The following is a 57,671-nucleotide window of genomic DNA, read 5'->3' as shown; positions in this document are numbered from 1 at the left end:
CAAATTTTCTAGTACGGTTTGGATGGTGGCCTCTTCAGTTAGCCATCGGTCGAAGATTTCGTGCCTAAGCCTTATCCCGAAAGTGTTTACACCCAAAAACTTATGGTTATGCTTATCATAGATAAAATGCATGGCTACATTTTCAGAATTGTGTTGCCAGTAAAATTCAGCTTCATTATCGCGCAGTTGGTTCCAAACTCTACCGTAAGTCTGATATTCTATATCAAAAAACTTGGCTGAATTAAACCAATGACCAGGTAGGTATTCTGTTTTAGTTCCAGTAATGGTTTTGGCTACTGTTTCTCCCATCATTCTTCCTGTATACCAAACTTGCTCCACAGGCGCCCTGCCTGGTACTGGGGTTCTACGTTCGGCACAATCGCCAATGGCGTAAATATCAGGTATGGAGGTTTCCATAAACTCGTTCACTAAAACTCCACGATTACACTCTATACCAGATGCTTTGGCTAGATTGATATTAGGATGTACACCAGCCGTAAGTCCAACAAATTGACATGGTATTTCTTTACCATCACCTGTAATAACTGATTTCACTCGACCATTCTCGTCTGGAATAATTTCCTTTAGCTCAGTTTGCAACCGCAGATCAATATGGTGTTCGCGAATATGATTGCTTATCAATGTCGCTTCCTGTTTCGGCAGTACATTGTCCCAAAACTGCTCTTCACGAACCAAAAACGACACTTTAATATCTCTTGAATGAAGCATTTCTGCCAATTCCACACCTATTAACCCGCCACCTACAATCACACCTCTATCAATACCCTGTGTATATTTTTCAATATATTCAAGGTCTTGCTGACTCACCATTCCACTAACACCTTCTAAATCTTGGCCTGGCCAACCAAATTTATTGGGTTGTGCTCCTGTGGCTAAAATCAATACATCATAATTTATAGAACCGCCAGAAGAATAGGTCAATGTCTTATTTACGTGATCAATCGCCTGAACATATTCTTTAACTAGATTGATTTTATTCTTCTCCCAAAACCAGTTTTCATAAGGCTGAGTATGCTTCAACTGCATATGCCCCATATATATGTACATAAGGGCAGTGCGAGACCAGAAGTATTCAGATTCAGCGGATATGACGGTTATTTCATAGTCACTTTGTTTTCTGATGTGCCTTGCGGCAGTAATACCGGCAATGCCATTGCCTATGATTACGACATGTTTCATATGCTAAGTTTTATGAGCATGGTTGTGTAGTACGCTTAATGCTTAGTTTGGTTAAGCAAATAAGACTTCATTGTCCTTTACTTGACAATCTCATTCATAAGATAGCAATTAATAGTCATGTCGCTGACAGCTTTGGCCGGGAATTTGAATGAAATCTCTAAATGTCCGATGACAGACAAACATCTTGGCGGACATTGGCGTAAATGCCACCACCAAATAATTAGAACTATGAAAAAGTTATCATTTTTATCTTTAGTGCTTTTGATGTCCATAACATCTTATGGTGCAGGCTTGCCAACATTCTACACAGAATCGAATGCATTTTTTAATAAATATGTGCATAATGGCTTGGTAGCCTATAAATCAGTTAAATCAAATTTTTCGGAGATTCAGAGTTTATATAATGAGATTGGTGCAATGGATCTTGCCAATGCTTCTGATAAAGAAAAGCAGGCATTTTACATTAATGCCTATAATTTGATTGTCATCTATCAGGTAGCGAAGTACTATCCACTTAAATCGCCATTAGACCAGAGTGGTTTTTTTGATAAAGTAAAGCATAATGTAGCAGGGGAGTCTATTACACTCAATTTTCTTGAGATTAAGAAACTCTTATTAACCTACAAAGACCCCAGATTTCATTTCGTATTAGCATGTGCGGCAAAGAGTTGTCCACCGCTGGCAAGCTTTGCGTTTACACCGGATAACCTAGATTCCAAATTAACAGAGAGAACAAAAAAAGCCATTAACGATAAAAATTGGTTAAAAGTAGATGCTTCCAACAAGAAGGTAGCTATTTCCAAAATCTTTGAATGGTATCAGAAAGATTTTACCATGAACGGAGCTAATTCAGTAGTAGATTTCATTAACAAGTACCGAGCTACTCCCATTCCATCAAGCTATTCGGTTTCTCATTATGAGTACAACTGGAGCTTAAATGAAGAAAGTTAACCCGGCTTGTTTGGGTCAACTGATAATTTTTATCAGGTTCTCAAGGGTGTTCACTATGTGTTCACCCTTGTTTTTTACATGCCAGCGAAGTTCAACATCTTCTTTTATTTCGATTTGAATTTCAGCTTTTTCAACCACATCGTACCCGTGTCTTTCAAGCGCATTTTTTGTCCATAAATAAGTATGACCTTCACCTGCTAGTTGTACTTTGCCAGTACCGAGATTTTTTTCTAGCCTTCCGGTTTTTAGGTCGAAACCTTTTAATTCAAAAACACTATCTATTTTACCGTTCAAAACTAAGTCTTCAGGGAATCCGTCAATAATTGGAGTGTTTGCACCAGCCAGCCAAATACGATCTGCCGATTGTAAAGCCAAATCCAATTCATGGGTAGCCATGAGTATTGCCTTGTTCGTTGACTTTGCCAAATCACTTAGCATATTAATTACTTCCACACGATTATTGAGGTCCAAATGTGCAGTTGGTTCATCCAAAATCATGATAGGAGTATCCTGACAAACTGCTCTCGCAATCATCACTTTTTGCAACTGACCATCACTCAATTCATATAACTTTTTGCTTACTAAAGATTCGATCTTCGTTAATTCAATGGCCCTGTCTATTTGTTCAACATCTTTCGAAGAAAATTTAATATTCCAGCCAACATAAGGGTAACGGCCCAGGCTAACGAGATCCTTAACGCTCATGTTACCACTACTTACTTTGTCAGTGAGAACTACGCTAATTGTTTGGGCCAAGTCGTTTGCTGTAAGATTGTTTAGATTTTCAGAGTCAATAATTACTGATCCGCTAAGAGCTTTTTGTGCACCACAGATGGTTCTTATTAAGGTAGATTTTCCAACTCCGTTTGGTCCCATAAAGCAAACCAACTCACCTTGATGCAGCTGAAGGTTAATATTAGATAAGATTGAAAGTTCTTTTTTATTAACCTTATAGCCAACCTCCAGATTTTCGAGTGATAATATGGTTTTATTCGCTATCAATTGGCAAAAGAATTACGCATTGAGCCTCTTCGTAAAATAATCCATATTACCACAGGTGCACCTAACAATGAGGTAATTGCATTGATTGGTAAAATCATGTCACTGCCCGGAACCTGGCTCACCATGTCGCAGATGAGCATGATTATGGCACCTGTCATTGCTACTGCGGGTAATAATATTTTATGATCTGCAGTACTGAATAATAGTCTGGTAAGGTGAGGCACTGCAAGCCCAATAAACGCGATGGGTCCACAAAAGGCGGTGATGCTGCCGGCCAGTAAACTCGTTCCTAAAATAATTAGGATTCGCGCTTTTTTAACATTTAGTCCCATGCTTTTGGCATAATTTTCACTAAGAAGCAAGGCATTTAAAGGCTTTACCAGAAGTATTGATATGATGATGCCAATTGCTACGATCACAGAGAGTATGCTCACCTCACTCCAGCTCAATCCGCCCAGGCTGCCAAACGTCCAAAACAAATACACCTGCACTTCTTCACCCGTTGAGAAGTACTGAAGAATACTCACCACAGCACCTGTGAGACTGCCAAACATGAGCCCGATGATTAATAATGTCATACTATCTCTAACTCTGAGCGAGACTGCCATCACTAATAGTAGTACCAGGCCAGAGCCTAAACTTGCTGCTATAACAACCACCCAACCGGTTAAATCAAACAACCCTAAGGTACTCACGCTCACTCCGGTAAGTAGTAGCAAGGCAACACCTAAACTGGCGCCTGAGCTTAAACCAAGTACAAATGGACCCGCTAGAGGGTTTCTAAATAAAGTCTGCATTTGCAGTCCTGAAACAGAAAGCCCGATACCTACAATAATGGCGGCAAGTGCCTTTGGCAAGCGAAAATTGAATAGAATATTTGACCAGCTTTCTTTGGTGGATTCCCCTCCTGTTAGCAAAGAGATAATATCAGAGAAAGGAATGGAAATACTACCTAAGGATATGTTGATTAATAGCAATACAAGAATTGTAGCGGGTAGCCAAACGATTAATTTGTATGTATAATTTTGCTTCATCTATAGTTTTAACCACAGAGCAAACAGAGTTACACAGAGAAAATCCTCTACGGTTCTCTACGTTCTCTGTGGTTATTAAAAATCACTCCAACCTTTTATGAAAATACAATTCATGCTCAGGTAATACTTCCGGGTGAAAAATCTTTATCAAATCTGCCAGAATCAAATCAGGTCTTAAATAACCCAATTCCAAAAACTCACTACCACCTTTAGCACCTTTGCGCCAATTGTTTGTATAAACTTCTCCAGTTTTAAAAGCTGAAAAATTAGCGTAACGAACATCGGCTTTTTTAATTGACTCAAGTGTTTCAAAACTTGCAACGCCAATCCAAAAGGTGGCTTCATTCGCCTTTTCGTAAACGGATTCAAAACTTAACTCTAAAAATCCTCTGGTAGAATCGGAAGACCACAGATAATCACCACCTGCATCTTCAATTAATTTAGCAGCATAATTATCACCTCCGGGTAAATACCATGTGTCGCCATACACTATTCCTGATAATACGGTGGGCCTTTGGTTTTGCCGAGCAACTATCTTTTGATAATTACGATAATTTTCTTCTATAACCTTGAAAACGGAGTCGGCCCTATCCTCTTTGTTGTAAAAAGCAGCTACAAACTTTATCCATTCAGATCTTCCTAAAGGATGTTCTTCAAGGTACTCGGCATTCATTACTGTAGAGATTCCTAGTTGACTTATCTTGTCAAATTGACCTAAATCACCATTGATCGAATAGCCCATTACCATATCGGGATTGAGTTCTACCAAACGTTCAATATTCATTTCTTTATCAACCCCCAATTCTGTTACTTGACCATTTTCAATTCTTTCACGCATTTTCTCTGAGCTGATGTAATCGGTAGTAGGAAAACCCACTAATGAATTTGTTTCACCCAGGTAATCTAAAAAAGGAATGTGGGTGGTGGAGGTACAAACAATGGATTGGATTGGTGTTTTGATAATTTTAAGTGATTGCAATTCTTGCGGAAGCGATTCAGGATCATCAGATAAAATATACTCTAGTCCGTTATCGGCATTCATAAAAGGTTTTTGAACAATCACTTTTTTATATCCTTCGTAGTATTCTACATCAAATCCTGTTGCATAGCTAAGTTCCAGGCTTTTAGAAGCATAAATCTCTTTTGTCTCCTTTTTTTGCTCTGTTTGTGAGCAGGAAGCTGTTAGAATTAATAGTATTAATAAAACTAATTTGTTCATGTGTAATTGTTCAAAAACGAATAAACAATATTAAACAAATTGGAAGGAGCTTATAAAATCTTTTCTACCTTTGTGTTGATTATTGGTTGCTGATGGGCTTTACAACCTATCAGGATTAAAAGGGAATCCGGTGTCCTCCTTCATTAAAACTTTGGAGGACTTGAGTCCGGAGCTGTCCCCGCAACTGTAAACTCTTTTCAGAGCTTGCTGACAATCAAAAACCACTGTTCTTGCCGTAAACGTGAGGATGGGAAGGTACAGCAAGTAGAGTAAGCCAGGAGACCTGCCATAGTCATTTTTTTATCAGAGCTTTCGGGAGAAAAGTGATGAGTAAAATGTGTTTGCCTGGCAATCCATATTATTCAATTTCTTTACCAAAAAGCTCATAGTTAAACTAAATAAAGCTATGAGAAAACTACTATTTATTGTGCTGGCCGCAGCTCCAGCTTATCTTTTTGCACAGGAGATAAAACAAGATACTGTGCTCAATGAGGTCATTATTTCAGGAAACAGAATGGCCAAAGAAGTATTTACTACAAGCAGAAGTGCCAGAGTTATTACCAGTTCAGAAATTGAGAAAAGTGCTTATAATACGGTAGGCGAACTACTTTCAAATGAAACCTCAATTTATGTGGTTGGTTCTGGTCAAAATCCTGGTAGCAACCAGTCTTTATTTATGCGCGGTAGCAACAGCAACCATGTAAACGTATTAATTGACGGTGTTAAGATTACAGACCCATCATCACCCAATGGAGCAATTGATTTTTCAGAAATTTCTGTAGCCAATATAGAACGAATTGAGATCATAAAGGGGTCTCACGGGGCATTATACGGCACAGGAGGCATTGGTGGGGTTATCAATATCATTACAAAAAAGGCGCAAGAAGGATTGGCCGGCAATGCGTCACTACAAGTGGGATCGCTTGGTGGAGGAGGAGTAGCAACAAATCAAAACCTCTATGTGAATTACGGCAAAAAGGGTTTTTATGTGAATGGATCTGTATTTAATTCAAACATAAATGGGATCAATGCTGCTCAGGATACTTCAACTGCTGATACTTTTAAAAAGCCGGATGAAGATGACTTTAGAAAGACAGATTACTCTATAAAAGCAGGCTATAAAAATAATGTAGTTGATATATCCATTGGCTACAAAAAAGCAGATCAGAGAGCTGATATTGATGATGGAGCGTTTGCCGATGATGATAATTATAAATTGGACTTTGATCGGGATTTATATCAATACGGTATCAATTATCAATTGAATGAGAAATTAAGTGCATCCTTCAACGGTGGGTACAGCGAATCAACACGTTTATCACTAGATGATTCTTCATTGGTGGCACCCAATGTTTACGACCAAACTTTTGTAAGCAGCGAAACGGATGGACTCCTAAACACTAATGAAGTTCAGCTAACATATCAGGGTATTGGATCATTTTCAGCAATTCTTGGCGCTGGGATGTACAAGGAAGAAATGGATTTACTAACCTATTTTTATAGTAATGGGCCATTTGGTGTTTTTGAGCAAACTACGGATTACGATTCGGTAGACATGTCATTAGAATCTAAATACGCCTTTGCCAGCATCAATTATCATATTGGCGAGTCAGTTGAATTTTTGAATAACCTATATATTACCTCAAGCGTGAGGTACACAGATTTATCAAATGGTTCTGATAACTGGAGTTTTGATTTTAGCCCTTCTTATCAACTGAATAATTCTTTGATTTATCTATCCTATTCACAAGGCTTCAATCAACCATCGCTAACTCAGCTTTATTCTCCAAACGGGGTATTTAATTTTACAACCAGAGGCAATGAAAATCTAAATCCTGAAACTTCCAGAACGTATGAAGTAGGAGTAAAACATAAATTGACAACGAAAGGGTTTCTTACTGCTTCGGCATTTAGAACCACGGTAAAAAATGCGATTGAATATGTTTACCTATGGAATGCTAACACACCAATCTCTAATTTATCGTTTGGAGATTATTTAGGAGATACGTATATCAATATTGCTGAGCAGAACATTTTAGGATTGGAGTTGGAGGCCGAGTACAATATAGCTAATACCCTAAAATTACGAGCGGGCGGTACGTGGTTGGAAACAGAAATGGTGAGTAGCGATGAAGATTTGGATGTAGGTTATACCGGTAATAATCATGTTCAACTATATTCAAACGGTGTTTTTTTATCTTCAGAAGACCAAGACTCGGAATTAGTAAGAAGGCCTACCAGACAAATTTTTGGAGCAGTTGAATACAATCCAAAAAACAAATTCTCCACGCAATTAACAGCAAATTTCATAAACAGTAGGCCAGATGTAGTTTACGATCCATCATTAGGGCCATTTGGTGCTTTGGGCACCTCGGAGGTGGATGATTATCTGTTGTTTGATCTATCTGGCACTTACCAATTAAAAGAAAACATGACTCTTACAGGGCGTATCGAAAATTTGTTGGATGAAGATTATTTTGAGATTAATGGTTTTAATTCTCGTGGTAGAAGCTTTTATATTAAATTGAGCTATAATTTTTAGTTTCAATGGATATTGAAGAAAGAATAGAAAAATCCAAGACCTCTGTATTCAAAGCGGTTTTCCCCAATACTACGAATCATTACGATACCTTATTCGGAGGAACTGCTTTGCAATTGATGGATGAGGTTGCTTTTATTACTGCCACTCGCTTTACAAGAAAGCGGGTGGTTACGGTATCATCTGATAAAGTAGACTTTGCGCATCCAATACCTGCAGGTACATTGGTAGAGCTTATGGGCGCTGTCATACATGTGGGCAATACCAGTTTAAAAGTGCAGGTTGATATCTTTATTGAGCAGATGTATACTGATGAAAGAAAGAGAGCTATACAAGGAGAATTTACTTTTGTTGCCATAGATGAAAACAAAAAGCCAGTTTCTGTCTTATAGTAAAGTGAGTAAGAAAAAGAAGCCTACAGGAAAGCCATTGTATTATATTGAAAATGGCTTATATGTTTTTACAGAGGAGTATCATTTGCAAAGAGGGTATTGCTGTAAAAGCGGATGCAGGCATTGCCCTTATGGCTACAAAAAGTAGCTACAATTCATATTTAATTATCTACACTTCATTTCAAAAAACCATCAGTTGATTGAAATCAGCTTATTTCATTCTGTTTTATGACGTTCCTTTGATTACACTTTAAACCCGCATGTCATGAAAAAATTATTCACTCTAGTTTTAATAAGCGCAGCTTTCGCTGTAAGTGCACAAAATTATGAAGCTCCTAAAGAGGGAGTTAACCTTGTAGTTGATAATCCACAAGTAGTACTTGAGAAAGGATCATCTTATGATTTTGAAATTTTAATGGTAAGATCGGTAAGAGCCAAGCGTGCTAAGTTCGAAGCTCCAAGAGTTGTAGGGCCTAAAGCAATTGAATTCAGTGTTGAACAATCAGCAGAGAATTCCGATCTTTATACAGTAAGTGTGAATACAGCCAATGTGGAAGCTGGTAAATACTATTACTTAGTAGCTGCAAAGGGCAAAGGAATTCACAAAGCCAAAGGTTTGAGCATGAGCTTTGAAGTAACCGATGGCAATTCGGTAGCATCAACCAACTAAAATATGCCCAAATACCTCTTCAGGTTCTTAACAGCTGTTTTCGTATTCTTTTTCTTTAAGCTTACGAAAGCAGCTAATTTAGAAGAGGCATTACACTGGCATCAGGCTTCAACCAATTATATGATTTATACCGTAGCAGTAGTAATGCTGTTATGGGAAATATTGGATTACGCAGTAAACCATTTCTATAAGCGCGTAAATACCAAGCAACTTGAATTCAGGCCTTCGGTTATCTTTTTTAAAAGCGCAATGGTGTGTATTCCTTGCGTTTTTCTTTTTTCATACATCTTCAATTTTCATGTCATTTATTGGATCCCCGATGAATGCTGTACTGAAAACCCGCATTTTTTAAGTGACGCAGCAACTGGCTATGTCATGGGCCTTTTGATTATCTACTACCAACTTACCAAGCTTACTACTAAAGAAACTGTTAAAAACGCTCGTGAAAAAGAGGTGATTCAAAAAGAGCTATTGGCGGCAAAGTACGAAGGCCTTAAGAATCAGGTAAATCCGCATTTCTTGTTCAATAGCTTTAGCACATTGGCTTCATTGGTGGAGACTCATCCTAAATTAGCAGTAGAGTTTATCGATAAGCTTTCTGATTTATATCGCTATGTGTTGGAGCATGATACTGACAACCTAGTATCGCTACAAAAAGAGCTCGATTTTTTAAATGATTATATCTTCCTATTAAAAATTAGGCACCAGGATGGCATCAGAATTATTAATAATATGACGCTGCCGCTTGATAGGGTGAAAATTCCTTCTTTGTCACTTCAAACCCTGGTTGAAAATGCAGTGAAACACAATGCTTTTTCTGCTGATGAACCATTGGATATTGAAATCAGCAATGAAGATGACAGCTACATCACGATTAAGAACCCCCGAAAGCCCAAATCCAACCCTTTGGCAACCACAAAAATTGGACTGAAAAATCTCTCTAACCGTATTCAACTCACACTAAAAAAAGAGCTCGAAATTCGCGAAGATGATGGTAACTTTGTTGTGAAACTACCTATCAATTTGACTTGAATAAAACAGCTGTAATAGTAGAAGATGAAAAACACACCGCTGAGCGTTTAAGCGGCCTTATTTCTGATCTCACTTCAATAAATGTTGTTGCACATATTTCATCCGTAAAGGCTGCCATGCAATGGTTTGGGCAGAATGAACTGCCCGATGTTATATTTCTTGATATTCATTTAGGTGATGGAACCGGTTTCGATGTACTTGAATTTGTGGAAGGCTATCCTTACATCATTTTCACTACTGCCTATGATCAATATACCTTAGATGCCTTTCAATATAACAGTGTGGATTATCTATTAAAGCCCATAAAACCTAAGGAGCTGGCCAAGGCCATTCTAAAAATTGATAAAATACAACCACAGTCTTACGGCATGGCTGTTGATAAAGCCAGAAATCAGTTAGAGAAGAAATACAAAGGCCGATTTTTGTTTAAAGTAGGCTCTAAATACCAGCAGGTGCTGGCAAAGGATATTGCCTATTTCTATAGTAATGATGGGCTTAATTATGCCCGAAAAACTACAGGTGAAAATTTTGTTACAGATTGTACCATGGATGAACTGGAACAGGTGCTAGATCCTACTGACTTTTTCAGATGCAATAGAGGAATGATTATAAGAGCTGATAATATCAAAGAAATCCATACCTATTTTAATGGTCGGTTGCTGTTGGACTGCCAGCCGAAATTTGAATATGATGAGGTGCTGGTGAGTAGAGAAAAGGTGAAGGACTTTAAGAATTGGTTGGATGGGTAAGAAGCCCAAAATCCATATCAGCTGGTCAGGAGGGAAGGATTCTGCTCTGGCGCTTCATAAAATCCAACAATCTGATAAATATGAGATCGTTGGGTTGCATACAGTCATTGAAGAAGACTCAGGACGTGTGGGTATTCACAATATCAAAGAAGAATTCATAGCTGCTCAGGCTGAAGAGTTAGGTCTACCTCTCACCAAACTTTATTTAAAAAAGAAACCCATGGCTTATGATAAGTTGATGGTGGAGTATTACCAAAGCTTAAAAGCTGAGGGCATTGATTACGTCATGTTTGGAGATATTTTCCTAGAGGATCTCAAAGATTTTCGCGAATCATTAATGCGGAAAAGTGGAATGAGGGGTCTATATCCTCTTTGGAAAAAAGATTCAGAAAAGCTCATTTATGAATTCCTAAGTGAGGGTTTTAAAACAAAACTCTGTGCGGTAGATGCCAAATTTATTGATGCCCAATGGGTAGGTAAAGCACTAGATTCGGCCTTCATAATGGAACATTCGAATATTGATCCTTGTGGTGAAAATGGTGAATATCACAGTTTTGTGGTAGATGGACCCATATTTAAAAATCAGATACCATTAAAAGTAACTGATAAATATGAGCACGATTTCACTTTTAAGGTGAAAAATAAAAAAGGAGAAGAAGAGGTGATTAATGATAAATTCTACTTTGCTGAATTCGAGTTATCTTGAAGTAACTTTCTGGCAGCAGATTGGGGTGTAATCTTACCATCAGCCACTTTTTGCTTCAATAATTCCAGCTGATCTACAACCTTGGGACTATTATAGAAATTAATCAGGAGCCCTTGTCTAATGGCTTCGTTCATCCAATCTACATTCTGAACTTTTCGCTGTTGATCGAAATAGCCATTGGTTTTTAATTTGGCCTTATATTCTTCAATCATTTCCCAAATCGAATCAAGGCCCATTTTATCTACAGCCGAGCAGATGAGTACTTTAGGATACCAACCCGATTCTGAAGGAGGGAATAGATGCAGAGCATTCTGATACTCGTTTTTGGCTTGCTTACTTTGCTTTACATTTTCACCATCAGCTTTGGTAATGGCAATACCATCCGCCATTTCCATAATACCTTTTTTAATGCCCTGAAGTTCATCTCCGGCACCTGCGAGCATCAGTAGTAAAAAGAAATCTACCATACCTTTTACGGCTGTTTCAGATTGCCCAACGCCTACAGTTTCAATCAAAATCACATCAAAACCTGCAGCTTCACACAGCAACATGGTCTCTCTGGTTTTATTGGCAACGCCACCCAAAGAGGTGCCAGTGGGCGAAGGACGTATAAAGGCATTTGGATGATGCGCTAGTTTCTCCATACGTGTTTTATCACCTAAAATGCTGCCACTTGTTTTTTGGCTACTAGGGTCAATGGCTAAAACAGCCACTTTATGGCCCTGCTCGCATAAATAAGAACCAAATGACTCAATAAAAGTACTTTTTCCAACACCCGGTACACCGGTAATACCAATTCGAATAGATTTACCCGTTTTTGGCAGTATTGCATTCAAGACTTCCTCACTCAATTCACGATCAGAAAGTAAAGCACTTTCAATAAGCGTAATAGCACGACTTAGTGTTATGGTATCTCCACCTAAAACACCATTAATAAGTTCCTCTTTTGATAGACGCTTACGCATTTTAGCCATGCTCGAAAATAAAACAACTAACACAATTAAGTCAGCTATTCGTAATTTTTTATAATAATCACTATCTTGAACGCTGCATTTAATTAAGGCATTATGGCGAAGCAAAAAATCAAAGGAAGTATTTGGGTAGACAGTCTCTTTGCAACGGTATTTATTTACCTGTTTATGTATGTCATTTCGAACATTTCTGCATTTAAAATATTTGATGCCTTTGATTCCATCGGTCAGGCTTTGGAAGATATGGAGATGACGGATATCGCCTTCTCCCAGTTGAGAGAACCACTGCCTCCTGATACTTCAATTGTATTGGTAAATTTTGGCCCGTTAGACCGCCAGGGAATTGCCGATCAGCTCAAAATTATTGATAAGTACAAGCCCAAAGTAATAGGCATAGATAGTTTTTTTAAAGGCTATGGTTATGGCGGTACGGCTGAAGACACGTTAAAAACTTTATATCTCACTGAGGTACTTAACAATATTCAAGCGGAATTGGTGATGGTAGCGAAGGTGGAACAAACAGATTCATTGGCAGAAAAGTATGCTGGTGAGGAAATGTATGACTATTTATATTTATCTGACTCCATGTTCATTAAAAATGCGCATGCGGCAATTGCCAATCTGGATACGGATGCTGAGTTTCAAGATGATATTAAGATTTGCAGGAAGTTTCCACCTAAAAGAGAGGTGTTAGGAACAGGTGAAGAGTACCTTGCATTCGCAGCAAAAATGGCTGAATTATATGACCCATCAAGTACAAAACCTTTGTTAGAAAGAGATAAAGATTTTGAAATTATCAACTACCGGGGCGATTTCGTTAACTTCTTTGACCAAAGCCGTTTTTCAACTCGCTTCTATGCGCTGGATTGGTATCAGGTGTTGCAAGAAGATTTTGTGCCTGAAATAATTGAAGGAAAAATCGTTCTGTTTGGATACTTAGGTGAAGAATTTGGAGCAGCACAATGGGAGGATAAGTTTTTCACTCCTCTAAATACTAAAATAGCCGGTCGAGCCAATCCCGATATGTTTGGTCCTGTGATTCACGCCAATATCACGTCCATGATTTTAAATAGAGATTATGTAGATTCCTTAACTGAAACTCAGGAGATCGTGCTAGGGGTAATTTTGTGTTACCTGAACGTACTACTTTTCTCATTCATCTACAGAAATATGGGAGTGTGGTATGATGGTGCCACCAAACTAATTCAGGTGATAGAAGTAATGCTCATTCTATTTATTATTATTCAACTTTTTGCTACGGTAAGTTTTAAACTTGAAATATCGATAGGGTTATTCGCAGTAGCGTTGGCAGGTGATTTGCTAGAGGTGTATTACGGTGTTGTAAGAAACGCTGTGATGAAGCTAATGGATAGGGTATCTAAAAGAAAAAGAAAGGCGCCTGTAGTGAGTGAATAGCGAAAGATTTTATTTTACCTAGATTTAAAGTAATTTTAACCTTCAGTAAGATGTGCATGTAAGTTTTTTCAATAATTTTAACAAAAATTTATCAACCCCGCTTACCATTAACTTTTCTGCGGTATACATGTATAAGTTGATTAAAAAATATTATTGATTATTAAAAAAGTTAAATAATTAAGTTATGAAAAGGATTTTAGCAGTTGTATTGGCTCTTTTTGTTGCAGGAACTGTAGCATCGGCACAGAGCTATACGTTTAAAGTGTTGGCTAACAAAGGAAATAACAAAGTGAAGTCGGGTGCTGATTGGGAGTCGTTAAAAACGGGTGCTTCTTTAAATTCTACCGATGAATTGGAAGTATCTAGCGATGCTTATTTAGGATTGGTACACTCAAGCGGAAAAACATTAGAGCTAAAAGAGGCTGGCGTACACAAGGTTTCTGATTTGGCTTCAAGAATAAATACTGGTGGATCAAGCGTTGCCAGTAAATATGCTGATTTCGTTCTTTCAAAAATGTCTGCTGAAGGCAAGAAGAACAGATTAAGTGCTACAGGAGCTGTTCACAGAGGTAGCAATGATGCAATTAAAGTATTTATGCCTAGCTCGGTAGGTGTTTTCAACGATAAAGCCATTGTAAGATGGGATTCTCTTGAGAATGCAAGCACTTATATGGTAACTCTGAAAAATATGTTTGATGATGTATTACTATCAATAGAAACAAATGATCCTAACGTTGAAATAGATCTGACTAATGATAAAATTGCGAAAGAGAATGTAATTCTTCTTTCTGTGGCTAACAAAGCTGATGAGTCTGTTAAGTCTGGAACTTATGCAATGAAGAAATTGCCTTCTGCTGATGCGGAGAAAGTAAAAGCTTCTCTTAACTCATTAATGAGTGATGTTAATCAGGAGTCTGCGTTGAACAAGTACATTTTAGCAGGCTTTTATGAAGAAAATAATCTTCTGGTAGATGCTATGACGAGCTACGAAGAAGCTATGAAACTAGCGCCTGAAGTAAATAGTTACAGAGAAGCTTACATTGACTTCCTATTGAGAAATAGATTAGGAGGAGAGTAAGAGCTAAAATCAATAATATGAAATAAAAAAGGCTGCATTTGCAGCCTTTTTTATTTAGTCAATTTTAATGGTTTTTTTCTCCAGTTTCTTCTCATTTATAGGAAGTTCTACTTTAAGAATACCATTTAAATAGGCAGCCTTAATTTTTTCTTTATCTATGCTGTCACCAATTTTGAATGATCTTTTGAACTTGCCAAAGTTGGATTCTACTCTTGTGTAATTCGTACTTTCGTTGCGTTTACGCTCTCCTGAGATTGTTAAAGTGTCTTCATTCATGTTAATCTCAAAATCTGATTTCTCCAGACCTGGTGCCGCAACATGTAGTTCAAAGCTTTTGTCATTCTTAACAAAGTCTACAGCTGGCTCGAAATAATTTTCATTCCCGTTGTTAATGGCATTTTCCAATATGCTTCCAAATGTTGATGGAATGAAGTCGTTCAGTGGGTTGTATTTTACAATTTTCATAGTCTTATCGTTTTTGATAATCAATTAGTAAAAATTATACCATCAGTAAACGGAACTGTATAAAACTAAAAAATAATGACAAAATGACTTATTTAGAGTTAAATTGTTAAAATAATAAGACAAAATGACATATTTTAATTATTAATTGAGTAAATGTATATTCGTCAGATTATTGAAATCGCTTTATGACAGAATCAGTTAAAAACTTATTAAAGACATTAGGGCCGGGGATTGTATTTGCTGGAATGTGTATTGGAGTTTCTCATTTAGTTCAATCAACCCGGGCAGGAGCAGATTATGGGTTTGTTTTATTACCTGCAGTTCTTGCGGCCGTTATCTTTAAGTACCCATTTTTCGAGTTTTCTTCAAGATACACTAGTGCAACGGGTAAGAGTATTTTATATGGTTATGATAATTTGGGTAGATGGATATTGTGGTTATATGGAATAGTGAATGTTCTAACCATGTTTATAGTCACCGCGGCAATTGCCTTTGTCGCGGCAGGCCTAATGAGTACTATCCTTCAAGTGGAGATTGGTGCTGATGCGTTGGCAGCCTTAATACTATTGGTGTGTGTGATTATTCTTGCTGGTGGTAAATACAGTGCACTTGATGGTCTACTGAAAGTAGTGAGTACTGTTTTACTTATTAGCACTCTTGTAGCTGCATTTGTTGCATTCAATAAAGGCGTAAAACCTCCGGTTGAAGGATTTATACCCAATGAGGTAATGTCGGTGGTGGGTATAACATTTTTAATAGCATTGATGGGGTGGATGCCTACTGCTGTGGATATGTCTGCCTGGACAGGCCTTTGGGCAGAGGAGCGAGTAAAACAAACCAAATATATACCCACCCTAAAAGAAACACTGCTCGATTTTAACATCGGGTATGCAATTACAGGTGTTCTGGCTGTCGTATTTTTATCTCTTGGCGCATTGGTGATGTATGGTACAGGAATTGAATTGTCTAACAACTCAACAGGTTTTGCCAGTCAGCTAATAAGCCTATACACAACATCTATTGGAGAATGGAGCTATTTGATTATTGCTGTAGCTGCCTTCAGTACCATGTTCAGCACATCGATAACCGTATTAGATGGCTACGGTAGAGCCATGAATAAAGTATTTGTGATAATAACCGGGCAGGAAAAAAAATGGAATTATACTTTTTGGGTAGTAGTTGTTGCGCTAGGAGCTTACCTTGTATTAAGCCAATATTTAAATAATTTAAAAAGCCTAGTGGATTTAGCAACCACTATTTCGTTTGTTATTGCCCCGCTTGCAGCCATACTCAATTATAAGGTTATTTTTTCGAGTGAAGTGAATAAAGATTTACAGCCACCTTTGTGGCTAAAAAACCTGGCTAGGGCCGGAATTGTCTTTCTTTCAGTATTTACGCTTATCTATTTTTATGTCTTAATTGTGGGGCTTTAAATTTTTTAAAAAAAGGTATTGCAAAAAAGAAATTGAACTTCTAATATTGCAGACCATTTGGGAAAACAATCCCCCTTAGCTCAGTTGGTTAGAGCGGCTGACTGTTAATCAGTAGGTCCTTGGTTCGAGCCCAAGAGGGGGAGCAAAATTGAAAAAGGTAGTTACTAAGTAACTACCTTTTTTATTTTTAACTAATTAAAATTATAAAATGACAAAGGCTTTTTTATTCCTGTTATTGTGTTGCAATTCGATTATATGTAGTGGTCAGGTTAAAAAAGATGATTTAGAAGGACTTTGGATTCGGACAAAGACGGAATTTGTAAATAGTAATTATTTATTAGATAAAAATGATCCTCTAAATAGAATTTATAATTCTTTTGAATTTACTAGTAAAGGCAGACTAAGGATTTCGAATACTCCTTTTGATATAGGTGTAGAATTAGATTACGTATTGGATGAGTCTAGGTTAATTTATAATACCCAAAGATTAGTTGTTTCGTATTTGTCTGATTCACTCTTAATTCTTCAAGAGGATTTTAAACCAAATGGTATACATGCTCAACCTCTAAAGTATTTTTATTACAATCAGGATTACCTTAGCTCCAAAGATGAGTTGACTGAACCAATAGTAATCCAAAATGATACACTGATAATAAGTCCAGCATCTTCTAACGGGTTTATGACATTTTCGTCATATAAAATTGCCTATCCAAATGATGCTAAATATTATTTACCTACTCCCAGGTTTGATGGAGGGGAATTTACTTTAGAGAGATTTTTTCAAAACAACCTTGGGCTCTTACCAAATAAAAAGAAAAAGAATGAAGCGAAATTTAGCTTTGTTATTAATAAAAATAATGAATTGATTGAGTTCAAAATTTTAGAAGGAACTAATGAGAAATTAAATAAAGCTATAATGAGGGTTATTTATAAGACAAAGAAAAATTGGTTAGCTCCTACGTTCAATGGAGAACCCAAGCTAGCCGTCATGATCTTTAACTTAAAGCTAATTGAGCCAGCCAGTTTTAAGTAGGCTCTATAATGTTTAAGGCATACTTTTCGAGGATTTATAATTAAAATCTTAGCTATAAAAATCTTTCGTTCGAAATCCAATTTTTGTAGCACGATGTTGTGAAATTAAGTCCTATTCTAGCCGTCTCACAAGTGTATTTCTAATTCTAGTTTCAATAGTATTGTTCGCAATAATTGTAGTTAATTAATAATTTTCGATATATACGACCTCCTAAATATGAGTATAAAATTGGGGGATTCAAACATTGAATTTTTCACTTTATTAGGGGGATAATTGCGATATTCATTTCCAGTACCTTCACATGAAGGTATTCATTTTGTTACTTAATCTTTCAAAAATCAATAACAGCACATTATTGCGTTTTGGGAAGATAGTTGAAATAACAATTTGAATTAAGCTAAAATATCAAACTACAAATGGAGAAATTTAAGTTAGATAATACTATTAAAGTTTGTATTGTCGATAAAGATATTCGTTGGTCTCAGGCGGTTAAAATGCTTATTGAGGATAACTTAAGCCTGCGTGTGATAGATTTACATAAAGAATTTCCTAAAGAAAAGGTTTTTTTGGAAACGCAGCCTCATCTAGTGCTTGTAAATGTGGATGAGAATTCTGACTCTTACAAATTGATTAAGTCAATTAAAGTAAAATTACCTTTTATTCAATTTCTACCTTATTCTGATTCACCAACTGAAGAAACTATCTTGAATTTCATTGAACATGATTCAGGAGGATTTTTAATCAATGTAAAATTTGATTATAAGCAGCTAATTAAAGGCATTGTTAAACTTCAAGAGGGCAAACCAGCACTTTCACCAATAGCTAGTAGAGTTTTAGTTTCCAGCTTTTATAATCAAATACCAAAAAATTTAACAAAGAAGGAAATTGAAGTTTTGAATCAATTGAAAAAAGGTAAAAATTCTGCTGAAATAGCAAAATCACTCGATATTAAACAAAATACTGTTCGAGCTCATATGTATAATATATACGAAAAGCTTGATGTGAAGAATAAAGCTGAAGCAATAGCCCTATTAGGCTAATAGATTCACACCTCCCCCTTTTTTAATATACAATATCCACAATAATGCATTAAAAATTTTCCTCTCATTACTGTGAATTTAGTCAGATGGTGGGTATGCCCGCCATTGTGTTCATTTATTAACCTAAACATTACAGTATGAAGAAGTTTTTACTTTTTGCATTTATGTTGATGTTCGCATTCGCGTTCAGCGATTCGTGGGCTCAAGAGCGCACTGTGTCGGGAAAAGTCACCTCTATCGAGGATGGTTCATCTCTACCCGGTGTTAACGTTGTACTAAAAGGTACAACCACAGGTACTGTTACCGACATTGATGGTAACTTCAAGTTAAGTGTACCTTCTGATGGTGGTACGTTAGTATTTTCATTTATTGGATTGGCGACTGAAGAAGTAGCTATCGGTTCGCGATCTGTAATTGATATTCAGATGTCACCGGATGTTCAGCAGCTTTCAGAAGTTGTAGTAACAGCGGTAGGTATCCAAAGAGAAGCAAAAGCACTAGGTTACGGTGTAGAAAGAGTAGGAGGCGATAAAGTATCAGGTGTATCAGAACCAGATGCTTTGAGAGCGATGCAAGGAAAAGTAGCCGGTGTTAATATTGGAGGATCTAGTAGTGCACCAGGTAGTGCTACACGTATTACTATTAGAGGTAACTCCTCTTTATTAGGTAATAACCAGCCTTTATTCGTAGTGGATGGTATTCCTTACAATAATAACTCTAATGGATCAGGTCCGGGGTTCAATAGTGACCAGTTAACAGGAGGTGGAGCTTTTGGTAGCCGTTTCCAGGATTTAGATCCTAATAACATTGAGTCAGTAAACGTTCTAAAGGGAGCAGCGGCAGCTGCCTTATATGGTACCAGAGCTGCGAATGGAGTAATCGTAATTACTACTAAGACAGGATCTTCAGGTGCTAGTAAAAAAGGACTAGAGATTTCTTACACAGGTAACTTTGCCATGGAAGAGGTTGCAAACCTTCCTGATTACCAAAATTCGTATGGAACGGGAACGAACTTCAACTATCAGCAAGTGAATGGATCATGGGGAGCACCATTTGTTGGAGCGAAGCCTTATGCGACTACTACTGAGATTCCACACTGGTATGATGGAGTGATAGGCTTTGAGGAATTATGGGGTACAACAGTACCATACAGAGCTTATCCCGATAACGTGAAAGATTTCTTTCAGACAGGAACATTTCTTGAGAACTCATTAAGAGTATCGGGAGGTAATGAGAAAGCTCAAAGTACATTAGTTGTATCGAGAGCGAAGCAGGAGGGTATAGTGCCCAACACTCAGTTTAATCGTACAAACGTTAGTTTAGGAGGTCAGACTCAGTTGGACAACGGACTTAACGTAGGTGGTAATTTACAATATACTTCTTCCGTTCAAGAGTCGTTCCAGGGAGGAGCCAACAATGCGATTGGTAATGCATCTGCTTTTGCCAGAACGTTGTATTTAGGACGTAACTGGGATTTACATGGCCAGCCTTTCCAGAACCCATTAACAAATGCTTCTGCATTTATGGTTGGTCCTGCTACTGCAGATAACCCTTTATGGTCTGTTGAGAATGCAGGTATTGAGTCAGAAACAGATCGTTACGTAGCTTCCTTCAACTTGAGCTATGATGTATTGGATTGGTTAAACCTTACTTACCGATTAGGAGTGAATGGCTACAATCAAAGTACCGTAGATTACTTCCGATCAGGATCAAGAGGAGCTGGTGGATCGGGTCAGATCATCAATGTGTATGATCGATTCCAGGAGATAGAGTCGAACTTTATTGTGACAGTGACTAAGGATATCACTGAAGATATTAGCTTCAGAGGTATATTAGGACACAATATCAATCAAAGAACAGCAGAATCCCAGCGTTACATAGGAGTTGGTTACGTAGATTTCTTCATTAACGATATTGACAATACCAACTCGGTAATCCCAGGTGGCGGAGGATTTTCTCAGCGAAGACTGGTAGGAGCTTATACTGATATGAATTTTGGTTACCGAGACTTTTTGTTCTTGAACTTAACGGCAAGAAATGACTGGTCTTCTACCTTACCTGAGGATAACAGAAGTTTCTTCTACCCAGCGGTGAGTACCTCATTTATCTTCACTGATGCGTTTGATTTACAGTCGAATGTCTTGTCTTTTGGTAAGATCAGAGCAAGCTGGGCCCAGGTGGGTAACGATACAGCACCTTACCAGATTGTACCGGTATTTTTGTTGAATGCCAATGGTTTGGCCCAGGCAGGAGCTACTGCATTACCATTTAATGGTACTTCAGGATCTACGTTATCAAATATTGCAAGAGATCCCAACTTGAAGCCTGAGCAGACTTCAGAAATAGAGTTTGGATTGGAGACTAAGTTCTTCAACAATCGATTAGGCATTGATGTGGCTGTGTATGACAGAAGGTCTACGGATCAGATTGTACAGGTAGCCATTCCAGATGAGACAGGATTTACTTCGTTGTTAACGAATGGTGGTGAGTTGAGTAATAAAGGTATTGAGCTTACGTTAACGGCTACTCCATTGAAGTTGAGTAATGGATTCCAATGGGATTTTGTAGGTACGTTTACGCATAATAAGAACGTGATTGAGTCATTACGACCAGGTTCTAGTGAATTGGTATTAGGCAATACCTTTGGTGGATCTGTACAATCAGTACATCTTCCTGGCGAAGAGTATGGTTTGATTCGAGGAAGTGTGAACTCACGTGACGATGAAGGTAATTTATTAATTGATCCATCTAATGGGCAGTTGATTCCGGCATTGAATCCTGAGATTATAGGCAACCCGAACCCTGATTTCATTGTGGGTATAACGAACTCATTCAGCTGGAAAGGGCTATCGTTGTCAGCAGTACTTGACTGGAGACAAGGAGGAGATTTGTATTCGGTAACGAACCTTTCTTTATTGGGTAGAGGTGTAACAAAGGACACTGAGGACAGGGAAGTTAATAAGATCATCCCAGGAGTTTATGGTGATCCTAACACGAATGAACCTATCCGTGATGAGAATGGTGACAAGATACCAAACACCACGATGGTGGAAGTAAACACCCTTTACTTCGGTCAGTCATTTGCGATTAATGCTCAGGATGAGTGGTCTATTTGGGATGCGACCGTGGTTCGCTTGAGAGAGGTGACATTGGGCTATACGCTTCCAAAATCTTTATTGGAGAAGACTCCATTTGGATCGGCTAAGGTGACTTTATCAGGTAGAAACTTATGGTATAATGCCCCTAATTTCCCAGAGGCGTCAAATTTTGATCCAGAGGTAAGCCAGTTTGGAAACACCAACTTGCAAGGATACGAGTTTACTTCAGCGCCTTCGACAAGAAGATATGGTGTAACAGTTAACTTAACTTTTTAAGAAATAGTTATGAGAAATTTATTTAAACTAAAGATATATACACTAGCATTATCAGTAATGGTACTTGCTGGATGTGAAGAGAACTTTTTGGACATCAATGATGATCCGAATAACCCTTTGTCTGTGCCTACTGGTCAGTTAATGACGGCAGCGCAGACGAATATGTCCTATACTTTCGCTAATGGTAGTGGTGGTTTAGGGTTGTATACGGGTACGATTGTGAAGCACTGGGTTCAAAGAGGTACCTTGAATGATTATTCATTACAAGGGACAGACTTTGCAGTGACGACAGGCTGGCAGAGTATTTATGCAGGAGCGATGACTGATCTTCAGGTTGCTATAGAGCAAGCGACAGAAGAGGAGGACTTTGCTACTCTTGGTGCGGCACAATTAATGAGAGTTTACATTATGTCCCATGTTGTTGACTTATGGGGAGATGTACCTTACTTTGAGATTGGTCAGGGTGCAGGGAACGAATCACCAACCTTTGATGATGGTTTAGCAGTATACAATGATCTGTTTACTTTACTGGAAACAGGGTTAAGTAATTTAGAGGCTGGAGTCGATGGTTCAGTAAAGGGAGATTTAATCTATAGTGGTAGCGCAGATAGTTGGATAACGTTTGGTAACAGTCTTAAGCTGAGAATGTTGAATAACGTAAGGCTTCAGCGAGATGTGACAGCGGATGCTCAAGCAGCGATTACTGACGGGGTCATAGAGGCGATAGCTGATGATTTTGAATTAGACTATGGAACGAGTTTCAACCCTGAGAACAGGAATCCAGGATTCTCATTTGAGTGGACAGCAGGTAATGGTAATTACATAGACCCATTCTTTTTTGAGACATTGAGAGGGCAAGATACGTTTGCCCATGGCGGGTTGTTACCAGCAGGAGCAGGAGTAAGGGATCCACGAATTCCATACTACATTTTTAACCAGCTTCCAGCAGGTTCAGGTGATGCAGATGCAGAGAATCCATGTGCCTACTGCCCTTCAAGAAGTGGTTCAGCATTCTTATCGATTTTTTCTCATTCATTCAATATAGACCCTAATGAAGGCTTTGATCAAAGTAATTCACAGTCTTTAGCAGGGTTATACCCGCTGGGTGGAAGATATGATGATGGAGATGGTGGAACAGCTTCGAATGCTGCTACTTTAAATGCAGGTCAGGTGACTGGCCCGGGTAACACTCCTCAGCGATTGTTAGATGCGAGTGAAGTGTATTTCATACGAGCGGAGTTAGCTCAGGTAGGTGTGACAAATGAGACAGCTCGGGATTTATTTTTATCAGCGCTGAACACTTCATTTGCCAAGGTAAATGCGGTAGCTAATTCAGCAGGAGCACCTACCATGTCAGCAACAGCAATCTCAACATATGTGAACGCTGTAATGGCTAACTATGATGCGGCTTCACCAGCAGGGCAATTGGAGTTGATCATGGTTTCTAAGTGGTTGGCCCAATTTGGTAACTCTACTATCAGCTACAACGATATTCGTAGAACGGGCTTCCCTCGATTGCACGATGGTAATACAGATAACTTGAACGTAACCGTTCAGACAAGACAATTTCCTGTTTCATTACCTTATGACATCAATAACTTACAACTCAACGCAGCAGCGCCAAGCCAAAGAGTTATTGCTACAGACAGGGTATTTTGGGATGTTAATTAATCTAAAAGATTTTAAGAATGAAAAATATATTTAAATATTCATTGATACTTTTCTCGCTGGTGTTCTTTGCATCATGTGAGGACGAGGATACACAAAGGATTCCTACTGATGATCTCGGTACGGGTCCAAATGTAAGAATAGTGTTAGACCAGGACTTCTTGTTTATCAACCTGGATGATTTATCTTCAGCCAAGTCGGTTTTCGAGATTTTTTCAGAGAATCCGAATGATATAGCTCAGGTAGATATATCAGTGTCGTACACATCACAAGATGGGACAGTAACGACAGGTTCAGTGGTATTGGAGACCGTAACCGGAGCTGAGATTGCTGCTGCTGGTGGTAACTTGACAGGTTTGGAGATTACTGCTACTGAAATTGTAAATGGGTTAGCAGAGCTAACTTCCCTGAATGATATCGGTGGTGGTGATTTATTTACGTTCACCAATACTACCACAATGGTTGACGGTAGGGTATACCCTGAAGCGACAATAGGTGGTAACTCGAATGTAACGCCCAATATTGTGAATTCAGCGGGTACAACTAGTTTTACGTCTAACTGGCAGTTATATGTAGGTTGTGCTTCACCGGTTGAGGATATCGTGGGTGAGTATTCCAGCGAGATTACTGAGTCTAATTATGGGGGATTTATCGGATCGTCAAACCCAACCGTCAATATTAGGTTCAAAGGCCCTGAGCCATTCAGGTATGAGATATCGGATATTTCATCGTTGGCGTATGTTCCTTTTGGAGGTACTGCTTACCCTGCAGATATCTATGATATTTGCGGTGCACCGGTTATGTTCCCTACAAATACTTTTGGTGGCACTACGCAAACGGGTCCAGGTTCTTGGGATCAGGCAAATGGAATTTTATCCATTCCAATGTTTGAAGCAAATAATGGATTGAGTTGGACAGTTGTTTTAACTAAAAAGTAATTAAAAGATAGAGAACATGAAGAACTTAATATATATACTCATGATAGTAGCTGCAAGTCAGCTACTATCATCATGCGTGGATGACTATCAGGATATTCAAGAACCACCGTTACTGGATGCTCCAGCTATTTTTAGTTTTACAGTCTCGGATGAAACAGTTCCAACAGGCGGTTCTACTACCATTACATTATCAGTAGTAGATGCACCGGCAGGTTTGGCAGAGGTGACATTAACAGATGTTGATCAGTTTGGTGTAGGTGTAGGAGGAAGCTTTTCAGTTACATCTGCTTTTGCAGGGATTACTGAAGGGGACGTTGTAGTGGAATACACGGCACCAAGTGATTTCTCCCAAGGCATCATTACGCTAATTGTTACAGTTACTGATTCACAGATTAGAAATGGAGAAGATGTTAGTAAGAGTGCATCGATAGAGACAGATGTACTTATTACTTGTGCTCCATTAGATAATAACTATGCAGTGAACACAGTAATTGGTTTTGATGACTTTGATTCAGGTCCGTATAATTTTTCTGAATTATTATTGGCAGTAGACTGTGGTGATAATTATTTTGTTGAAGACATATCAGGAGGTCTTTGGAGTAATGATTACAATGAAGAGTATGGAACATCTGCAAGAAATGCTCTTATAACAGTTGATGAAGATACCAATGTTGTAACTTGGACTAACATGGATGGCATGCCTGTCAGTGATCAGTTTGGAGGGACTATAATTCAAGACCCGGATCAACCTGATAGTAATTATGATCCTGCTACCGGAGTTATTACCATTTATTGGTTTGCCACTGAGTTTGGTGAAAATGGAGTTACAACCTATACACCTACCTCAGTAAATTAGTTTTAATTTGAACTAGAACAAAAAAGAGACCCACTTCGGGTCTCTTTTTTTATGATACAATTAGTCTGTTACTCAATGACAACCGCTCACCTATAACTCACCAACCCAAAATCATGCTCCAAATGACTGTAATCATTATACGTGCTTACAGATAAGCCACTTTTACCCACTAGAATTTTGGTGATGCTGGTGTTAATTATTCGATTTTGAATATCAATAAATGCGCTCTCTTTTAAGCCGAGTGCTATCATAACAATAACCGATATTGGACCTCCCGAAGTGAAAACAACAGCATTATCTCTTGATGATAATTTAGTAGCAGCATTCTCTAATTCGCCCCAGATATTTTCCTTAAACGATTTCCAACTAATGGAGTATGCATGTTTATTTTCCATCCAATCTAAGATGGATTGATTCAAAATATCCTGAAGTGCTTTTAGGGGTGAGGGATGGCTTCTAATATGATTACTAAGCTTACTGAAATCTGAATATTCAGGATTGTATTTTGATAGTAGCTCTTTGTGGTCATACTCGTTCCAATGGCCAGAATATTTGATTTCAGCATTTAGTCCAAATTCATTCAGGCAATATTTAGAGGTCTCCTGATGCCTATTCAATGTTCCTGAGTGCACACTAGTAAAGTGGAACTGACGTTCTTTAAGTGCTCTGCCAACCAACTTAGATTGTTGGATGCCTAAATCAGTTAGTTTATCATAATCGCTCTTAAAAAAGTTTGCCTGGCCATGCCTTATCAGATAAATCATAGCCATATGCTACCTCTTTTGTTTAATGATGTTTTCACAAGTACGAATCATATAGATTGAGGCAATCCAGAAATTTTTAAAGGCCTTGTTAGTAGTAAAACCTTTAGAATAGCGATAATATATTTGTTGTATAATTCCAGCCAACCTGAAGATTCCGTAAACACGATAAAATCTAAAATCTTCAATTTCTCTACCTGTACTTTTTGTGTAGTAGTTAATTATTTCCTTTCTCGTCATCATGCCAGGAGCATTACTTGGCTGCCGTCTTAAAGACTTGATGAAAAAGTCATCATTTTCTTCTACCCAGTAAGCCAGACTGTTACCCAAATCCATCAATGGATCGCCAATGGCAGCTAGCTCCCAATCTAAAACGCCTAATATTTTCGAAGGATTATTAACATCTAACACCACATTATCAAGGCGAAAATCGTTGTGAACGATGCATAATTTTTCCTCGGCAGGCATGTTTTGCTCCAACCAGTGCATTACTTTTTTACCGGAAGGCACGTTCCAAGTTTTGGCATCGCTAAAACGCTTGTTCCAGCCTACTATTTGTCGCTCTATGTACCCTTCGCCTTTGCCCAGGTCATCTAAACCTTCCTTTTCATAATCTACATTATGCAGTTCAATTAATTTATCCCAAAAAGAATGGCAAATTTCTGATACTGTCTTTTCATCCCAATTAACCTCCCTAGGGAAATTCTTACGTGGGATGATTCCTTCCAATCTTTCCATCACATAAAAGGTAGAACCTAAGACAGACTCATCATCGCATAGTGCGATCATTTCAGGAACGTATGGATAATGAGGTTTTAACTTTTTTTGAAGTTCATATTCTCGAGGCATGTTGTGTGCACCCGCAGCCTTTTTCCCTAGCGGAGCCCTTCGTAGAATCAAATCCTGATTCTCAAACTTTAGTCTGTAAGTCCAGTTTGAAGCGCCACCCGAAAATTGAGTGATGTGTGGGGTAGAATTTATAGTAGGTAAGTGATTTTTTAACCATGGTAGTAGCTTCTCTAAATCCAGCTCTTCACCACTTCGCTGATCAGTTTCAAGGTCTTTAATTGATGTGCTCATTGATTAGGATAAATACTTTTTAAATTCCAGTCGTGAGATCATTCCAAGGTGCACTTCGTCAGGACCGTCAGCAAGGCGCAGCGCTCTGGCTTGAAGAAAAAAACTGCTCAATGGAAAATCGTCAGATAAGCCACCACCACCATGAATTTGCATAGCCATATCTGTTACTTCTTGCAAAACTTGCGGAGCTACTACTTTGATGGCAGAAATTTCTGTCATGCTTTCTTTTATACCGAACTGATCTATTTTCCAGGCGGCATAATGTGTAAGTAAGCGAGCCTGATCAATAGCCACTCGCGCCTTTGCAAATCGCTCTGCATTACCACCAAGTTTTGCTAATGGTTTGCCGAAAGCCTCTCTGGTTCCACTTCGAATAATGGCGAGCTCCAAAGCTCTTTCCGCAGCTCCTATGCAGCGCATGCAATGATGGATTCTGCCTGGTCCAAGTCTTCCCTGGGCAATAGCAAAGCCAGCTCCAAAATCCATAATAATATTCTCTTTGGGTACACGAACATTGTTGAAATACACTTCGCCATGACCGGCTGGTGCATCATATGCTCCGAAAGTAGGTAGCATGCGCTTAATTTCAACACCGGTTGAGTTTAAAGGCACCAGCACCATACTATGCTGTTTGTGTCTTTCATGCAAACCACTTGTTTTGCCCATTACAATAGCTATTTGTGCTTCAGGATGACCGAGGCCTGTAGACCACCATTTCTTTCCATTAATCACAATTTCATCGCCATCAGGCGCAATACTGGTTTCAATATTAGTAGCGTCAGAAGAAGCAACATCGGGTTCCGTCATGCAAAAAACAGACTTGATTTCGCCATTAAGTAATGGCTTGAGCCATTTTTCTTTCTGCTGCTTGCTGCCAAAATGATAGAGCACTTCCATATTGCCGGTATCTGGAGCATTACAATTAAATATTTCGGCAGAATTATAGATTCTGCCCATTTCTTCAGCCAAAGGCGCATAGTCTAGCACACTTAAGCCTTCGCCTAACTCGCTGTCTGGTAAAAAGAGATTCCATAGCCCTTCACTCCGCGCCTTTGTTTTTAACTCCTTTAGTTTGGGGTGTTCTATCCATTGTTTCCAGTTACTATCTGGGTTATTGATTTTATTAAATTCCGCCCATTCTTTCTCGAAAGGATAGACATTCGCTTTCATAAAAGTCTTTAACTTTTTCAGATACTCCTGTGATTTTTCAGATGGATTGAAGTTCATTTTTTTAGAGCTTTTTTAACATTTTTAGGGAGGCAAATGGCATCATTAATTTAAATAGATACCATGGCCAAAAAGGTACATAAGCTTTATTTTTTTCTTTATTAATCGCTTTTACCAAAAGTTTGGAGCCTTTATCCAGATCAATCATAAAAGGTGGTTTTTTAGCTACATTGTCCGTCATTTCGGACTGAATGTACCCTGGAAATATGGTTGAAACTTTTATTGGCTTATACAGTAAATCTACCCGCGCACCTTCAGCCAAACTGGCTAACCCAGCTTTGGTGGCTGCATACACATTAATTGGACCTCGATATCCTCTAAATGCCGACATACTGGAAATTGCTACTAAGTGACCGTCATTCTGTGCTCTGAATATTTCTAAAGCAGCTTCGAATTGACTTATAGCTCCGCAAAAGTTTGTGACGGCCGTTTGCATATTCTGCTTATGATAACCTGTACCTAGCGATGCTCCTTTACCCATACCGGCATTCACAATTACTCTATCCAGCTTTTCACCAACGTCTTTAAAGTCCTGATTAAAGGCTCTGAAAACCTCAAATACTTCTTCCGGTATGGTAACGTCTAATGAGCGAAGAAATACTTTGATGGATGGATTAATTTCTAAAAGTTCTTTTTTGAGAATTTCGAGATTTTCTACTCTCCTTGCGCACAATGCTAAATTGCAACCTTGCCTGGCAAACTCTAAAGCCATGCCTTTTCCCAAACCGGAACTTGCGCCAGTGATGAGTATGTTTTTTCGTTTTTTCATTCAGTTGGGTTTAGTCCAATAGATAGAAAGGTACAAAACGAAAAGCTTTTTTTAATGATTATTTGGCCCTAGTTAAGCTTAACAAATTATATAACTAACTTTTAATTGAGATAAACAGTAATTATGATGCTTTAGGTAAGCATATCTGCTACAGTTTTTAGAAGGATATCCTCTTCAAACGGCTTGTTCAGTTTTATACTGTTAGAAATGTATGAAACATCTTTTAGTGTTTCAGGATCTGTAAGAGCACTCATAAAAATGATGGGAACATTACTAAATTTTCTAATGATTGAGGCACTTTCAATTCCGCTCATTTCGCCTTCCAACATGATATCCAATATCAAGAGATCTGGCTCTTGTTCCTTTACCACCTGCTCTACTTCTTCACCATACTTAAGCTTACCAATAACCTTATAACCGTGGTTATCCAATAATTTTTGCAAATGCAAGGCAATTATTAATCCATCTTCAACAACTAATACTTTACGCATTTATGGGAAATTTAATGTTGAACGTTGTGCCATTTTTATTAGAAAGGTTTAGTTCACCCTTAATTTGTTTCGTAAACAAACTGATAAGTTGCAAGCCGTAAGAGTCTTCCAATGCGCCCAATTTACTCGTAGAAATGCCAATACCATCATCAGCTACAGTTAAGTTCATCTTGTCCTTCTGTTTTTTTAAGTATACTTTAATTCGTCCTTTTTTAGTTTCGGGGTATGCATATTTTATTGCATTTGAGATGATCTCATTCACGATGAGGCCAACGCTTAAAACAATGTCAATATTAATTAGACTAGAATCCATTTTTAGATCAAGCTCATAATCCGATTCTGAATCTGAATACGTATGAACCAGATTATGCACTAGGGTTTTTAAATAATCTTTAATATCTAATTTATTTACACCCTTCATCTGAAGTAGTTGTTCATGAATGGCTGAAATAGATTGAATTTTTGTACTTGTCTCCTTTATGAATGATTTCAAATACTCATTTTCATTCATGTTTTCTTTTAAAAAGAGTAAACTGATAACCATTTGAAGGTTATTCTTAATTCGATGGTGCAACTCTTTGAATAATGTATCCTTTTCATCAAGAGCTAATTCTAATTTATTCTGATTCTCGATCAGAGAAGTTAAGTCCAGATTAATGCCAAATAAGCTTTTTACGGTACCATCCTTTTCTAATGTTCTGGCCGCACTAGATCTAATATGCTTTACCTTGCCACTTTTGGTTTTAATTCGGTATTGATAGGTTACTTTTTCGCCTTGTCTGGCTTTGGTCATTGCATTTTCCATTAACTGGCGATCTTCCGGATATAGTATTTCCCAAAATATGTTGATTTTATCGCTTAATTCAGTGGTAGGGATTTCAAATATATTGTAAGTCTGTTCATTCCAGTAAAGCTCATCAGTATCTAAAGTCCATTCCCATATCCCCATATTAGATGTTTCAATGGCGAGGTTTAATTGTCGTATAGTTTTTTCTAACCTCTCCTGGTATTTGGCTACCTGACTAACATCCATATTTATGCCCATGAATTTAATCACATCACCTTTCTCGTTCAAAACAGGTGCACCTGACGCATAAATATGTTTAGTGCCACTTTTTGTTTTGATTCGAAACTTCACATCACGTACGGTTTTTCCATTGGCTATCTTGGCCATTTCTTTATCTGCCGTAACTAAATCTTCAGGGAATACTTTGGATCTGAAGTCTTCTATAGTATGGCGGAAGGCAGAAGGGTTAAGTTCAAAAATCTTGAACATCTGGTCGTTCCAGTCCATCCGATTATTTTTCAAGTCAAGCTCCCATACTCCCATTTCGGCTGTTTCAATACCTAGGTTTAATTGTCTAAGTGTATTTTCAAGATTAATTTCAGCCTGTTTGGTTCTGGTAATATCCATCATGATCCCTACAAGACGATATGGCTTATTATCTTTATATTCAACGGTTATCTTGTCTTTTATCCATAAATATTCTCCACTTTTAATTCTAAAACGATACTCTATTTCATGATTGACTCTCTTGAAAATCATAGTCTTATGAAAGTTGAGAAGCCTTTTTTTATCAGCTGGATGAATTCTATCAATCCAAAAATTACTATCCGCCAACCATTCTTTAGGGTCGTAACCAAAAATTTTAAGACACTGACTACTTACAAAGTTGTTAGTTTGATTGGTGAAATCAGTTTCCCACACAACACCATCTAGCGAGTTGAGAAGAGATGCATATCTATCCTTTAAATAAACAACCTCATTTTGCACATTTTTCAGGTAAGTTGTATCCATCAAAGTGCCCGTAACACGTACTGCCTTTCCATTACTTGCACGAGTAATGTAGGCTCTCACTAAAACATATATATAGTGACCTTTAGTGTGAAGTCTCCTTGATTCAAGTTCAAAAACATCCCGATCTGATTCTATGGCATCGTTAACAGCATTGGTAATTCTATCTCTATCCTCCGGATGGATTAAATTTTTCCAATATTCGGTATCTGTGCTGGTGTTAGGTGGGAGTCCGAGAATCTGGAAGTAACGATCGCTATATTCTATTGTATTTTCAATTAAATCCCAATCCCAAAAGCCATCATTCGAAGCCTTTAATGCTAATTCATATTTCTCTTTAAGTGATAAGATCTCCTTTTTTTGTAGTACATCATCAGTGATATCGTAATTAACGCCAATTACAATATCTTCGCCATTGATTACTACCCTGTGACCTTTGGCCTGAATATGTGCTACCTGACCAGAAGGTTTTATTATTCTAAAGGAATAGTCTAACTCAGTAATTTTATTTTCTACGATATTTCTGATTTTCTTTTCTATGAATTCTAAATCCTCCAGAAACACCATACTTTTCCAGGATTCAAAGTTTCCATCGAAAGATTTAAGTCCATATAACTCAGATTGGTAATCGTCCCATTCAATTTTATGTGTGGTTAAGTTCCAGGTCCAAACACCTAATTTTGCAGCTTTATTGGCTAAGGTGAGCCTTTGTGTTAACTCATTTTTTGCAAGTTCTAATTCTTTCCGCTCTGTTATAAGGTACCGAATTGAGAGATACTGTTCAATCTTACCATCGATATCGAAAATTGGGTTAATAACGGTATCTACCCAGTAAAAGCTTCCGTCTTTTGCTTTGTTTTTAACATCTGCACGCCATGTTTTTCCTTTAGCCACTGTTTTCCACATACCAGCCCAAAACTCTTTTGGGTGATATCCTGAATTAATTATGCTGTGACTTTTGCCTATAAGTTCTTTTTTGTTGAATCCACTAGCCTTACAAAACTCTTCGTTGGCGTGAATGATTATCCCCTTTTTGTCAGCAATAGAAACTAAGGCACTCTTGTTGAGAGCGTTGGTAACAGACAAATAATTATTGCGTTCAACTTTAGTCTTTTCGTATAAATCTTTTAGTTCAGTAATATCTATTACGCGTAGAATATAGTAGTTCAAAACTCCATTTTCACTTTTAATCGCTTTGCAGGTATTTCTATATACTTTATCATAAAAAGGAACTTCATAATGTATTGTCTCATTATTCTTTATACTCTTAATAGCTTTTTTTAGACTATTATATACTGCCGGTAACAATACGTCTTTTGAGTCTTTACCAATAAACGTTGATGGGTCAATGCCATGTTCTGCATAACCTTCACCTTCGGTAAATAGTATCTTTAAATCTTTATCGATGAGACTAACAGAGCCGTTAGGATAATTTTGTGCTAATAGTTCAAATTGGCTTTGAATTTCCAGAGCTTTAATTAGAGTCTCTTTCTTTTCTGTTACATCCAAAATAATGGCGCTGTAAAACTTTGAATTACCTTCTTCTGCAAGACTTAAATGGACCTCTACTGGATAGGTGCTTCCATCTTTTCTCAGGTGTATAGTCTCAAATTGAATTTTTCCACTCTCACCCTTTGATAGTGGTTTAAGCAATCGTTTAAAACTCTTCAAATTGTATTCAGGCTTAATATCTAGTGGTGTCATCTGCTCCATTTCTTTCATTGAATATTGCAGATTGGCTAAAGCACACTGATTTACATATTTAAATTTGAAATGGTCGACATCGAAAACATAAATTTCATTTAAGCTTCGCTGTACAATATTGCCAAAACTGAGTTCAACTAGTTGACTCTCCAATACAATAGAATGACCATTAAAGGAGTACTTCTTATCTTCCGTTATTAACCAAACTTCATCTTTTTGAATGGTATTTACATCTTTCGCTAACCTTTTGTATTTAAGATTACTTGGCGTTAGGTTAATGATGGTTTCTAGGGAGTCGTTTGGGATATTGAAGATTATGAATGTCTCACCGCCAATAGCTGAATCAAGCTTTTTCTTAATACTTTTTTTGCTTGTAAGGCGGGAATCAATAAAACATACATTCATATTTACGAGCAGATTGATTGAGAAAATCAGTTTCAATTTAGGAAGACAATTATTTAAATGCTCTACGTATATCTACCTATTTTAAACCATTTATTGGCTGACTATCAGCTTCTTAAGTTACTAGTAAAAAAGTGCCTGAAATAGTGAATTAAGAGGGTAAATTATATTTTATTAACTTAATTCTTCTTGTATTTATTGATTCGATGCTTACGAAATAATATTAGCTAATATCAGTAGATCTACGGATCAATATTTTTAAAATATTAAGCGAGCTTTAACCGTGGCAAATTTGGCAGCACATAATCACTTAGTAAAGTACAAAAGTCTATTAGAAAATATCATTGATAAGAATGATGCTATTCTTGTTATGGATGATTCAGAACGGCTACTTTTCATAAGCAAATCAGCACAGAAAGTACTAAATCAGTATACAATAGATATTCCGGAAGTAGGCGGCCAGGTAAATTTTGAAGCGTTAAAAAAAACTATTGATAGCAGGTATGTATGTGATGAGAATAAAATCTCTGTTGATGATGCTAAACTTTCTATTGTAAGGATTAAGCCATTAAATGATTTAAAAGCTTTTGACCTTTATAAGTCGGTGGCAGACCAATCTAGAGATGCGATAGTAATAACTGATGCAAACCTTTCGAATGGAGGCCCTCGAATTGAATATGTGAATCAGGCCTATTTAGATTTAACAGGTTATGAACTAAAAGAAGTATTGGGCAAATCACCCAAAATAATGCAAGGCCCTAAAACTGAACGGAAGGTTTTAGATAGGTTAAAGGAAAACTTAGAAAATAACGAGCCATTTTTTGGCCAAACCTATAATTACCGAAAAGACGGTTCTGAATTTATTAATGAGTGGAAAATTACTCCTATTGTTTCTGCTGAGGGTCAGGTAATTAAGTATTTGGCCACCATTAGGGATGTAACAGAAAGGGAACTAGCGAAAGATAAACTCCAAAGAAATGAACTAAGACTTTCATCCATTATAGAAAGCAGCGAACGCTCATTACTTATGTATGATACAGAATTTATTATTCGCTCATTCAACAAGAAGTTCGCAGAGAGATACTATTTGGAGCAAAAGCTGAAAGTGATAGAAGGCAAAACGCTTGATACATTTTTAGATGAAGAACAACTGCATTTTATCAAACAGAATACAGAACGTGCTTTTAAAGGGAAAATAGTTCAGGTTGAAGCGATTAATACTTTATTTAAAGATGATCAATACTACGATTTCAGCTTTAACCCTATAAAAGGAAACAATGGCATTGTGGGGTTTATACTCACCTTCAGAAATATTGATAAAGAAAAGCGAGCAGCACTTAGCATAGAAATAAATGAAAGAAAGTATCGCACTATAGTTGATTCACTTGGTGAGGGAATAGTACTACAAAATAAAAGAGGTGAAATCATAGAATTTAATAATTCCGCTCTTACTATTTTGGGTTTAACGAGTGATCAGCTACTAGGAAGAAACTCGTATGACCCAAAATGGCGAGCGATAGATACTGAGGGGAATGATTTTCCAGGTGGAGAGCACCCAATATCTAAATCGTTGAGCGAAGGTGTTTCTATTGATAGATTCATTATGGGTATTCATAAGCCAGCTGGTCAATTGACTTGGCTTTCTGTTAATAGCAGACCCATTACAAATGAAAAGGGAGAGGTAATTCAAGCTGTGGCATCCGTTAATGATATAACAGAGGAATATCACTTAAAGCTTGAGAGTGAAGCATCTAGTAAAAGATTTCAAGCACTATTTCAGAATAACCCGATGCCTATGCTTGTGGTTGAGCATCAGTTTGAAAGGAAGATTCATGATGCTAACGAGGCAATGATTAAGAAATATGGATTTTCTAGAAATGAAGTGCTGGAACTAAGTCTTGATGATCTGGTAGAAGATAAAACTGCTTCTGTTCAATATACTAATGCCTTGAATTTGGCAAAAAATAAGGCCTCTACTTTTCAATTGCATAGAACAAAGAAATCCGGTAACCTGATAGTAGAGGTTATTAGCCATGAATTGAATTTTCATGATAGAAAGTATAGCCTTTATATTCTCAACGATAAAACAGCTGAACTTCTCTATGAGTTGGAACTTAGTGAGTCTAACAAGCGCTATAAGCATCTTTTTGATAAAAATCCGAATTCGCTTTTTGTAGTTTCTAAAAAGGAGGGTCAAATCAAAAAAGTAAATGAAGGAGCAAGACACTATTATGGTTATGATCAGAGTGAAATGCAGGCAAAGCGCTTTATCGACCTTTTTTCGAAAGACTCCATAAACAAAATAAATACAATCAAAGATTTAGATACGGTAGATACCTCTACTGATTTCATTCATTCCACTAAAAGTAAAAGTGATTTTTATGTTAACCTTTCCATCTCAGATATTATTGATGAAGGAGAGGAATGTTATTTGATTCAGGTTAGAGATATAACCAAAAGAAAGCTGGCAGAGAATAAACTAAAGCATACTGAAACTCAACTTGCAAGTCTGGTTAAAAACAATCCGGTTTCTGTTTGGTCTACTGATAATGCAGGTAAAATCACTTTTTGTATTGGCTCTTTGTTTGAGTCTGTTGGCATAGAAAGTGATGAATTGATTGGGCAAGAAATTACAACAGGTAAGGGATTAATAAAATTTAGTGAAGCTGAAATCAATAAAGTAAAACAGGGGAATGAAATTGAAGGGATTTTTCACTTTGATGGCCATTATATTAAATCCTGTATATCTCCACTACTAGGTAATAATGGTGAAACACTTGGGTTAATTGGTGTATCTACCGATGTCACAAAAATGATGCTTACGCATCAGCAGCTAGAAAAAACTGGCAAGTTATTAGAAATGACACAAGAACTTGGCAGAATAGGAGGTTGGCGTTTATTGCTTAAAGAAGGTGTGTTAGAATGGTCTTCTATGACCAAGAAAATTCATGGTGAGTCTGAAGAATTTAAGCCAAATGTAAAAAATGCCATTCACTATTACTCTAAAGATGACAGGCCTGTTATTGAGAATGCTGTAAATAACCTCATCGAAAAAGGAGTGCCATATGATCTTGAACTAAGACTAAAACCGAAAAAAAATAATCCAATTTGGGTAAGAACGCAGGGAAGAAGAAGAACAGAAAATGGTGAGCCGGTTGAAATTTATGGTACCATCCAAGATATTACAGAATCTAAACTTGCCAGGCAAAAACAAGATGAGTTTGCAAGAATTTACGGTTTATCATCAGAGCTTGCATCAGTAACAACATTCGATGGTAAATTTGAGTATTTAAATCCTGCATGGGAAAAAACTCTCGGATACAGTCTGAGGCATCTCACTAATAATCCGTTTTTTGATTTCATCCACCCCGATGATATTGAACACACAAACAAAGAATTTAAAAAGCTTCTGTCAGGAAAGTTAGAAACCCTCACTAATTTTAGAAACAGGTATCGCACTAGCAAAGGAGCATACAGATGGTTCACTTGGTCATCTACTGTTGATTTAAAAAGAAGAAGAATTTATTCAGTAGCAATTGACATTACGGAACAAGTGAACTTAGAAAATGAACTAGTAAGGAAAGAAAGGTTTTTTAGGAAGCTCGTAATCAAGGGTTTCGGCTCCAGCATTATACTTAACAAAACCGGAGTTGTAACCTACGTTGGTGGTAGTGGCATCAATACATTCGGCCATAGTTCAGATACCCTTTATGGTAAAAAACTCACCAGTATTATTCATACTTCAGATTTAAAAAAGTTTAGAGAAGATTTAGAATTAAGTGCCCAACATGAATCGCAAAATGTAAGAGATCAGGTTCGAGTAATGAACGCAAAAGGCGATGTAAAGTGGGCTGAAATAAATATAACTAATGAACTAAATGACCCTGACGTGAAAGGGTTGGTAGTAAACCTTCATGACATTACTGAAACGGTGGAAGCACATAGCAGAACTGTGCAAAGCGAACATAGGTACAAAATGTTAGTGGATAAATCCCCAATGCCGATTGTTATACATTCAGAGGGAATTATAAGGTTTGTGAATGATGCTGCAGCAAGAACAATGGAAGGCAAGCCGGAGCACCTTATTGGTAAGAAGGTTCAAAAATTTGTAGCTGATAAGTTAAAGAAAGAAGTATCGGATAGAATTGATTCACTTTATAAACAGAAAACGAACCATACCGGAGTACAAAATTCTATTTTCAAAACACTCAAAGGCAGGGAGATTTATGTGGAGTTGTTAGGTTCTTCTATCAATTATGAAGGTAAAAATGCAGTTCAGCTTATGTTTTTGGATGTTTCTGATAAAGTAGAGGCTGCCATTGCCATAAGAGAAAGTGAGCAACGCTATAGAAATTTGGTAAATAATTCTCCTATGCCAATTCTAATTGTTGTAAATGATAAAATAGTATTTCTTAACTATTCCGCTGCAAACTCTTTAGGAGGTGATGTTTTAGAATTTATCAATCAGCCCTTAGAAAACGTTATTGCCAATAAAGGCAACTCCAACGTGGTTCATGAATTAAAAAAATACCATAAAAAAAGTGTGCTTCCGAGTGAGTTAATTGAATTGACATTTAAACGAAAAAATAATACTCTTCTGTACGCTGAGGTTCTGGCTGCTTCTACTGAATACATGGGTGAACCAGCCGTGCAAATCATGTATTTAGACATCACTGAAAAGAAACAATTGCTCACTGAGCAGTTAAAACTTAAAGGGATAGTCACAGAATCGTTTGAAGAGATTTACATTTTTAATAGTAAAACTTTAAAATTCACATTTGCTAATAATTCGGCACTCAAGCACACCGGCTATTCTTTTCAGGAGATAACAAAAATGAATCCTTATGATTTAAGACCTGATTATGACTCTAATAATAGGCTAAAACTATTATTAAAGGAGGCGCGAGAGAAACTTAAGCCTATTGAATTCAACGGTTTTAATAAACGTAAAGATAATTCAGTGTACAGGGTTGCAGTGAGGCTTCAATTTTTAAAGGTGGGTGAAGAAGAAGTATATGTTAGTACGGTGAATGACATCACTGAACAACATAAGCTGGAACTGAGACGGGATCTAATCAATAATATCAATGAAGCCATAGTAAGAAGGGATGTAACTAAAGATATTTTGACAGACCTAATAGGCATGATCGCTGAGTCATTGGATTTTGATTTAGGCGAGATCTGGAGAATTGAGGAGGACAAGTATATTAGGCAAGCCTATTCCAAAACTTACTTAAATGAGATTAAAAAAATCATCGAAGTTAATAAGTCGATTGAATTCAAAATAGGGGAAGGAGTTGTTGGTGGTTGCTATGAAAAGCAAGAAGTTATTTGGTTGACCAAATTCGAAAAAGGGAAAGTGAAGATGCATAAATTACATGTGAATTTAGGTATTAAAACTGTGGTTGCTTTTCCCCTCATTGTAGACGAAGAATCGCTGGGTGTTGCCAAACTTTATTCTACCAAACATTTGCCGTACGATGAAGATACTGCTGAACTATTGATGACTTTAGGTACTCAGTTGGCACAATTTAAAAAGCGGAAGAATGTAGAAATTCAATTGCTAAAGAGCCTGGAGGAAAAAGAAGGATTGCTTCAGGAAATCCACCATAGAGTTAAGAATAACCTTCAAACAGTTTCAAGTTTATTGTATCTGAGATCTTCTTCTATTGAAGATGCTGAAGTGAAGCGCTTCTTCACAGAGAGTCAGAATAGGATTAAAGCCATCACATTTACTCACGAGCGCCTCTTAAGGGCTAAAAGCTATACAGAACTTGATATCAAATATTACCTGGATGACTTAATTGACAATATATATCAGACACATATAAGTGGTGTTAGAATCATTGAATTACAAAAAGATATTGAGTCTCACATTTTACCCACTGATGTGGTAATGAATTGTGGATTGATAATTAACGAGCTTTTAACGAATGCATTCGATCATGCCTTTAAGCCTGATGAAAATGGCACCATAAAAGTTTCATTAAAGCAGAAGGGTGAAAAGCTTCAGCTTATTGTACATGATAGTGGCGTTGGATTTGATTACGCCAATAAATATGATGATTCAGTTGGCGTTCAGCTTGTACATTTATTTACAGATCAGTTAAAAGGAAGCTTTAAGGTAAAAACCACTAACGGAACAAAAGTAGAAATAACATTTAGCCATGGGAAAGTTTAAAATATTAATTGTAGAAGATGCGCAGCTAATAGCGGTTCACCTTCAAAAAATCTTACAAAATGCCAACTATGAAGTCATAGGAAGGGCTGCCAACTATGAGGAGGCAATTGCAATATGTAAAAAGTCCACACCCGATCTGGCATTAATGGATATAATGATCGATGGCGATAAGGACGGTATTGAAACAGCCATTGAACTTAAAGAAAAGTATAACCTTCCCATTATCTACTTAACTGCGTTAACGGATGGTAGTACCATTGAAAGGGCAAAAAAAACCAATCCCTATGGCTATATTATGAAGCCCTTTCAGGAAGAACAAGTGGTTACTTTTCTGGAAATGGCCATTCATAAATATACCGTTGAGAATAAGTTAAGAGAAAGCGAAGAGAAATTTAAAGCAGCCGTTGGGTCCATTAGCGATGCCTTACTTTTTGTAGAAGAAGATTTTACTGTTAGCTACTTAAATAAAGCAGCCGAAGCCATTTCAGGTCAATCGTTAACTGAAGTAGAAGGCAAACCGCTGGTTGATGTATTTAAGTTTTCTGATTTTGAGACAGGCAATGAGATACCCAATATTTGGAAATGGTTTAATGTAAAAGATAATGAGCAAGAGTTTAAATCGCTCTACCTTACTCAACCAAATGGTAAAAAGGTGCCTATTGGAGACGGTACCATTAATGCGGTTTTTGATGAAAAAAAGAAATTAAAAGGTGTTGTATTAACCTTCAAGAATATCACGAAAAGGCTTGAAAATGAGTCGATGGAGAAACAACTTGAAAAAACAAAACTCGCTGCAATTATAGAAGGTCAGGAAATGGAAAGAGCACGTATTTCCCGGGAAATTCACGATGGTTTAGGGCAAACATTAAATGCAATAAAATTGAATATAAGCACATTTTTTAATGGAGCTGATAAAGAAAGAGCCATTAAAGATTTACAAAATTTAATAGGTGAAGCTATTTTAGAGACTGGGCGTATTTCTGAAAACCTTCTGCCATCAAAATTAAAAGATTTCGATATATCAACTTGTTTACTCTCACTTTCTAATCAAAAATATGGTGATTTAAGTGTGTCATTTGAATCAACAGAAGTAAAGCACGATAGAATAGGCATAAATAAAAAGATTAACCTATATAGAATTACCCAGGAGGCTATATCCAATGCGGCCAAGCATGCTAATGCTAAAAACCTGAACATACAATTAAGAAGTAGTGCCAAATCTGTTATACTCACCATTGAAGATGACGGTGTTGGCTTTGATGTTTCCACTCGAAATAACAAAGTACTGGAAGGCCATCACGGTTTGCAAAATATTGAAGACCGTGTTAATATTATGGACGGTGTGTTTGAAATAGACTCAAAAAACAAATTAGGAACTGTTCTTATAATAGAAGTACCGTACGATAAAAAACTAGCAGTAGCATGAGCAAGAAATTGAAAATTGCACTTGTAGATGATCACTCACTCATTAGAGATGGCATAAAATCTCTTTTAATGGGTTCAGAAAAGTTCGACATTACTATTCTGGAGGCATCAAACGGAAAATCAGCTCTGAAACTAATCTCTACTGAAAAGCCGGATATTGCAGTATTGGATATTTCTTTACCTGACATCAACGGAATGCAAATCGCAGAGGAAATATTAACTACGCAAGAAGGTGTAAAAGTAATCATGCTGTCGATGTACTCAGATTATGAGTATGTGTCGCACTGTATAGAGATTGGTGTAAATGGGTATGTGCTAAAAGGAGAGGGTCATGAAATACTCGATGCAATAGAAGCTCTATCAAATGACACTCAATATTACAGTTCAGGGGTTCGAGATTTAATAGTATCTCAGTATACGGCTAAAGTGAGAAAAAAGAGTCCGGAGGAAGAAAAAATAGTGCTCACTAACAGAGAGAAAGAAGTAATTAAGCATGTTGTAGACGGGCTAACCAGCAATGAAATAGCGGATATATTATTTATAAGTGCCCGAACGGTTGATACCCACAGAAGCAATATTATGAAAAAGCTAAAAGTGAAAAACTCCATCGCCTTAATCAACAAGATCAAAGATTTAGCATTGTTAGACTAGGTAGAATTACCTAAAAAATTAACTGGTATTTATGTAATTAATTTAAAGAATACCCCAATGTTTTAGCCTCCCAAAAGTATCTAATTTCGTATTATGGAGGCCAAACGAATACAGGAACATATACCTGACGATTTCATTCAACTGTCGAAGGATTACATAGGAGAGGAGATTTTCAACCATTCTAATAGTCCACTGGTATTTGTTACCACAAGAGGAATTATTCTTAAATATAACAGAGCATTCAAGGGCCTTTCATTATCAAAGTCTAGCGAGCTGGAAAAGCTCAATTTACTTGATTTTTTTGGTGATACTTCCAGAGTGGCATTCAAGGAAATGCTTGGCTGGATTGCAAAAAAAGATAGTGAAATTAACAAGCAGCTGATCTTGGTCAATAATGCAACGGAGAAAACTATTTTTGATGTTACAATTAAGTCAATAGGTTCCGCCAAGCAACGCCTTGGATTGGTAATCTTTGAACCGGCCATGAGTCGAGATTCAGAAATTAAGAGCTCCGGTAAGCTTAGCCAGTTGTTTATAGCTATAAGCGATAACTTAAAAGAAGGTATTTACCGCAATTCCAGAGAAGAAGGAATGATCTATGTTAATAAGTCATTCGTAGAACTCTTTGGTTATCAGTCGGTAAAAGAAGTATTAAATGTTTCCCCCGCTAAATTTTACGCTGATAATGCTGACAGAAGCAGAATAGCAAAGGTGCTCCGTGAAGCCGATTACCTAACCAATGAAACGATCCTTTTCAGACGCAAAGATGGTTCTACTTTTTGGGGTTTGGTAAACTGTTCAGTTACACGAGAATATAATGGCACTACCTACTACGATGGAGCTATTATCGATATTACAGAGCAAAAGGATGCCGAAAACATTTTGCAACAAAAAAATCGCGAGCTCAAAAAAATCAATGCGCAGATGGATAGGTTTCTTTACAGTGCCTATCACGATATCAGATCGCCAATAGCATCGGTACTTGGGCTTACTAATATAATGCGCATGGAATTGCAAGACGAGCAGATGCTCAGCTACCTGGATAAGATAGACGAAAGCCTTAACAAACTAGATTACTTTGTAAACGATATTAAGTACTTCTCTCAGAATGCACGTCAGCATATAACCAGCAAAAAGATTGACTTCCCGGCACTAGTAAATGAAGTCTGGAAGAAGTTTAAATATCAGCACGATCTTATTGAACTACAATTGAAGATTGATGACGACAAGTTTTTCTTTTCTGATTCTTCCAGAATTATGCTCATTCTGGAAAACTTGTTCAAAAACTGCATTCAGTTTAGCGATAAAACTAAAAATGAACACTACATAAAAGTGAATGTTCACCTCAGCTATGATAAGGCTACTATTGAAGTTATAGACAATGGTATAGGCATTGGAAAGCAGCACCTCGATAAGGTCTTTAATATGTTCTACAGAGGTAGTGAGTCATCGAAAGGTTCCGGCTTAGGCCTTTATATTACTAAGGAAACGGTGCTCAAATTAAATGGAAATATTAGCATAGAATCTGAGGTAGGTTTAGGCACCATTGTTAATGTAGAAATACCTAATGATAAAAAAGGCAGGCTTATGACTCGTAAGTTTTTGCTTCAAAGCAGGTAGTAAAACTACTCTATCCGCACTACGTATTTTCACTAGTTTTTCTACTGATTATATAGACCTCAAAATACACAATTCTCACAATTGAGGCGCCCTTAAATCTGCACTACATTTGGCTTAACAATTTAGTCTTTTTAATGGACGCTACAATTGAATATAAAATCTCAAACTAAACTATAGTAATATGGCACTCGGAAAAAACTCTCAAAAAGAAACACTTGCTGAAGGCAAGCAAAATGGAAAAGCAAAAGCCAATACCGACAAGCATGAAGAAGATTACAGCTCGGTGGATTTTCTTCAGGTTTTAGAAGGCTCAGTGCTCTCGGTTGTAATGATTGATCAGCGTGGGTCCATTCAATATTTTAATAATTCAGCTGAAAAGTTATGGGGTTACAGTAGAGAAGAAGTAATTGGTCAAAATGTAAAAGTACTCACACCCGATGATATAAGACCTAAGCACGATGGTTACCTGGAAGCATATAACAAAACAGGTAAGCGCAATGTAATGGGTGGCGCTAGAGAAGTGAATGCAAAAACCAAAGATGGTAAGCTGGTTCCTATTAATCTTACTCTAAGCGAAAGCGAATCCAATGGGGTGAAAACCTACACCGCTTTCATTCAGGACATTACTGAGAAGAAGAGATTAGAACAAGAGGTTCAAAATCAAATGGAAGAGATGAGTGCTCAAGAAGAGGAACTTCGTCAAAACATGGAGGAGATTACTGCTACGCAAGAAGAGATGGAGCGTAAGCAGTTGGAAATGACAGGAACCATGAATGCAATTAACACAACCTCTGCATTTATCGAATTTGACCCACAAGGTAATATTCAAAATGCTAATGATTTGTTCCTTAATACTACCAAGTATGAGTTAGATGAGATTGTAGATAAACATCATCAAATATTTTGCGAGGAAGAGTATGTTAAGTCCAAAGAGTATAAAAACTTTTGGGCAGATCTTGCAGCTGGCAAACCTCAGACTGGTGAGTTTAAGCGAGTGGCTAAAGATGGCTCTGAAATTTGGCTTCTGGCCAGCTACACCCCAGTATTTAACGCACAAGGCGAAGTAGCTAAAGTAATAAAACTTGCTAGCGACATTACGGCATCTAAATTAAAGAATGCCGATTTCGAAGGTCAGCTAGAAGCCATTGGTAAATCACAAGCTGTAATTGAGTTTGAGCTAGATGGTACCATCAAAACAGCTAACGAAAACTTCCTAAATTTAGTAGGTTATAATATTAAGGAAGTGCAAGGCAAGCATCATAGCATTTTCGTTACTGAGGAATACAAAAAAAGCAAGGAATATAAAGACTTCTGGCAGAAGTTGAATGAAGGTCAGTTTGAGGCAGGTGAATTCATGCGCTTAACTAAAAATGGTGATCATATCTGGATTCAGGCTTCATATAACCCTATTCTTGATCTCAATGGTAAGCCATATAAGGTTGTAAAGTATGCAACTGATATTACAGAGCAGAAAAAACTTGAGCAGGAAGTGCAGAATCAAATGGAGGAAGTAAGTGCTCAGGAAGAGGAGCTTCGTCAGAATATGGAAGAACTTACCGCTACGCAAGAAGAGATGGAGCGTAAGCAACTTGAAATGCAAGGCACCATGAATGCTATAAACTCTACTTCTGCATTTATTGAGTTCGATATTGATGGAAATGTTGTCGTGGCAAATGATTTATTCCTTCAAACTACCAAATACTCATTGGAAGAAATAGAGGGCAAACATCATAGAATTTTCTGCGATAAGGAATATGCAAATTCTAGAGAATATACAATTTTCTGGAATGAACTCAAAGCAGGTAAATCTCAAACTGGGGAATTCAAAAGAATCGCTAAAGACGGCACTGAAATTTGGTTGTTAGCCAGTTATACCCCAGTATTAAACGGTCAAGGTGAAGTAATGAAGTTTATCAAACTGGCGAATGATATCACCGAAAGCAAACTTAAAAATGCCGATACCAGTGGCCAGTTAGAGGCTATAAGTAAGTCATACGCCACCATTGAATTTGATTTGGATGGCAATATTCAAACAGCCAATGATAACTTCCTGAATACTGTTGGTTATTCTCTAAATGAAGTTCAAGGCAAGCATCACAGAATGTTTGTAGATAAAGAATATGCGAATTCGGCCGAGTATGCTGACTTCTGGAAAAAGCTGAAAAGTGGACAGTTCTTTTCGGGTACTTATACTAGAAAAACAAAAAGTGGAGATGACTGCTACATTCAGGCTTCTTATAATCCAATTTTCGACTTAAATGGCAATCCTTATAAAGTAGTGAAATACGCAGTAGATGTAACTGAGTTTACTACTGCTCTAAAAGCAGTGAGCGCATTTGTAGGTGAGTTGAGAGATGGAAATTTCGATGCTCAAATAACAGTAAGAGCGGAAGGTGATGTTGGCAAGATGATCGAGGATAATATCGCATTAAAAAATACACTTAAAGAGATCATCGCAGATGTAAATGAAGTGGTGAGACAAGCTGGTGAAGAAGGTAACCTCAATGCGAGATTGAAAAACGAAGGTCGATTAGGCACCTGGAAGCAACTGGTAGATTCTCTTAATATGCTGCTTCAATCAATTGCCGAACCGGTACTTGAATTCAACTCGATCATCACCGAGATGTCCAAAGGAGATCTTTCAAAACGATTTGAAATGAAAACCAATGGTGACTTAAAGAACATGGCAGAATCGTTAAACACGGCCATTGCGAACCTTAACGGTCTGTTAAGTAACATCTCCGAAAATGTGAATGTTGTTTCAGACTCTGCGAAGAATACACTCAGTAAATCTGAAAGTATGAAGAGCAATACAGATGAGATGGCTTCAGCAATTTCTCAGATGGCGAAAGGTGCTCAGGATCAGGCTCAGCGAACAGACGAATCTTCCAAACTTGCCGAGGAGGTATTAGCGTCAGCAGATGATATGGAAAGTAAGTCTGACATAATTTATAAAGCGGCCGAAAAAGGTGTGGCCAGTTGCGAAAATGGTCTAAAGATCATCAAGAAGCTAGTATCTAATATGGAGGGCATCAATGATTCAGCAGGCCTTACCAATGAATCCATTAAGATTCTCACAGGACGAGCAGAAGAAATAGGCAGAACGCTAAATGTAATTACTGATATAGCTGCACAAACAAACTTGCTTGCACTTAATGCGGCCATTGAAGCAGCTAGAGCTGGCGAAGCAGGTAGAGGTTTTGCAGTCGTAGCCGAAGAGATCAGGAAGCTGGCAGAAGATTCTAGAAAATCGGCAGTTGAAATTGAGAAAATAGTGGGTGATGTGCAGAAGGATACTCAATCAGCCAGCAAGGCAATTGAAACAATGACTGTGAGTGTGAAAGATGGCTCTTCAGCCACAAAAGATGCCGAATCAATCTTCCAGGAAATATCTGCATCTAGTTCTGAAACGCTCAACTTCAGTGGTGCAATAAAAGAAGCCACTGTGAAGCAAAAAACTTCGATTGACACAGTTGCTAAAAACATAGAGCAAATTGTAGTGGTGGCCGAAGAAACAGCAGCAGGTACTGAGGAAATAGCAACATCGTCTCAGGAATTAAATAATGGTATGCAAGAAGTAGCAGTAAGTAGTAATCAACTGACAAAAATTGCATCTGACTTAAAAGCAGATATCAGCAAATTCAAACTTCTATAATTATGTCAACGGAAAAGAAGTCTTTAAAAGAGAAAGTACAGAAAGCCAAAGAACAAAAAGCTGAAGAATTGGATGACCTAAGTAACATTCAGCTGATTGTTTTCAAGCAAGGTGAAGAAGAGTATGCACTTAATATCGATCAGATCAAAGAAGTAGTAATAACACCTAATATTACCAAAATGCCACAGAGCCCTTCATACATAAAAGGCGTGGCCAATATTAGAGGTAACATTATTGCCATCGTTGATTTGGAAGAAAAATTCGGTATCAAATCTGAAAGAGATACTCTCAACGAAGGTGGCAAAAATTTCACGCTAGTAATTGAAAGTGAAGATGTAAAGATTGGGATCCTCGTAAAAGAGGTTCCCAATACCCTGGCAGTATCAAAAGGAGATATTGATGAGGCCGTCAACGTTATTCACAACTCCAATATGGATCAAAATTACATCACCGGAATCGTAAAAATTGATGGCCGGTTGGTCATTCTCATAGACGTTTTCAGGGTGGTGAGTGAATCAGATATTAGTTCGTCAAACAAAATAGCAGTTTAATTAAATAGCAAAGCAATGACAAAAAATGTATTAATCGTAGATGACTCATTGTACATGCGTACAGTGATTAAAGATGCTCTGGAGGCCAATGGCTTCACAGTAATTGGTCAGGCATCCAATGGAGAGGAGGCTATAGATTTGGCTTTCGAACTTCAGCCTGACTTTATCACACTGGATAATATCTTACCTGATATGATAGGCACGGATATTTTAAAGGTATACAAAGAAGAAGGTCTTACTTCTAAAGTAATCATGATCAGTGCTGTGGGGCAGGAATCCGTTGTAAACGAAGGAATAAGCTTAGGAGCCATTGATTATTTGGTAAAACCATTTACTAACGACCAGCTCATTGGAGCAATGGCTAAAGCCTCCTGACATGATAAAGACACTGGTAGTTGAAGATTCAGGCCTAATGAGAATTTTGATTACAGACATTCTGAAATCGGATAAATCTATTTCTGAAGTGCAAACTGCCAACAATGGTTTTGAGGCGATGCAAAAAGTCAGGTCCTATCAGCCGGATGTAATTGTTACCGATATGGTTATGCCCGAGTATGATGGCTTGTACCTGGTAAAGGAGGTAATGAAAGACTCTCCTAAGCCAATCATAGTATTAAGTTCTTTGGACCGCACTAATGCCCAGATTTTTGATGCCCTTAAATACGGTGCATTTGAATTTGTTGATAAACCTAAAAATGGTGAGGGCTTTAAAACAAATGGTTACTACCCATTGGTTGATTTAGTAAAAGAGGCCGCTAAAATCAATGTGCAATCACTCATTACAAAATCGATTAGAAGAAACAATCTAGCGCATACATTTCAGGAAAAACTGAATTATGACATTGTAGTCATAGGTTCATCAACTGGAGGGCCAGGAGCAATTGAGTGCTTACTAGAGGGGTTTCCTGCTAATTTTCCTGTACCAATAGTAATTGCGCAGCACATGCCGGAGCGGTTTATAGAGTCTTTTGCAGTAAGGATTAATGGCTACACTCCATTGAATGTATCTATTCCAAGAAAAGGTCAACCGCTTGAGCCGGGTCATATTTACATAGCCCCAGGCACCAAGAATATAATGATAAATAGGAGTCCAATAAGCAATACGCCATTGTTTAGCTTCACCTCAAGACATTATAAAGAATTCAATAACCCCTCGGTAGACTGTCTATTTGAGTCGGTAAGTGAAACGTATAAAGAAAGGGCCCTTTGTGTGGTGCTCACAGGCATGGGTAAAGATGGCACACAAGGTTTAAGCAAGATAAAAGCAAACAAGGGCTATGCAATTGTACAAGATGAAAAAAGCTCTGTGGTATTTGGTATGCCAAAAGCCGCACTCGATGCGGGTCTTGTAGATAATGTGGTTCCAATTAAAGAAATGGCAGGTTTTATAACAAGTTGTTTGTGCTAAAAACATTTTAATTATGAGCTCGAAAGAAGAAGAATATAAAGAAATTTTCATGGCAGAAGCCCAGGAGAATTTCGAAGAGATAAACAAGATTTTAACAGACCTTGAAAAAAATCTGGACGATAAAAACCTTGTCAATTCTTTATTTAGAATTACCCACACCTTAAAAGGTAACGCGGCAGGCATGGGCTTTAATGACATTTCGTCTTTAGCTCATGTAATAGAAGATCTTTTTGGTGAAGTACGAGAAGGTAAGCTGAAGCTGAATAAAGATATGTTTACCTCGCTTTTTAAAGCAGTAGACACATTAGGTGCACTTATTGAATCTTTAAAAGACGGCAATAAAGTAAGCTTCAGAGGTATTAAAACGAAGCTAGAAGTGCTTATCAGCAGGTCCAAAGAGGGTGACGAAGGCACTCCTGGCAAAATTGAGGAAAAGAAATCTGATAAAACTGAGCAGCCACCAGTTGCAAAGAAAAAAACTGCGCCTAAGAAAAGAGTAGCACATAAAGAGCAGGCCACGCCTACTGGTAATAAAAATCAGCAAGTAAAAAAGGCGGAAGAACCCTCGCAGGAAAGCGATATTAAACTAACTGAAGCGCAGCTGGCTAGCATCAATGAGTTAATCAATGAAAATGACGATGGTGAGGTTAGCGATGAGAAGTCTGAAATAGAAGTTGAAGACACAGGTACTAAAATTACCTTTTCCGACCTGGTTCAGGTGCCTGTTCGAAAGTTGGATAACCTTCTCAATCTGGTTGGCGAATTAATCATTGAAAGGGATAGAATCATAGCTGCCTATGAAGGGAATAGCAATGAGTATTCAAGATTAAACAGAATTTCTTCTGACCTGCAATACTCAGTGATGGATGTAAGGTTGGTACAGGTGGGATTCCTTTTCAATAAATTTCATAGAGTAGTACGCGATGCGGCAGCTGTAGAAAATAAATCAGTAAATCTGGATCTAAAAGGGGTTACAACAGAAATTGATCGAAACATACTTCAGATTATTAGCGATTCACTCATTCACCTCATAAGAAATTCAGTAAGTCATGGCATTGAGTCTCCGGCAGAACGAAAGAAAGTGGGCAAGCCAGAAGAAGGCACAGTCACCCTATCTGCCAGAAATGATAGTGATGGTGTAATTATTGAAATTATAGACGATGGCAAAGGCATAGATGTAGAAAGAGTTAAACAAAAGGCCATTGACAAGGGTTTGGTTACCAAGGAGATGCTACCGCTAATGAATCGAACTGAGTTGCTTATGCTCATTTTCGAAGCGGGCTTTTCTACATGCGATCAAGTCTCTTCACTTTCAGGGCGAGGTGTGGGAATGGATGTTGTAAAGAAGGCAATCGACTCTATTGGTGGTAACATAAACCTTAATACAGAAGCAGGAAAAGGAACAACCATTAGTCTGAAGCTTCCTTCATCAATGGCAGTAAAAGGCACACTGCTTTTCGAGAGTGACCATCAACAATATGCCATTCCTCTTTCATATACAGAAGCAGTAGTATCGTTTTACAAAAGTGAATTACATAAAGTAAGCAATGGATTAATTGCTACACATTTAGGCAAGACAATCTCTATTGTTTTCCTTCAGGACCTGTTCAATATAAAGCCCGGGCAAAATATTAATGCCCAAAAATTACTGCAAAGCTCCTATGACAACATTCACCCTGAACAGCAGCTGGATACAGTAATAGTTAGCTACAATGGCCGCACTGTAGGGCTGGTTGTTGATAAGCTTCTCCAACAAAAGGAGATAGTAGAAAAACCACTCATGAAACCTCTCGATCAGATAAAGTTACTAAGTGGTGTAACAATACTTGGTAATGGGCATGTATGTCCGGTGATAAACATTGCAGCAATTACCACCATGATTTTCAATATAAACCTGTCAAATCAAAAAGCTTAGAAAGATGAGTTATTTATCAAACACAGAACGAAATATAGCCGCTGACCTAATCGCTCAGGGGTACCAAAAGGCTGCGGATTCATTTTCGACCATGGCAAAACAAAAAATAACAATTAACCCAACTTCTATAGAAATTTCAAAAGACGATTTAAAAGTTATTAAATCCATTAAACATGATAACGAGCTCATTTTAATCACAACCAGTATCATTGGTGAGCTAGCCGGCAAAAGTTATTTAATCTTCAATGAAGAAGAATGCGATGCAGTATATGCAGCTTGTATGCCTTTTAATGAAGACGAATATTCAAGAATGATGGAAGGTGAGGCTATTCTAAAAGAGCTGGATAACATCCTGTCAGCAGCAGTAATCACTGAATTTTCTAACTATTTAGATGTAATGATTTTTGGTGATGTGCCAGTGCTTTCACGGTCAAATCAGGCAGCAGTTAAAAATAAAGTGATCAATGACTTTAGTAACGATTCTTCAAATTCGGGCTACTTCATGATTGCAAATACACAGTTTGTATTTGAGAATAACACCAAACTTCAGCCTCAATTTATTTGGAAAATGGCCGAGGGCTTTATGGATAAAGTCAAGGAAGTGTCAAGTAAAAAAGTGGCTTCATAATAAACAAAAAACCAATATCATGAAATCGACCAACAACTATAATGGAGATACACTAAGGAGAGTAACAAAGTTATTCTTAATCATAGCTATTGGGGCATCCTGCTACTGGCTTAATAATATTTTTATCACCTCGTCCATCTTAGTTGCAGCCCTGGCGGTTGAATGGTATACACAAAAGAAGCTTACTAATAAAGTGAAGGACATTATTGGCGATGGAGAAGGACACAGTTTTTCTGACATCGAGAAGCTTATTTCTGGATATAAAAGTGGCATGAACGAGGCGGCATCGCTAATAAGTGCATTAGGTCAGGAAGGGGAGCGTAAGTTCGAAAGTTTAAAAGAAGATGATCAATTGGCCGTCTCTATCAAAGCTGTAGATCAAAAACTCAAAGACTATACCGAAGAAGAGAGAAAGCGTAATTGGGGAGTAGAAGGGCTGGCAAAATTTGGCGAAATATTGAGAAGTCATGACATAGAAATTTCAGAGCTCTCCAAAATCGTTATCAGCAATCTCGTCCAATATTTAAATGCAAATCAGGGAGGCTTATTTCTATTAAAAAGAGCGGAGGGAGATGAGTATTTAGAATTAATGTCGTGCTATGCTTATGGCAAAACGAGGATAAGAGAAAAAAGGATAGAAATAGGGCAGGGGTTAATAGGTCAATGTGTATTAGAAAAAGACACTATTTACTTGCTCGATGTACCACAAGATTATGTGCAAATAACTTCAGGGTTGGGCGAGGCAACAGCGGCCAATGTAATTATCGTACCTCTTAAAATTAATGAAGTGGTATATGGCGTAGTAGAAATTGCTACGTTCGATCCACTTAAAAAATATCAGGTGGCATTTGTAGAGCAATTGGCTGAAAATATAGCCTCTGTATTTGCTTCTCTCTCAAATAACGAGAAAACCAAGGAGCTTTTAGAAGAAGCTAACACACTTACTTCAGAGCTGCAATCTCGTGAAGAGGAAATGCGCCAGAATATGGAGGAACTAACTGCTACTCAAGAAGAGATGAGCAGAAACCAGGCGGAATTAAATGGCGTGTTCGGTGCAATTAATAAAACAATTGCTTCTGTTACTTTCGAATTAGATGGCTCTATCATTGATGCCAATGATATTTTTACTAGCATTACCGGCTACACTAAAGAAAAATTGCTGAACCTCAATTATCTAAAAATCATTCCTGATGAGGATAGGGATAAACCACAGACTAAGCTCATGTGGACGAATCTTAGGGAAGGAAAGTTTTTCAATGGTGAGTTTAAATTAAAGGATATTGAAGGTAAGGAGCTGTGGCTTACTGGTACTTTCAACCCTATTAACAACATAGACGGTGAGCCCTATAAAATTATGATGTTTGCCCAGTTTAATACGGCAGAAAAAGAAAAACAAAAAGATTTAACAGGTACAGTAATGGCCTTAAAGAATACAACTCCAATTATGGAGCTAAATGCAGATGGTACCTTTAAAAATGCCAATGAGTTGTTTTTTGATCAGTTTGGTTATAAACGGCTAGAGTTACGCAAAAAGCCCTTTTTAGAGTTTATTAAAGACAAAACCTTCGAGGAGGAAATTCCTGACATTATACACAGGCTGGAAGATCATCAATTCATTGAAAATGACTTGGTGTTTATAGATTCATCAGGTAATCTCAAAAGCTACAGAACCACTTTCACTCCTATTTTTAATCTTGAAGATAAGCTTAGCAAAATTGTGGTGGTATTAATTGATAGAGAAGTTGTAATGAAGTTGTAATGGCGCTAACGAAAGAAGAGATTGATTCATTTACTTCTGTTTTATTTCAAAGATATGGGCTGGATTTTACATGCTACGAGCCTCAGTCTTTAAATAGGAGATTAAACAGGGTGCTGCATGTCTTGAAAATTGATACACTTCACGACTTATGGTCAGCCATGCTGAAAGATAAAAACCTCATTTTTAAATTCATGGATGAAATAAGCGTTGGGCTTACTTCCATGTTTAGAGACCCGATGATGTGGAGTGGTTTGAGAACAGTTTTATATAATGAATTCAAGGGTAGATCTAAAATTGACATATGGAATGCCGGTTGCTCAACGGGTGAAGAGGTATTTACTCTTGCAATAGTTTTGAAGGAAATGAACCTGCTAGAACAGGCTAATATTTTGGCCACGGATATGAACCAAACAGCGCTACAGGTAGCTAAATCTGGTATATATCATAAGGTAAAAATGGTTGAGTACGAGAGTAAGTTTAAGGAGTATAATCGCTTCGGTAACTTTTCTAAATACTATTTACCGCATGAATCAATGCACGTACAAATGAATCATGAATTAAATAGTGCTGTAACTTATAAATATCATAATCTAATTACCGACCCCGTTAATGGCAGCTACGACTTCATTTTTTGCAGGAACGTGATGATTTACTTTGATGCTCCTGCAAAAGCAAAACTGATGGAAAAATTTTTAAGTGTTTTAAAGCCCGGAGGTTATTTTATACAAGGCTTTTTTGATTCTATTCTATCAGAAGATGAAAAAAGTAATTTCAATTCCGATCTTGTGAAGCTCAGAATATTTAGAAAAGTAAAAGGACAAGCTCTTCAGCAAGATTCTTTCAGAAGAACAGCCTAATTAACACTCATTTACTTCGCAAAAGCATAGTAAACCTGCTTATATCTTAAGGCCAGTTGGTTTACAGAAAGTGAATGAAGCTCATCAAAAATCTCGCTATCAACATTAAAGTTATTGTTTAAGATAATGTTGATGATGCTGGTTATGTACGTAATTTTCATGATAGTTACTTACAGTTTTCTACGTAATTATACGTAATTAACACAGTTGGTAACTCAAGTGTTTGATTTTTTTTTATCTTGTATGCTACTTGCTTCGCAACATCAACCCACAAATCATAAAATTTTTAGAGTTACAATTATTGCTATTTCAACTCATTGGACTTCAATAAGTTGGTAATTCGGTAATAATATAATACCTACATCAGTAAAAAAATTGTAAAAAAAATCATAAATTAATCATAATTGGTTGGGTTTATGTCTGAAATAACAAATTTTTTAAGTACTCTTTTTGATACTTCAAAATGGCCTGCACGGTGGCACTGTGGCGAATGGACTAGCTTTCATGGTTGGCTTTATATTATTTCAGATATAGCAATCTGGGCTGCCTATTCAGTAATTCCAATACTCATCGTTTATTTCATTACTAAAAGACAGGAACTGCCATTTAAGAATGTACTTTGGCTATTTGTATTGTTTATATTAACCTGTGGCGCTACCCACCTGGCTGATGCAGTAATCTTCTATGTTCCTTTTTATCAATTTAGCGCACTTCTTCTATTTATATGTGCAGTAATTTCATGGTTCACAGTTTTCGCCATGTTCCGTGTATTGCCAATGGCCTTATCACTCCGTGCTCCATCAGAATATGAGAAAATTTTAGATGATCGTACTTCAGAGCTTAATAAAATTACCAACAAGCTTAAAAAGCAAAACTCTCAGTTACTCAGCTTTGCGCATATCACTTCTCACGATTTGAGATCTCATGTGAGCAGTATTCATTCACTTTTAGCTCTGCATTCTGCAACTTCTCAAGTAAAGGAGCAAAAAGAATATTTAGAAATGCTGAAGAATGAAGCGGATAATCTTATGGTTTCCATCACTGAGATGAACGATGTAATTCGAATTAATGAAGGGGAAGACCTTAAATGGGAGTTAGTTTCTTTTGATGAAATGTTGATTGAGGCAAAGAAAAATTTAACAGGATTACTCTCTGAAGAAGTTGAAATACAATCAAATTTTGATGATTTAACTTCAATTATTTATCCTAGAGTGTATCTAAAAAGTATCTTATTTAATCTTTTAAGTAATGCTATAAAATTTAGAAATCCCGATGCACAATGTCTTATTAAACTTAGAACCATAGAGGTAGCGGGCCAAAATATTCTTACCGTCACTGATAATGGGTTAGGTATTGATATGAACAAATACGGTGATAAGATTTTTAATAAGAATAAAGTGTTTCATGGTGAAAAGAGTAATCGGGGAGTGGGCCTCTATATGATAAAAAATCAAATTGAATCACTGGGAGGATCAATTAGTGTATCAAGTGAGGTGGGCCAGGGTACGAAGTTTACCATTATTTTTAATCAAAACGGAAATGGAATATGAAGACAGTAGCCGTAATTGATGATAACTTAATTCTTCAACTTCATCTAAAGAAGATGTTTGAAGTGCAAGGTAATATTAGTAAAGTGTATTCCTTCTCTTCTGTGGAAGAGGCATTAGATAAACTTAAATCTAAAGATGCAAACAGTGAGATGCCGGACGTCATATTACTGGACATTAACTTCCCCGGATTAGACGGTTGGGATTTTCTAAGAGAATTTGACATAATCAAAGATCAATTTGAGAAATCGCCTGCTATTTATCTCATCTCATCGTCCATATTAGAATCTGATAAACAAAAGTCAATAAATAACGAGTTAATCAAAGGTTTCTTTACCAAACCCCTATCGCATGAACAGTTGCTATCAATAAAGCAACTAAATGCTTAATGCGTTTTTAAAATTTCTTCGATAATTGAATTAAGCTCATTCACAGCTTCAGGATCATTAATGATGTAATCCCTAAGGCCTTGTTCTACAAATGCATGCCTGACATTTGTTTTTAGATTATTCATTATCAATACCTTTTGATTCGGATTTGTATTGATGATCGCATCTAAAATCTCTTTACCATTTAAGGTATTCCTAATGCCCTTATTAATATCGTAATTAAGTAGAATGATGTCAGGCTTAAGATTTAAATCATTCAAGCAACTTTTACCCGTAGCGTAGTTCTTGATAATAATTTGCTGGTTAGGAGCGAGGTCGTTCAAGGATACCTTGGAAAGATGAGTATTCACAATTTGCATAAACCAAGGGTCATCATCAACAACAAAAATGAGAATATCCTTTGTAGTTGGTGTTTTTAAAGTTGGCCTTTTTATTTCTGAGGGGAATTGAATATCAATAATTTCTTCCTCCTTCCCGTTGAGAGATTGACGGTAGCGATCAATTTTGCTTAATCTGAATGGCGACATGGTTTAGTTTACCGGTTGTTAAAGTTAGCCAACTACAGATAACCTTACATCATTTAAAATTATGAAAAAAGGTGTGATTAATGCAAATGAGATGAAAACTATTTATTAAAGCCAAAAAAAAGAAGGCTATCTACCCTAGATAGCCTTCTTTTTGTTCGTTTTATTATAAAAACTTACTTCTCTTCCATGAAAGGGTATCTATAATCTGTTGGCGGTACCCTTGTTTCTTTTATTGTTCTTGGGCTCACCCATCTTAGTAAATTAAGCTTTGATCCGGCTTTATCATTGGTTCCAGATCCTCTAGCTCCGCCAAATGGTTGCTGACCAACAACGGCACCTGTCGGTTTGTCATTTATGTAAAAGTTACCCGCTGAATTGATCAACTTTTTCATGGCTAGGTCAATCGCAAAACGGTCCTGAGAAATAATTGATCCAGTTAATGCATAAGGCGATGTCTGATCTACAAGTTCTAGAACTTCTTCAAAGTGTTCTGAATTGTATACATAAATAGTTACAACTGGCCCAAAAATCTCTTCGCACATAGTAGTTGACGATGGATCTTG

At 37.3% G+C, this 57,671-nt stretch carries 46 protein-coding genes, 1 tRNA gene and 1 riboswitch (2 of these 48 cut by a window edge); of the genes, 32 read left to right on the top strand and 15 right to left on the bottom strand.

The genetic code is table 11. The features are described 5' to 3' along the window. Nucleotides 1-1,200: the 5' portion of an NAD(P)/FAD-dependent oxidoreductase gene (locus tag JR347_RS00565; protein WP_205722123.1), read on the bottom strand. Its footprint begins 135 nt before the window's first position; 1,200 of the gene's 1,335 nt are visible here — the first part of the coding sequence; the start codon lies at nt 1,198-1,200; its stop codon lies beyond the left edge, outside the window. 228 nt (nt 1,201-1,428) lie between these two features. Between JR347_RS00565 and JR347_RS00560 the strand changes: the two genes are divergently transcribed. Continuing rightward, nucleotides 1,429-2,151 carry a DUF547 domain-containing protein gene (locus JR347_RS00560; protein WP_205722122.1) on the top strand — a complete coding sequence of 241 codons (723 nt, stop codon included), beginning with the start codon at nt 1,429-1,431 and terminating at the stop codon, nt 2,149-2,151. Between the two features lie 15 nt (nt 2,152-2,166). On the opposite strand, the gene JR347_RS00555 is transcribed toward JR347_RS00560, so the two are convergent. From JR347_RS00555 to JR347_RS00545, 3 genes are all read right to left on the bottom strand, one after another. Continuing rightward, nucleotides 2,167-3,153 carry an ABC transporter ATP-binding protein gene (locus tag JR347_RS00555; protein WP_205722121.1) on the bottom strand — a complete coding sequence of 329 codons (987 nt, stop codon included), beginning with the start codon at nt 3,151-3,153 and terminating at the stop codon, nt 2,167-2,169. Next, the gene (locus JR347_RS00550) at nt 3,150-4,187 is read right to left on the bottom strand and encodes an iron ABC transporter permease (RefSeq protein ID WP_205722120.1); all 1,038 of its coding nucleotides are present in this window, start codon (nt 4,185-4,187) and stop codon (nt 3,150-3,152) included. Before JR347_RS00550 ends, JR347_RS00555 begins: the two co-directional genes overlap by 4 nt. 82 nt (nt 4,188-4,269) lie before the next feature. Next, complete coding sequence (locus tag JR347_RS00545; RefSeq protein WP_205722119.1) at nt 4,270-5,406, bottom strand: ABC transporter substrate-binding protein; 1,137 nt, start codon at nt 5,404-5,406, stop codon at nt 4,270-4,272. A 65-nt stretch (nt 5,407-5,471) separates the two neighbouring features. Beyond that, nucleotides 5,472-5,711: riboswitch (cobalamin riboswitch) on the top strand. Between the two features lie 101 nt (nt 5,712-5,812). On the opposite strand from JR347_RS00545, the gene JR347_RS00540 reads away from it, so the two are divergent. From JR347_RS00540 to JR347_RS00510, 7 genes are all read left to right on the top strand, one after another. Beyond that, nucleotides 5,813-7,948, top strand: a complete 2,136-nt coding sequence (locus JR347_RS00540; RefSeq protein WP_205722118.1) for a TonB-dependent receptor plug domain-containing protein — start codon at nt 5,813-5,815, stop codon at nt 7,946-7,948. 5 nt (nt 7,949-7,953) lie between these two features. Then, on the top strand, nt 7,954-8,337 hold the full coding sequence (locus JR347_RS00535) for an acyl-CoA thioesterase (RefSeq protein WP_205722117.1): 384 nt from the start codon (nt 7,954-7,956) through the stop codon (nt 8,335-8,337). Next, the gene (locus JR347_RS00530) at nt 8,306-8,485 is read left to right on the top strand and encodes a DUF5522 domain-containing protein (RefSeq protein WP_205722116.1); all 180 of its coding nucleotides are present in this window, start codon (nt 8,306-8,308) and stop codon (nt 8,483-8,485) included. The genes JR347_RS00535 and JR347_RS00530 overlap by 32 nt, the downstream gene beginning before the upstream one ends. A 117-nt stretch (nt 8,486-8,602) precedes the next feature. Further along, nucleotides 8,603-9,007 carry a hypothetical protein gene (locus tag JR347_RS00525; protein ID WP_205722115.1) on the top strand — a complete coding sequence of 135 codons (405 nt, stop codon included), beginning with the start codon at nt 8,603-8,605 and terminating at the stop codon, nt 9,005-9,007. Nucleotides 9,008-9,010: 3 nt separating this feature from the next. Beyond that, a complete protein-coding gene (locus JR347_RS00520) occupies nt 9,011-10,039 on the top strand; it encodes a sensor histidine kinase (protein ID WP_205722114.1) in 1,029 nt (342 codons plus the stop codon). After that, the gene (locus tag JR347_RS00515) at nt 10,036-10,788 is read left to right on the top strand and encodes a LytR/AlgR family response regulator transcription factor (protein WP_205722113.1); all 753 of its coding nucleotides are present in this window, start codon (nt 10,036-10,038) and stop codon (nt 10,786-10,788) included. The genes JR347_RS00520 and JR347_RS00515 overlap by 4 nt, the downstream gene beginning before the upstream one ends. After that, nucleotides 10,781-11,494, top strand: coding sequence for a Dph6-related ATP pyrophosphatase (locus JR347_RS00510; RefSeq protein WP_205722112.1), 714 nt, complete (start codon nt 10,781-10,783; stop codon nt 11,492-11,494). The genes JR347_RS00515 and JR347_RS00510 overlap by 8 nt, the downstream gene beginning before the upstream one ends. Here the strand turns inward: JR347_RS00510 and meaB are convergent. Further along, nucleotides 11,467-12,459, bottom strand: a complete 993-nt coding sequence (gene meaB, locus JR347_RS00505) for a methylmalonyl Co-A mutase-associated GTPase MeaB (RefSeq protein ID WP_205723797.1) — start codon at nt 12,457-12,459, stop codon at nt 11,467-11,469. The genes JR347_RS00510 and meaB overlap by 28 nt on opposite strands. 102 nt (nt 12,460-12,561) lie before the next feature. Between meaB and JR347_RS00500 the strand changes: the two genes are divergently transcribed. Next, complete coding sequence (locus tag JR347_RS00500) at nt 12,562-13,881, top strand: CHASE2 domain-containing protein (protein ID WP_205722111.1); 1,320 nt, start codon at nt 12,562-12,564, stop codon at nt 13,879-13,881. Between the two features lie 184 nt (nt 13,882-14,065). Further along, a complete protein-coding gene (locus tag JR347_RS00495; protein WP_205722110.1) occupies nt 14,066-14,959 on the top strand; it encodes a hypothetical protein in 894 nt (297 codons plus the stop codon). Nucleotides 14,960-15,013: 54 nt separating this feature from the next. Here the strand turns inward: JR347_RS00495 and JR347_RS00490 are convergent, their stop codons facing one another. After that, on the bottom strand, nt 15,014-15,424 hold the full coding sequence (locus JR347_RS00490; protein WP_205722109.1) for an Hsp20/alpha crystallin family protein: 411 nt from the start codon (nt 15,422-15,424) through the stop codon (nt 15,014-15,016). Between the two features lie 185 nt (nt 15,425-15,609). On the opposite strand from JR347_RS00490, the gene JR347_RS00485 reads away from it, so the two are divergent. The 8 genes from JR347_RS00485 to JR347_RS00450 all read left to right on the top strand — a co-directional run bounded on the left by JR347_RS00485 (nt 15,610) and on the right by JR347_RS00450 (nt 25,766). Next, on the top strand, nt 15,610-16,857 hold the full coding sequence (locus JR347_RS00485; RefSeq protein ID WP_205722108.1) for an Nramp family divalent metal transporter: 1,248 nt from the start codon (nt 15,610-15,612) through the stop codon (nt 16,855-16,857). Nucleotides 16,858-16,926: 69 nt separating this feature from the next. Continuing rightward, nucleotides 16,927-17,000 (top strand) — tRNA-Asn (locus tag JR347_RS00480). A 65-nt stretch (nt 17,001-17,065) separates the two neighbouring features. Next, nucleotides 17,066-17,890: a hypothetical protein gene (locus JR347_RS00475; protein WP_205722107.1), complete on the top strand. Its 825-nt coding sequence runs from the start codon at nt 17,066-17,068 to the stop codon at nt 17,888-17,890. Between the two features lie 416 nt (nt 17,891-18,306). Further along, on the top strand, nt 18,307-18,930 hold the full coding sequence (locus JR347_RS00470) for a response regulator transcription factor (protein WP_205722106.1): 624 nt from the start codon (nt 18,307-18,309) through the stop codon (nt 18,928-18,930). Between the two features lie 137 nt (nt 18,931-19,067). Further along, nucleotides 19,068-22,304 carry a SusC/RagA family TonB-linked outer membrane protein gene (locus JR347_RS00465; RefSeq protein ID WP_205722105.1) on the top strand — a complete coding sequence of 1,079 codons (3,237 nt, stop codon included), beginning with the start codon at nt 19,068-19,070 and terminating at the stop codon, nt 22,302-22,304. Nucleotides 22,305-22,313: 9 nt separating this feature from the next. Next, nucleotides 22,314-23,975, top strand: coding sequence for a SusD/RagB family nutrient-binding outer membrane lipoprotein (locus JR347_RS00460; RefSeq protein ID WP_205721803.1), 1,662 nt, complete (start codon nt 22,314-22,316; stop codon nt 23,973-23,975). 17 nt (nt 23,976-23,992) lie between these two features. Then, on the top strand, nt 23,993-24,910 hold the full coding sequence (locus tag JR347_RS00455) for a hypothetical protein (RefSeq protein WP_205722104.1): 918 nt from the start codon (nt 23,993-23,995) through the stop codon (nt 24,908-24,910). 16 nt (nt 24,911-24,926) lie between these two features. Further along, nucleotides 24,927-25,766: a hypothetical protein gene (locus JR347_RS00450; RefSeq protein WP_205722103.1), complete on the top strand. Its 840-nt coding sequence runs from the start codon at nt 24,927-24,929 to the stop codon at nt 25,764-25,766. A gap of 86 nt (nt 25,767-25,852) precedes the next feature. On the opposite strand, the gene JR347_RS00445 is transcribed toward JR347_RS00450, so the two are convergent. The 6 genes from JR347_RS00445 to JR347_RS00420 form a co-directional block, all read right to left on the bottom strand. Beyond that, nucleotides 25,853-26,536 (bottom strand): histidine phosphatase family protein, encoded by a 684-nt coding sequence (locus JR347_RS00445; RefSeq protein ID WP_205722102.1) that lies wholly within the window; start codon nt 26,534-26,536, stop codon nt 25,853-25,855. A gap of 3 nt (nt 26,537-26,539) precedes the next feature. Continuing rightward, the gene (locus JR347_RS00440; protein WP_205722101.1) at nt 26,540-27,607 is read right to left on the bottom strand and encodes a phosphotransferase family protein; all 1,068 of its coding nucleotides are present in this window, start codon (nt 27,605-27,607) and stop codon (nt 26,540-26,542) included. A gap of 3 nt (nt 27,608-27,610) precedes the next feature. Next, entirely contained in the window at nt 27,611-28,834 is a 1,224-nt protein-coding gene (locus JR347_RS00435; protein ID WP_205722100.1) for an acyl-CoA dehydrogenase family protein, read from the bottom strand. 4 nt (nt 28,835-28,838) lie between these two features. Beyond that, complete coding sequence (locus JR347_RS00430) at nt 28,839-29,603, bottom strand: SDR family oxidoreductase (RefSeq protein ID WP_205722099.1); 765 nt, start codon at nt 29,601-29,603, stop codon at nt 28,839-28,841. Nucleotides 29,604-29,734: 131 nt separating this feature from the next. Then, nucleotides 29,735-30,094, bottom strand: coding sequence for a response regulator (locus JR347_RS00425; protein ID WP_205722098.1), 360 nt, complete (start codon nt 30,092-30,094; stop codon nt 29,735-29,737). Continuing rightward, nucleotides 30,087-33,998, bottom strand: coding sequence for a PAS domain-containing protein (locus JR347_RS00420; RefSeq protein WP_205722097.1), 3,912 nt, complete (start codon nt 33,996-33,998; stop codon nt 30,087-30,089). Before JR347_RS00420 ends, JR347_RS00425 begins: the two co-directional genes overlap by 8 nt. 280 nt (nt 33,999-34,278) lie before the next feature. Here JR347_RS00420 and JR347_RS00415 point away from each other — a divergent pair, with 280 nt between their 5' ends. The 12 genes from JR347_RS00415 (at nt 34,279) to JR347_RS00360 (ending at nt 54,645) form a co-directional block, all read left to right on the top strand. Continuing rightward, nucleotides 34,279-40,176, top strand: a complete 5,898-nt coding sequence (locus tag JR347_RS00415; protein WP_205722096.1) for a PAS domain S-box protein — start codon at nt 34,279-34,281, stop codon at nt 40,174-40,176. Beyond that, on the top strand, nt 40,163-41,602 hold the full coding sequence (locus JR347_RS00410) for a response regulator (protein WP_205722095.1): 1,440 nt from the start codon (nt 40,163-40,165) through the stop codon (nt 41,600-41,602). Before JR347_RS00415 ends, JR347_RS00410 begins: the two co-directional genes overlap by 14 nt. Next, nucleotides 41,599-42,252: a response regulator transcription factor gene (locus JR347_RS00405; protein ID WP_205722094.1), complete on the top strand. Its 654-nt coding sequence runs from the start codon at nt 41,599-41,601 to the stop codon at nt 42,250-42,252. Before JR347_RS00410 ends, JR347_RS00405 begins: the two co-directional genes overlap by 4 nt. A 93-nt stretch (nt 42,253-42,345) precedes the next feature. Next, entirely contained in the window at nt 42,346-43,872 is a 1,527-nt protein-coding gene (locus tag JR347_RS00400; protein WP_205722093.1) for a PAS domain-containing sensor histidine kinase, read from the top strand. 181 nt (nt 43,873-44,053) lie between these two features. After that, nucleotides 44,054-47,527 carry a PAS domain S-box protein gene (locus JR347_RS00395; protein WP_205722092.1) on the top strand — a complete coding sequence of 1,158 codons (3,474 nt, stop codon included), beginning with the start codon at nt 44,054-44,056 and terminating at the stop codon, nt 47,525-47,527. A 2-nt stretch (nt 47,528-47,529) separates the two neighbouring features. Further along, nucleotides 47,530-48,078: a chemotaxis protein CheW gene (locus JR347_RS00390; RefSeq protein ID WP_205722091.1), complete on the top strand. Its 549-nt coding sequence runs from the start codon at nt 47,530-47,532 to the stop codon at nt 48,076-48,078. Nucleotides 48,079-48,093: 15 nt separating this feature from the next. After that, nucleotides 48,094-48,453: a response regulator gene (locus JR347_RS00385; RefSeq protein ID WP_205722090.1), complete on the top strand. Its 360-nt coding sequence runs from the start codon at nt 48,094-48,096 to the stop codon at nt 48,451-48,453. A gap of 1 nt (nt 48,454) precedes the next feature. Then, on the top strand, nt 48,455-49,486 hold the full coding sequence (gene cheB / locus JR347_RS00380) for a chemotaxis-specific protein-glutamate methyltransferase CheB (protein WP_205722089.1): 1,032 nt from the start codon (nt 48,455-48,457) through the stop codon (nt 49,484-49,486). Between the two features lie 13 nt (nt 49,487-49,499). Continuing rightward, on the top strand, nt 49,500-51,401 hold the full coding sequence (locus JR347_RS00375; protein WP_205722088.1) for a chemotaxis protein CheA: 1,902 nt from the start codon (nt 49,500-49,502) through the stop codon (nt 51,399-51,401). Nucleotides 51,402-51,405: 4 nt separating this feature from the next. Continuing rightward, a complete protein-coding gene (locus JR347_RS00370; protein ID WP_205722087.1) occupies nt 51,406-52,029 on the top strand; it encodes a hypothetical protein in 624 nt (207 codons plus the stop codon). 19 nt (nt 52,030-52,048) lie between these two features. Beyond that, on the top strand, nt 52,049-53,788 hold the full coding sequence (locus tag JR347_RS00365; RefSeq protein WP_205722086.1) for a PAS domain S-box protein: 1,740 nt from the start codon (nt 52,049-52,051) through the stop codon (nt 53,786-53,788). Beyond that, nucleotides 53,788-54,645 (top strand): CheR family methyltransferase, encoded by an 858-nt coding sequence (locus JR347_RS00360; protein WP_205722085.1) that lies wholly within the window; start codon nt 53,788-53,790, stop codon nt 54,643-54,645. The genes JR347_RS00365 and JR347_RS00360 overlap by 1 nt, the downstream gene beginning before the upstream one ends. Nucleotides 54,646-54,656: 11 nt before the next feature. Here the strand turns inward: JR347_RS00360 and JR347_RS00355 are convergent, their stop codons facing one another. Next, nucleotides 54,657-54,806 carry a hypothetical protein gene (locus JR347_RS00355; RefSeq protein WP_205722084.1) on the bottom strand — a complete coding sequence of 50 codons (150 nt, stop codon included), beginning with the start codon at nt 54,804-54,806 and terminating at the stop codon, nt 54,657-54,659. Between the two features lie 255 nt (nt 54,807-55,061). On the opposite strand from JR347_RS00355, the gene JR347_RS00350 reads away from it, so the two are divergent. Further along, complete coding sequence (locus JR347_RS00350) at nt 55,062-56,195, top strand: sensor histidine kinase (RefSeq protein ID WP_205722083.1); 1,134 nt, start codon at nt 55,062-55,064, stop codon at nt 56,193-56,195. Next, nucleotides 56,192-56,581: a response regulator gene (locus JR347_RS00345; RefSeq protein WP_205722082.1), complete on the top strand. Its 390-nt coding sequence runs from the start codon at nt 56,192-56,194 to the stop codon at nt 56,579-56,581. Before JR347_RS00350 ends, JR347_RS00345 begins: the two co-directional genes overlap by 4 nt. Here the strand turns inward: JR347_RS00345 and JR347_RS00340 are convergent. Together JR347_RS00340 and pruA are read right to left on the bottom strand one after the other, a co-directional pair. Further along, complete coding sequence (locus JR347_RS00340; protein ID WP_205722081.1) at nt 56,578-57,108, bottom strand: response regulator; 531 nt, start codon at nt 57,106-57,108, stop codon at nt 56,578-56,580. The two genes, JR347_RS00345 and JR347_RS00340, sit on opposite strands and share 4 nt — an antisense overlap. A gap of 173 nt (nt 57,109-57,281) precedes the next feature. Then, nucleotides 57,282-57,671, bottom strand: partial view of an L-glutamate gamma-semialdehyde dehydrogenase gene (gene pruA, locus JR347_RS00335; protein WP_205722080.1) — the end only. 1,242 nt of this gene lie beyond the right edge of the window; the window shows 390 of its 1,632 coding nt (coding positions 1,243-1,632); its start codon lies beyond the right edge, outside the window — the gene reads right to left on this strand; its stop codon occupies nt 57,282-57,284.

Origin of the sequence: Fulvivirga lutea (genome assembly GCF_017068455.1) — a bacterium.
Taxonomy (GTDB): domain Bacteria; phylum Bacteroidota; class Bacteroidia; order Cytophagales; family Cyclobacteriaceae; genus Fulvivirga; species Fulvivirga lutea.
The sequence above is the reverse complement of the archived record's forward strand: the minus strand, read 5'-3'. Positions and strand labels throughout refer to the sequence as shown.

Bases quoted from the DNA above. Each gene is read 5' to 3' on its own strand.
- JR347_RS00375 (WP_205722088.1), top strand. From the start codon at position 49,500: ATGAGCTCGAAAGAAGAAGAATATAAAGAAATTTTCATGGCAGAAGCC.
- JR347_RS00540 (WP_205722118.1), top strand. From the start codon at position 5,813: ATGAGAAAACTACTATTTATTGTGCTGGCCGCAGCTCCAGCTTATCTT.
- JR347_RS00470 (WP_205722106.1), top strand. From the start codon at position 18,307: ATGGAGAAATTTAAGTTAGATAATACTATTAAAGTTTGTATTGTCGAT.
- JR347_RS00360 (WP_205722085.1), top strand. From the start codon at position 53,788: ATGGCGCTAACGAAAGAAGAGATTGATTCATTTACTTCTGTTTTATTT.
- JR347_RS00460 (WP_205721803.1), top strand. From the start codon at position 22,314: ATGAGAAATTTATTTAAACTAAAGATATATACACTAGCATTATCAGTA.
- JR347_RS00440 (WP_205722101.1), bottom strand. From the start codon at position 27,607: ATGAGCACATCAATTAAAGACCTTGAAACTGATCAGCGAAGTGGTGAA.
- JR347_RS00355 (WP_205722084.1), bottom strand. From the start codon at position 54,806: ATGAAAATTACGTACATAACCAGCATCATCAACATTATCTTAAACAAT.
- JR347_RS00410 (WP_205722095.1), top strand. From the start codon at position 40,163: ATGGGAAAGTTTAAAATATTAATTGTAGAAGATGCGCAGCTAATAGCG.
- JR347_RS00520 (WP_205722114.1), top strand. From the start codon at position 9,011: ATGCCCAAATACCTCTTCAGGTTCTTAACAGCTGTTTTCGTATTCTTT.
- JR347_RS00525 (WP_205722115.1), top strand. From the start codon at position 8,603: ATGAAAAAATTATTCACTCTAGTTTTAATAAGCGCAGCTTTCGCTGTA.
- JR347_RS00535 (WP_205722117.1), top strand. From the start codon at position 7,954: ATGGATATTGAAGAAAGAATAGAAAAATCCAAGACCTCTGTATTCAAA.
- meaB (WP_205723797.1), bottom strand. From the start codon at position 12,459: ATGCGTAAGCGTCTATCAAAAGAGGAACTTATTAATGGTGTTTTAGGT.
- JR347_RS00455 (WP_205722104.1), top strand. From the start codon at position 23,993: ATGAAAAATATATTTAAATATTCATTGATACTTTTCTCGCTGGTGTTC.
- JR347_RS00345 (WP_205722082.1), top strand. From the start codon at position 56,192: ATGAAGACAGTAGCCGTAATTGATGATAACTTAATTCTTCAACTTCAT.
- JR347_RS00425 (WP_205722098.1), bottom strand. From the start codon at position 30,094: ATGCGTAAAGTATTAGTTGTTGAAGATGGATTAATAATTGCCTTGCAT.
- cheB (WP_205722089.1), top strand. From the start codon at position 48,455: ATGATAAAGACACTGGTAGTTGAAGATTCAGGCCTAATGAGAATTTTG.
- JR347_RS00385 (WP_205722090.1), top strand. From the start codon at position 48,094: ATGACAAAAAATGTATTAATCGTAGATGACTCATTGTACATGCGTACA.
- JR347_RS00490 (WP_205722109.1), bottom strand. From the start codon at position 15,424: ATGAAAATTGTAAAATACAACCCACTGAACGACTTCATTCCATCAACA.
- JR347_RS00545 (WP_205722119.1), bottom strand. From the start codon at position 5,406: ATGAACAAATTAGTTTTATTAATACTATTAATTCTAACAGCTTCCTGC.
- JR347_RS00530 (WP_205722116.1), top strand. From the start codon at position 8,306: ATGAAAACAAAAAGCCAGTTTCTGTCTTATAGTAAAGTGAGTAAGAAA.
- JR347_RS00510 (WP_205722112.1), top strand. From the start codon at position 10,781: ATGGGTAAGAAGCCCAAAATCCATATCAGCTGGTCAGGAGGGAAGGAT.
- JR347_RS00475 (WP_205722107.1), top strand. From the start codon at position 17,066: ATGACAAAGGCTTTTTTATTCCTGTTATTGTGTTGCAATTCGATTATA.
- JR347_RS00340 (WP_205722081.1), bottom strand. From the start codon at position 57,108: ATGTCGCCATTCAGATTAAGCAAAATTGATCGCTACCGTCAATCTCTC.
- JR347_RS00560 (WP_205722122.1), top strand. From the start codon at position 1,429: ATGAAAAAGTTATCATTTTTATCTTTAGTGCTTTTGATGTCCATAACA.
- JR347_RS00405 (WP_205722094.1), top strand. From the start codon at position 41,599: ATGAGCAAGAAATTGAAAATTGCACTTGTAGATGATCACTCACTCATT.
- JR347_RS00500 (WP_205722111.1), top strand. From the start codon at position 12,562: ATGGCGAAGCAAAAAATCAAAGGAAGTATTTGGGTAGACAGTCTCTTT.
- JR347_RS00445 (WP_205722102.1), bottom strand. From the start codon at position 26,536: ATGGCTATGATTTATCTGATAAGGCATGGCCAGGCAAACTTTTTTAAG.
- JR347_RS00420 (WP_205722097.1), bottom strand. From the start codon at position 33,998: ATGAATGTATGTTTTATTGATTCCCGCCTTACAAGCAAAAAAAGTATT.
- JR347_RS00450 (WP_205722103.1), top strand. From the start codon at position 24,927: ATGAAGAACTTAATATATATACTCATGATAGTAGCTGCAAGTCAGCTA.
- JR347_RS00365 (WP_205722086.1), top strand. From the start codon at position 52,049: ATGAAATCGACCAACAACTATAATGGAGATACACTAAGGAGAGTAACA.
- JR347_RS00465 (WP_205722105.1), top strand. From the start codon at position 19,068: ATGAAGAAGTTTTTACTTTTTGCATTTATGTTGATGTTCGCATTCGCG.
- JR347_RS00350 (WP_205722083.1), top strand. From the start codon at position 55,062: ATGTCTGAAATAACAAATTTTTTAAGTACTCTTTTTGATACTTCAAAA.
- JR347_RS00485 (WP_205722108.1), top strand. From the start codon at position 15,610: ATGACAGAATCAGTTAAAAACTTATTAAAGACATTAGGGCCGGGGATT.
- JR347_RS00435 (WP_205722100.1), bottom strand. From the start codon at position 28,834: ATGAACTTCAATCCATCTGAAAAATCACAGGAGTATCTGAAAAAGTTA.
- JR347_RS00550 (WP_205722120.1), bottom strand. From the start codon at position 4,187: ATGAAGCAAAATTATACATACAAATTAATCGTTTGGCTACCCGCTACA.
- JR347_RS00395 (WP_205722092.1), top strand. From the start codon at position 44,054: ATGGCACTCGGAAAAAACTCTCAAAAAGAAACACTTGCTGAAGGCAAG.
- JR347_RS00370 (WP_205722087.1), top strand. From the start codon at position 51,406: ATGAGTTATTTATCAAACACAGAACGAAATATAGCCGCTGACCTAATC.
- JR347_RS00495 (WP_205722110.1), top strand. From the start codon at position 14,066: ATGAAAAGGATTTTAGCAGTTGTATTGGCTCTTTTTGTTGCAGGAACT.
- JR347_RS00400 (WP_205722093.1), top strand. From the start codon at position 42,346: ATGGAGGCCAAACGAATACAGGAACATATACCTGACGATTTCATTCAA.
- JR347_RS00430 (WP_205722099.1), bottom strand. From the start codon at position 29,603: ATGAAAAAACGAAAAAACATACTCATCACTGGCGCAAGTTCCGGTTTG.
- JR347_RS00390 (WP_205722091.1), top strand. From the start codon at position 47,530: ATGTCAACGGAAAAGAAGTCTTTAAAAGAGAAAGTACAGAAAGCCAAA.